Origin of the sequence: Marinobacter salexigens (assembly GCF_002806945.1) — a bacterium.
In the GTDB taxonomy this organism is placed as follows: domain Bacteria; phylum Pseudomonadota; class Gammaproteobacteria; order Pseudomonadales; family Oleiphilaceae; genus Marinobacter; species Marinobacter salexigens.
Window position 1 is genome coordinate 1 of the sequence record NZ_NIHC01000012.1, and the last position, 45,060, is coordinate 45,060.

Below are 45,060 nucleotides of genomic sequence, written 5' to 3' on the forward strand. Positions count from 1 at the left end.
CGAAATACTCCAGTCAGCGCCCACACGAATTACTTGGTCAATTTGTTAAAGAGCGTTTGAGCCGTTGCTCAATCAAGGTGGCGTATTCTACATCGTCTCGCCGCCTTGTCAACCGTTTATTTCGAAGAAGAGAAACAACACTTAATCGAGATAAACCGTCACTTCCTAATCAAGATGAATCATTCTACAGCATTTTATCATCTTGTCAACCGTCGAACTGAACAAAAAATTTCAAATATTCAGTTTTTTCAAGCGGTTACTCTTCCTCTGCAGAGCTACTAAGTTGTGCTCCCCTCGAAAGAGATGCGCATTCTACAGAGACTGCCGCAGGTGTCAACGGTTCAACACAACTATTTTAGTTTATTCAATTCGGGGCGCATTAGAGGCGCCCCTACAATCGCTTCCGCTGCCGACCGCAACGCTGACAACTAGCTTACAGGCTAACCTTAATCGTACTCGCTGCCTTAACAGCCTTGTTTTTAGCTTCTTCTATAGTAGAAGCACTAGCCAAAGCCACTCCCATTCTCCTCCGACCTGCAAGCTCCGGTTTGCCAAACAGCCTTAACTGGACATCCTGTTCAGCAAGCGCGCTCTCTAACCCCGAAAACGAGACAGCTTTGGAGCTCCCTTCCGGCAAGATTACCGCTGATGCGGAAGGTCCCTGTTGACGGATAGCAGAAATCGGCAATCCAAGTATTGCTCTGGCATGCAAAGCGAACTCGGAAAGATCCTGGGATATTAAAGTAACGAGACCAGTGTCGTGGGGCCTTGGCGACACCTCGGAGAAATAGACATCATCTCCATCAACAAACAACTCCACCCCATAGACCCCGTATCCTCCGAGGTTCTCTGTGATTTTCAAGGCAATTTCGCGAGATCGTTCCAGCGCTGCAGGTGTCATAGGCTGAGGCTGCCAGGATTCACGATAATCCCCCTCCTCTTGGCGATGCCCAATTGGCTCACAAAAACTCACCCCACCAGAGTGCCTGACAGTGAGTAAAGTAATCTCATAATCAAACTTCACAAAGCCTTCAACAATAACCCTGCCCTTGCCTGCTCGCCCGCCGGTTTGCGCATACTCCCATGCAACATCAATCTGGTCTTCGCTGGTTATTGTGCTTTGCCCCTTCCCGGAAGAGCTGATCACAGGTTTAACGACTACCGGCAAACCAATGGCACCGACGGCATCCAGAAAATCCGCTTTGGTATCAACAAACCGGTAAGGCGAAGTTCTCACCCCCAGCTCTTCAGATGCCAGTCGCCGAATACCCTCTCTGTTCATTGTCAGGTGAGCGGCTCTAGCCGAGGGAATAACCTTGTACCCTTCCTGTTCAAGTGCAACCAACTCCGCTGTAGCAATGGCTTCAATTTCCGGAACGATGAGGTTGGGCTTTTCAAGCTCTACAATACGGCGGAGTGCCTTGGCATCCAGCATATCAATCACGTGACTGCGATGAGCCACCTGCATGGCAGGCGCATTGGGATAACGATCCGCAGCAATCACTTCGACCCCAAAACGCTGCAGCTCAATCGCCACTTCTTTACCCAACTCCCCTGAACCGCACAACAGCACTTTAAATGCGTTCGCCTTGAGTGGTGTACCCAGCGTTACCTTCCCAACATCGTTCAAACCAATTCCTCCAGAAGGGAGCTAAGCCCTATCAATCTATTTTTACGTTTCGTTAAAGAGCCACTTCCCGCTCTCGCTCTGCAACGTTTTCAAGTACAGCTTGGCGCTCACGGTTGGTCATTGATGTCCAGTGCAGAATTTCATCACCGGTTCGTTGGCAGCCTATGCATATATCCCGCTCATCGAGAGCGCATATGCTCACACAGGGCGAGCGAACTTTTTCCTCAGCGGCCATAACCAATTGACCTCAATCGTTTACAGGTTTGAAGGTTTTCACATAGCGGCTGGCATTGTGTACGTAGTGCGCGGCACTGAGCTCGAGCATCTTCTTTTGTTGCTCAGTCAGCTCACGCTTAATTTTGCCAGGAGCACCGATTACCAGAGACCCATCCGGAATAACCATTCCCTCCGGAACCAGTGTGTTCGCGCCGATGAGACAATGTTTACCAATTTTCGCACCGTTCAGTACAACTGCATTTATACCGATTAGTGAATAGTCCCCAACCTCACAGCCGTGCAACATGACCTTGTGGCCAACGGTTACACCTTTACCCAGAGTCAGAGGGGAACCCGGGTCAGTGTGGAGAACCGAACCATCCTGAATGTTGGTTTCCGGTCCGATGGTAATAGTCTCATTATCTCCACGTATTACAGCATTAAACCATACACTGCTTTTTTCATGGAGCTCTACGTTACCCACCACTGTCGCGTTTTCGGCAACAAACTGACCGCCGCCATTTAACTGAGGGGCTCGGCCATCCAATTCATAAAGCATTTCGTCATTCCTTATTGGTTTTGTGGCTTGAACAAATCTATCTCTGCATCGTATACCGCATTCAAAAACTCAACCAGAACCACTGCTGACAACCCCCAGATCTGATACCGCTCCCAGCGATAGCAGGGAACATGGATTGTTTGATTCTGAAAAGGTATCGCATCTGTACGCTCACGCTGATCTTCCAGAAAAAAGGATAGAGGTACGCTAAACACACTCTCGATTTCACCAGGATTGGGCTTCAACGGATACCCTTCTGGCACAACTCCTACATATGGGGTCACCAGTATTCCATGGCGTGACATGACCTGACTTAGTGGTGAAATTATCTCAACCCGATCGGGTGGCAGCCCAATTTCTTCATGGGTTTCTCGCAACGCCGTAGCTGCCAACGAGAAATCTTCCGCGTCACGCTTCCCCCCCGGATAGGCAACCTGACCACTATGAGTGCTCAAATTCTGCGAGCGCAACGTAAATATCATTTCCGGATTGCCAGGGTCATCTGTCACCGGCACAAGTATACCCGCTTCGGTATAGTTCAGATTGAGCTTCCGAGGCGCATAGTCGGTTAAGCGCTGAACAAGTAAATCACGCAATTCGGAACTCCCGAGAAAATCCGGTGTTGAAGGAGACAGCGACAGCTAAGATCATTAAGCTGGGCACTCTATTACTTCCAGTATACGGGGAAAAACATGAAGTACTGCAGTACATGCGGCCATCTGGTAATGCAACGCGTTCCTGAGGGAGACAACCGTCCCCGCTATGTGTGTGTTAACTGCAGCACAATACACTACCAAAACCCCCGCATCATTGCGGGCACTGTTCCGGTGTGGGAAGGCAAAATCCTGCTTTGCCGGCGTGCCATAGAACCTCGCTATGGATACTGGACTCTCCCGGCCGGCTATATGGAAAATGGCGAAACAACCGTTGAGGCAGCGGAGCGTGAAACGCAAGAGGAGGCATTGGCTGAAGTCGATATTGATGCCCTGTATTCGATTGTCGACGTACCGCATATAAATCAGGTACACATGTTTTATAGGGCCACCCTCAAAAACGGACACTATGGAGCAGGTGAGGAATCTCTTGAAGCCCATCTGTTTGCTGTGGATGAGATCCCTTGGGACGAGATTTCCTTCCCCACAGTGCGCAAGACTCTGGAGCTTTTTCTGGAAGACCTTAAAAACGAGTCTTTCGGCGTACACATTCGTGATATTCGCCGCCCGATAGCAGCGACTCGAAGCAAAGACGACTTATAGTTCTTCCATCCGATACACCTCATAAGCAGGCTCCTCATAAGGATGAGCTTGCTTCAACGTCGCGACTGCTCTGCTGACAAGTTCATCAGTGCAAACAAGTTCAACCTTGAACTCATCCACAACCTCCAACTCTCCACTCTGCCCCAGAAACGGAGTGCTACCTTCAAGAGGGCGAAACTGCCCCTGCCCGCGACATTGCCAAGCGCAGGAATCGTAATCGCCAATGCGCCCCACCCCAATGTCAAACAGTGCTTGCTTGGTTTTTTCCAAATGAGTTTCGGGTACGAAATAGCAGATTTTATACATAGAGCCTCTCCAGAACGGGTATTTTTTGTACAGATTAATAGCTTAGCCACTTACCCACAGATTCTGTGGATAACTCTGGGGAAAAATTTGGGGTACATGCCCATAAACCCCGTATTTACTGACCTCGAGTTAAATTGGCGACAAAATCACCCATTTAACTAACCCCCTATTTTTCAACAAGTTACCAGCAGCGAACAAAAACTGAACCGGTATACGCTATATTGCTCATAGAACACACAGAGTATAAGGCGCAATGTGCATAAACATTATGAGTCAAGGGGTATTTATCCAATATGACCACTTTTTTCTCTTGAAAAACCCGAAAACACGACTCTTCAGCCACAAAAAAACCGACTTTTGAAAAGTGCCATTTCAGGACTCTCAAAAGCCGGTTTCTTCAACGCTTCGTTCTTCTAGCCAAACCAGCGCCGAGCGTTACGGAACATCCGAATCCAGGAACCATCTTCCTGCCAATCTGCAGGGCGCCATGAGTGCTGAACAGCGCGAAACACACGCTCAGGATGAGGCATCATGATTGTGATGCGGCCATCGCGGGTTGTAGCCCCGGCAATGCCGTCCTGCGAACCATTAGGGTTATAGGGGTAACGCATTGTTGCCTGGCCCCGATTGTCCACAAAACGCATTGCTACGCGCTCACTTTCCGCCAGCTCAGCCGCTGAGGCACTTCCGGAAAACTCTACCCTCCCCTCCCCATGCGCAACAGCAATGGGCATGCGAGATCCAGCCATATCCTCAAGGAAAGCTGAAGGTGACGACATCACTTCAACCATCGACAGACGAGCCTCAAACTGTTCCGACTGGTTACGAACAAAACGCGGCCAGCCTTCACTGCCAGGAATCAGCTCGTGCAAGTTAGACAGCATCTGACACCCATTACACACACCAAGCGCAAGAGTGTCCTGGCGGTTAAAGAACGCAGCAAACTGGTCACGAACCCGGTCATTAAACAAAATTGACTTGGCCCATCCTTCACCGGCCCCAAGCACATCCCCGTATGAGAACCCGCCGCAGGCCACAAGGCTGTTGAACGTTTCCAGATTCACACGCCCCGACAGAAGATCACTCATGTGTACGTCGACAGATTCAAAACCGGCACGGTCAAATGCTGCTGCCATCTCAACCTGCCCATTGACGCCTTGCTCACGCAAAACCGCAACTTTGGGTCGAGCCCCTTTGTTGATGTAAGGCGCAGCGACATTATCATTTACATCGTAAGTGAGCTTTACATGCAGCCCCGGATCGTCTGCGTCCAGCAGGTTATCGAACTCTTCCTGCGCACAGTCCGCATTGTCCCTCAATGACTGAATACGATAGCTGGTTTCTGACCATAGGCGCTGAAGCTCTGTTCGGCAATCGTCCGAAACCATTGCCCCTTCCAAAAGCAAACGCAGGCGATCCTGATCGTTCAGTGTGCCGATTACGCTGGCATGGTCGCCCAAGCCGGCAGCTGAAAACTGCTGGAGTATTTCTTCGGTGTCAGCTCTACGCACCTGAATAACCGCACCCAGCTCTTCATTAAACACCTCGCGAGCAATCTGGCTGGCATCATCCACCAAACCATCCAGCCTGAGATCCACACCGGTCCGCCCAGCGAAACACATCTCGGCAACCGTCACGAATAAACCACCGTCAGAACGGTCATGGTAGGCCAGCAGCTTGCTGTCGGAATTCAACCCCTGAATCACAGCAAAGAATGCTTTGATATCTTCGGGATCATCCAGGTCAGGTGCTACAGCGCCAACCTGGCGATAGACCTGAGCCAAAGCCGACCCTCCCAGTCGATTCTGGCCAGCGGACAGATCTACGAGAATCAGATCCGTATCGCCCACATCCGTTATTAACTGCGGCGTCAGGGTCTGTGAAACGTCTGTTACTGGCGCAAAACCACTGACAACCAAAGACAAAGGTGCAGTAACACTTTTCTGTTCGCCGCTATCCTCTTCCCAGACGGTCTTCATGGACATAGAGTCTTTTCCGACGGGGATAGTAATCCCCAGTGCCGGGCATAACTCCATACCAACGGCGCGAACTGTTTCGTAAAGGTTTTCGTCCTCTCCGGGGTGGCCGGCGGCTGCCATCCAGTTAGCAGACAGGCGAATATCAGAAAGCTTTCCTATGGCTGCTGCGGCTAGATTCGTAATTGCCTCGCCCACAGCCATCCGGCCAGACGCTGGCGCATCGATGGTTGCGATTGGCGTACGCTCACCCATTGCCATAGCCTCGCCGGCTACAACATCAAAGGAACTTGCAGTCACCGCTACATCACTAACCGGCACCTGCCATGGGCCAACCATCTGATCCCTTGCCACAAGCCCGGTGATCGTACGATCGCCGATGGTAATCAGGAAGCTCTTGGACCCGACGGAGGGCAGACGTAACACTCTGCGAATGGCATCATTCAGGTCGATTTTTGTTGAGTCAAAGATCGGCTTGCTAAACGATGCCCTGGTAATGCTCCGGTGCATGCGGGGCGGCTTGCCAAACAGCACATCCATCGGCAGGTCAACAGGCTTGTCGTTAAAGTAGGAATCGCTCAGTTCGAGATGATGAGCCTCGGTTGCCTCACCAATTACCGCGTACGGGCAACGTTCGCGGCGACAAAGGGCATCAAAAAGCTCCAGATTTTCAGGAGCCACAGCCATGACGTAGCGCTCCTGAGACTCGTTGCACCAGATCTCCAGTGGCGACATGCCTGGCTCATCGCTGGGAATATCCCGTAATTCGAACTTGCCACCGCGGCCACCATCCTTCACCAGCTCGGGCATAGCGTTAGAAAGGCCGCCTGCGCCAACATCGTGGATGAAGCACAAAGGGTTCTCATCACCCATCTGCCAGCAACGGTCAATTACTTCCTGGCAGCGGCGCTCCATTTCAGGGTTGTCGCGCTGAACGGAAGCAAAATCAAGATTTTCATTACTGGACCCGGAATCCATTGACGAAGCTGCGCTGCCACCCAGACCGATAAGCATGGAGGGCCCACCCAGAACAATGAGCTTGGCCCCAACTGGAATCTCGCCTTTTTCAACATGTTCCGCCCGAATATTACCAAGCCCACCCGCAATCATAATCGGCTTATGGTAACCACGGACTTCATCGCCAGCAGGGCCGGCAACTTCTTCCTCAAAGGTACGGAAATAGCCGGCTATATTAGGGCGACCAAATTCATTGTTAAAAGCGGCACCACCTATGGGCCCTTCAATCATGATATCCAGAGCAGAAGCAATTCGCTCTGGCTTGCCGTAGCTGATTTCCCAAGGCTGCGGGTCTTCTGGCAAATTGAGGTTAGAAACGGTGAAACCGGTTAGCCCGGCTTTCGGCTTGGAACCACGGCCAGTTGCGCCCTCATCGCGGATTTCCCCGCCGGAACCTGTGGCTGCACCTGCCGAAGGTGCGATCGCTGTCGGGTGGTTGTGGGTTTCCACCTTCATCAGAATGTGAATATCTTCCTGGTTGTAACCGTAAACTCCGGTTTCAGGATCCGGGAAAAAGCGCCCGCCGCGACTACCCTGAATAACAGAGGCGTTGTCGCTATATGCAGACAGCACTCCTTCGCTATTCATATCGAAGGTATTACGAATCATCGCAAACAGGGATTTTTCCTGGCCTTCCCCGTCTATATCCCAAGAGGCATTGAATATCTTGTGGCGGCAATGCTCGGAGTTTGCCTGAGCAAACATCATCAACTCAACATCGGTCGGGTCCCGCTCAAGGCCTAAGAACGACTTCACCAGATAATCAATTTCGTCATCGGCCAAGGCAAGACCAAGGCGCCTGTTGGCATCCACTAATGCCGCTCGGCCGCCAGCCAGCACAGAAACGCGCTCCAGGGGACGCGGTTCTTCATGATTGAATAGTAACTGGGCACCGCCCATTTCATGGAAGACTTTCTGGGTCATACGGTCGTGCAGCAAGGCTGCAACTTTCTCGCGTTGATCCAGCCCAAGCTTTTTGCTCGACTTTACGTAAAAAGCCGTACCACGCTCGATACGCTGAATCTGGCGCAAACCGCAATTACGCGCAATATCTGTCGCTTTACTGGACCAGGGCGACAAAGTCCCTGGCCGAGGCACTACAAGGAAAAGCACACCATCTGGCTCTTCAGCCGGCACGCTGGGGCCATAGGTCAGTAGCCGGTCCAGGATGGCCTGCTCGGAATCAGAAAGGGCGCCCTCCAGATCCACAAAGTGCATAAATTCGGCATAAACATGCTCAACCTCAGGCACAACAGCCTGAATTCTCGCGTGGAGTTTATGTGAACGAAATGGTGAAAGCGCGGGTGCGCCGCGAAGTTCAAGCATGATATCAACCTGTATCGCGCGAAACGGGGAAGTCCGGGTGCATTCTGAGAAGGCGCATATGATACTCGAAACCTCTGCCGGGATACAGCGCCAGAAAGGTTATTCCCTTCGAGCGCATTTGACATTGTTTTGCACAACTTTTAGCCAACCCGATTGACCCCTTTAGCTGCAGAAGAGATCATTGGGTAGTGGACAAGGAGACCACTCGCAACAAGACACAGGATGCTGCTAACCATTTTGCTTGCATGCATCCCGATGATCCAGCGGCTATGGAGACCAGGGACTTGCCAAGATTTGTGACTGTATACAATGCAGCGGCGGCTAACACATTGTTCCTCGCCTGTACGCTTGCCTTGGCTCTGCTCACGCTCTCCGGATGCAGTCAGCCAAGCACGCTGCAGGAGATCCGCAATGAGGGTGTACTGCACGTTATAACGCGGGTCGCACCCTCTATCTACTACGAAAGCCGCGAAGGCCCAACAGGTTATGACTACGAGCTGGCTAAACTTTTTGCCGAAGAGCTAGGGGTCGAACTCCGTCTCAGGATTGCCGAAGACAACACCGAAGTACTTTCCGTACTTTCCCGGGATTTTGCTCATATCGGTCTCGCGGGGCTTTCGGCCCAGCCCCAGTTCGAAACCCAGTACAAGGTGCTGCCTACAGGTATCGAAGCCCAATCGATCGTTGTTTACAATAAAGATGTAGCGCGCCCTGAGGCCCCGGCTGATCTGGCTGGCCAGCAGTTACACCTGGTACCCGACAGCAATCATGAGCAACAACTGCAAGCCCTTACAGAGATAGCATCCGGCATCTCCTGGCAGGTTCACCCAGGCTTGGATGCTGCGGGCATTCTTGCTCGTGTGGAAACAGGTGAGCTCTCCTTCGCAGTAGTCTCTTCCAATGAGCTCGAACTCAACCACGTTTTTTTCCCACACGTAAAACAGGCTTTTGCTCTTGGCGAGACCAGCGAACTCGCATGGTTATTGCCGGGAAAGCAGGACGACTCTCTTATAAGAGCGGCGAAAGCGTTTATTAAGAAAATGCAGGCAAACGGCACCATCGCTCAGCTTTCCGAACGGTTTTATGGCCATCTGGATCACTTGAACTATGTGGGTGCACGCACATTTATGCACCATGTAGAAAATCGCCTGCCAACCTACGAGGCCCTGTTCAGGGATAAAGCTTCCACATTCAGCCTGGACTGGCGCCTGCTCGCTGCCATTGGCTACCAAGAGTCGCACTGGCGCCCCAATGCAGTTTCCCCGACGGGCGTTCGCGGGCTGATGATGCTGACACGCAACACAGCGAACTACATTGGCATCAACAACCGGCTGGACGCAGAAGAAAGCATTCAGGGCGGCGCCAAGTATTTCCGCATGGTGCACGGCAGGATTCCCGAGCGCATTGCAGAACCCGATCGAACCTGGTTTGCCTTGGCATCCTATAACGTGGGCTATGGCCATCTGGAAGATGCCCGCAGGCTCACCGAAGGTGCCGGAAAAAACCCGGACCGATGGATGGACGTTAAAGAGTTTCTACCCCTACTCGCCCAGAAAGAATGGTACAAAAAAACACGCTATGGATATGCCCGTGGCCACGAACCTGTCCTCTACGTTCAAAACATTCGCCGGTACTACGATGTACTCGCACGAATGATGGAGCCAACGGAGAGTTTGGCTACGTCAACTGAACCGTTTGTGGGCCTGGAGCAGCCTGTTGATGGAAACTCCGAGGTTGAGCAACCTGAAGATACGGCGAATATGAGAGCCGGCCTGCCCCCGGAGCTGGGAATGATACCGCCAACCCTCTAACTTATAAGTCGACGTCGGGTACCTCTTTGGATTCAAGCACCCTCTCTATCTGATTCGCTGCAAACCCTCTACGCGCAAAAAAACGAGCCTGTCGCACCTTTTCATCCCAATCGTTACTCAAATCCGACACACCGAAACGCTTTTCCCTGAGCAAAAGCGCATTCCGAATCCAGTCGGTGTCGGAAACTTCAATCAGGCAGGCCGGTAACCGTTGAATCCCGCGCTGTTGAAGCTCTGCCTGAATCTTCAACAACCCATACCCCAAGTCCATTCGCTGCCGTGAGTACACCTCCGCAAATCGGTTGTCATCCAGCCAGCCTTCGCCTTCATAATCATCCAGAACCATTGAGATAATCGAGTTTTCAATCTTGCGCTGCCTTAATTTCAGCACCATCTCCAGGCGACTGTGCTCACGGCGAGCGAGCAACCTTAATGCCGTCGAACGCGCTTTGTACTCTTGGTCATCGCTATTTTCCTGTTTTGCCATTCAGCCCTTCCCGCAAACGCCCACAAAACGCTAGACTAGCCCCGGTTTTGTATTATCGGCCCAGGTTTTTGGTCCCTGCACCGAAACTTCCGACACAAAGTATCCGGCGCTCTGAGCACACATCAAACAGCGCCGATGGCCGGTGCTGGCTTACTTTGCCCGACACCGTAGACTGGTTTCAATCCCTAAGGATATCTTCATGGCTGCTTTCCTCCAGAAACTATTTAAATCGCGCAAACCCACCACATCAGCTCGCAAAGCGCCGGATCGCTCTCAGCCACAGGCGGAGCCAGCAGAGGATAAGCGCGCAGAATTGCGGGAAGAACAGCTGCAGGTGTTGCAAGCCTCCCCATCTGAGGATATCGCGGCAAACCTCGCCACCGAGGGCGCCACTGCAGATATCCGGCTCACCGCTGCCAATCTGCTCCAGGATGCAGGCTTCTTACAGCGCGTCCAAAAGCAGGCCAAAGGCCGCGACAAAGGCGTTTACCAATTGGTACGACAAAAACTACAGGCTATCCGGGAGGAACAAGCCCGTAAGGATGCAGTGTCAGAAACCATCGCTACGCTGATCCATAATATCCGCGACCAGGCAAAAAGCGACGATACCAATCTCTTTGAAGCACGTTTGGAGGCGATTCTCAGCCAGTGGGTAAAGGTAGAAGCCAGTGCAACACCCGACCAACTCAGCGCGTTTCTTGAGTCCGTACACCTGTGCAAGGAGCGCTTGGCAGACCAAAAAGCCGCTCAGGAAGCGGAAAAACACGAGCTTGAACAGCGACTGCAACGTAACGAAACCCTGGAGCTGATAGCGCAAACCCTGAATGATCTGCGCCAGCAGCCCCCAGGGACACTCGCCTCGCTTGCCTCACTGGATGCTCTTCAGAAAACCCAGGAAAATCGTTGGCTGGAGGCTACCCGTGAGACTCAGGTTGAGAAACAGCAACAAAAATCCTACGAAAGCTCGATGATGGCATTGCGCAACTATACCAATGCAGTCCGCCATATAGCCCAGGCGAAAGAATCCCTGCTTGCAATCTCGTCGATAGACTTGCAAAACGCGACGCCTGAAGAGCAAAAGCATGCCTCAGACCTATTGAGCGAAATTGGCTGGCCCGAAGGCTTCCCTGCTCCGGAATTACTGGAGCCCGCGCGCAAGTTGGCCGGAAAACCCAAAGCCCCTGCAAAAAGCACTGAAAACCGCGAGCAGCAGCAGGTTTACTCAGAAAGCCTCAAAGTAACCCTGGACCAGCTGGAGCAAGCCTTGGAAGCAAAGCAGCTCAAGAACTCCCGGGATCTGCTGAAAACTGCACAACAGCATTTGAAATCGCTCGATCACCGCCACAGTAAAAACTTTCAGGCTCGGGTACAGCTACTTACCGGCCAGCTCAGGGAACTGACGGACTGGCAAGGGTTTGCTACCGAACCCAAGCAGATTGCTCTCTGTGAACAGATGGAATATCTGGCAGAGCAGTCCATGGAACCGGAAGCAAAATCCGAGCGCATCAAGGAACTTCAGAAAGAATGGCGGGAACTGGGCGGATCCTCAGACCGCACTTTATGGGCTCGCTTCAAGCAAGCTTCTGATAAAGCCTACGAACCTTGTAAAGCCTACTTCAGAGCTAAGTCAGACCTGAAACAGGCGAACTTGGAAAAGCGTAAAACAATCTGCGCTGAAATGGATCATTTTGTTAATAACGCAGACTGGTCCAACGTTGACTGGAAAGCTGTCGAGCACATTCTCCAGACCGCCCGCCAGGAATGGAAGTCTGCTTGGCCGGTGGAGTTTCGGGACAACCGGCAAGTACAAAAGCAATTCGATGACCTACTCAAACAACTTGAAGCTCCCATTGAGCAAGAGCGCCAGAAGAACGAAGGCCTGAAGCAGGCTATCGTTGAACAGGCACAGGCATTAATAGTACACGAGCCTTTGCAGGAAGCCATGAACAAGGCAAAGGCCTTGCAGTCAGACTGGAAATCTGTCGGCATTACACGCCACCGGGAAGACCGCAAACTATGGCAAGCATTCCGCAAAGCCTGCGACGAAATTTTTGCCCGCCGAGAGGCTGAGCGCTCGGAACAGAAACACGCGACAAAAGAGGCCGACTCAGCAGCTGGAGCAACGCTACAACAGATTTCGAGTGTTGACTCTGATCAGGAAGAACAGATGTTGGAACAGGCCATCTCTGCTCTCCACCGGCTGGATGTCGAGAAGGTGTCACCACAAGTCAGAGACCGAATTCAATCAGAGAAGAAGCGGCTGAGCCAAGCTGTTGCAGCACGAAAACTCAAAGCAGGTATCGCGGAATGGCAGGGCCTCGTGCTAGCTGGCACTGAAGGCGATTTAGCCCCTGGCGACCTGCCAGATAACTGGTCTGTGCTTGGAGAAGGCGTGAGCGCTCTGGATGCCCGGGAGATCGTTATTCGCGCAGAAATACTCGCTGGCCTACCCTCTCCTGAAGATGAGCAGAAAAAACGCATGGAAATTCAAGTACAGCGACTCGCCGAAGGCATGGGGTCTTCAGAAAAAGTGGATGGCGCCCTGCAGAGCGTGGAAGGCCTGGTCGCCGGTTGGTGCCTCAAAGCATCTGGTGAAAACAAAGATACGGCGCTGGCAATGCGCTTGAACAAAGCACTGGACAACCTGGTCGCAAACTGAGTTTCGACCCTTATTCCCGCTGATGTTCCCTGACGAAATCCCTGGCACTTTTTACCGAGGCCAGGGATTTTTCTTTCATTCCCCTAAGCTCTTCATCCGCCAAGTAGAACATCATGTCGATGGTGTGCCTGTAATACCTCGAAGGTAACCTGTTCAAGGCAACACACATAACGTCGGTTAGGTAATCTACCGTGTCCCCCGGCTCTCTCGTTGTCTCTATAGCTTCCATTACCAAACGTTCGTAAAAGTTGTCGATAGCATTACTGAAAGACATAGCGCTGTACCTCCTTACCCCACTTGGGAGCATAAAAACACTCGACACCACCCTTAAACATAGAACCTGGAACCTCACCTGTCACTGTGCCTGAGCAATTTCGCCAACCCGATTGGCAGGTCGAGTCATTACCTACACGGCTACCAAACGGCTATGGTGAGCAATCTTGAAAGTTAAACCCCAAGCAACAAACACCAGAGGACAAGCAATGACCACCGAGGCGTATATCTTCGATGCGGTCCGCACTCCCAGAGGGCGTGGAAAGAAAGACGGATCACTGCACAGTGTAAAACCCATTACATTACTGACTACTGTGCTCAATGCGCTGCAAGAGAGAAACAGCCTTGATACCGCTCAGGTAGACGATATTGTTCTCGGCTGTGTTACTGCCGTTGGTGATCAAGGTGCAGATATCGCCAAGACAGCAGCACTCGCGGCTGACTGGGACGAGAAAGTCGCTGGCGTTACCCTCAACCGTTTCTGCGCATCTGGCCTTGAGGCCGTTAACCTGGCAGCCATGAAAGTCCGTTCCGGCTGGGAAGACCTGGTTGTTGCGGGTGGCGTGGAGTCTATGTCCCGCATCCCTATGGGCTCTGATGGCGGTGCCTGGGCTATGGACCCGCAAACCAACATGCATACCGGCTTCATGCCACAAGGCATAGGTGCAGACCTAATCGCCACACTGGATGGTTTCAGCCGTGAAGACGTCGACGGCTTCGCCGTCAAGTCCCAGCAAAAAGCTGCGAACGCCTGGAAGAACGGCTACTTTGCCAAGTCTATCGTTCCTGTTACTGACCAAAATGGTGTGGTAATCCTCGATCGCGATGAACACGTTCGCGGTGACACCACCATTGAGTCTCTTTCCGGCCTCAGACCTTCTTTCCAGATGATGGGTGAAATGGGTTTCAACAGCGTGGCTCGTGAAAAATATCACTATGTAGAGACCATCAATCACGTGCACCACGCCGGTAACTCTTCTGGCATGGTAGATGGCGCAACTGGCCTACTAATCGGCAGTGAAGCCAAAGGTAAAGCCTTGGGTCTGAAACCCCGCGCCCGCATCGTTGCCACTGCTGTCACCAGCACAGACCCCACCATCATGTTGACCGGTCCTGCTCCGGCATCGCTGAAAGCGCTTGAGAAGGCAGGCATGACGGTTGACCAGATCGACCTCTTTGAAGTTAACGAAGCCTTTGCCTCCGTGGTAATGCGCTTCCAGAAGGAACTCTCGGTTCCGGACGAAAAAGTGAATGTTAACGGCGGCGCAATCGCCATGGGTCACCCTCTCGGCGCTACTGGCGCAATGATAGTGGGCACTCTGCTGGACGAACTGGAGCGTCGTGATTTGCGCTTTGGTCTGGCGACGCTATGCGTCGGCGGCGGCATGGGCATAGCCACCATCATTGAGCGGGTCTGAACCCCACACTTTTTCTAATAGGAGAACCGATTATGAGTGCCATCCGTTATGAACTGGGTTCAGATCAGATTCTGACCCTTACCATTGACATGCCGGGCCAGTCCGCAAACACCATGAACGCGGCATTCCGGGACGCCCTCGACGAGACGGTTGCCAAACTTCAAGGCGACCTGGATAACATTCGAGGCATCATTGTTACTTCCGCCAAGAAAACCTTTTTTGCCGGCGGCGACTTGAACGAAATTCACAAAGTCACCCGCGACGATGCCCAGTTCTTTGAAGACATGGTCAACGGCATGAAAGCCCAGATGCGTGCGCTGGAAACTTGCGGCAAGCCCGTTGTGGCAGCCATCAACGGTACTGCGCTAGGCGGCGGTTTCGAAATTGCCCTGGCATGCCACCATCGAATTGTGCTGAATAACAGCAGCATTCAGTTGGGTCTTCCAGAAGTTTCGCTTGGCCTGCTACCAGGTGGTGGCGGCACTCAGCGCTTGCCCCGCATGATTGGCCTTGAAGCGGCCTTCCCTCTGCTGATGGAAGGCAAGAAGCTGCGCCCTGCTGCGGCTCTGAAAGCGGGCATTATCGACGAACTTGCAGACTCCCCTGAAGACATGATGGCCAAGGCTCGTGCATTTATCGATGCCAATCCCAAGTCGCAACAGCCTTGGGATCAGAAAGGCTACAAAATGCCAGGTGGCGCACCCCACCATCCAGCGATGGCACAGAAGTTGCCAATCGTGCCGGCGATGCTAAAACAGAAAACCAAAGGCTGCTACCCAGCGCCTGAATGCATCCTGGCAGCAGCCGTTGAAGGTGCCCAGGTAGACTTCGATAGCGGAAGTCTGATTGAAACCCGCTATTTCACCGAACTGGTGATTGGCCAGGTTGCCAAGAATATGACTGGCACCTTCTGGTTCCAGCTGAACGATATTAATGCCGGTGGCAGCCGCCCAGAAGGCGTAGAGAAAGAGACCTTTAAAAAGGTGGGTGTACTGGGCGCGGGAATGATGGGCGCGGGTATCGCCTACGCCACTGCTATCCGAGGCATAGAGGTAGTGCTGAAGGACGTCTCTGTTGAAGGTGCAGAAAAAGGCAAAAGCTACTCCGAAAATCTGCTGGCAAAACAGGTTAGCCGCGGCCGCATGACCGAAGAAAAAAAGGCGGAGATTCTGGGCCGCATCAAGGCCACCGACTCCGCCAGCGACCTGGAAGGCTGCGACATGGTCATCGAAGCCGTGTTTGAAGACAGCGACCTGAAAGCCAAGGTGACCGCCGAGGCCGAGCCGAAGCTTGTTAGCAACGGCATTTTCGCATCCAACACCTCCACAATTCCCATTACCCAACTGGCCGAAGCGTCTGCCAAGCCGGAAAACTTCATCGGACTGCACTTTTTCTCCCCCGTAGACAAAATGATGCTTGTAGAGATCATTGTGGGTGAGAAAACCTCAGATGAAACTTTGGCGCGAGCGTTCGACTACGTTCAGCAAATCGGCAAAACCCCGGTGGTTGTCAACGACAGCCGTGGCTTTTTCACTTCCCGTGTTTTCGGCACCTTTGTTAACGAAGGGATCTCCATGCTGGGTGAAGGTATTCACCCCTCAAGCATCGAGAATGCCGGGTTGCTCGCAGGCATGCCTGTCGGCCCACTGACCATTTCTGATGAAGTCAGCATGACTCTGATGCACCTTGTTCGCAGCCAGAGTAAAAAGGATCTGGAAGCTGCCGGCGGCACATGGAAGCCACACCCTGCAGAAGCGATCATCGACCAGATGGTTAACGACCATGGCCGCCCGGGCAAGGCTGCCGGTGCCGGGTTCTATGAGTACCCTGCCAAAGGCAAAAAGTACCTGTGGCCAGAGCTTGAGACGCTCTATGTAGACAGTGAAAAAGCCCGCAAAGTGGAGTTGCAGGAACTGAAAGACCGAATTCTGTTCATTCAGGCCATCGAAACCGTTCGCTGCCTGGAAGAAGGCGTGTTGCGCAGGGTGGAAGATGCCAACATTGGCAGTATCTTCGGTATCGGATACGCGCCCTGGACTGGCGGCGCCATACAGTTTATTAACCAGTATGGTGTAAGAGCTTTCGCAGAAAGAGCCAAAGAGCTGGCTGAAGCCTACGGCGAGCGCTTTGCCCCACCGGCGTTGCTGCTTGAGCACGCAGAGCAGGAAAAACCCTTCACCTGAAGGGTATGAGCGGCGGAGGGCCTGCCCTCCGCCGCATTTTCTACCTGAAAAACATGCCTGTACCTATCTTCTGCGCTTACAGCCGAGCTTTTTTCAAGAAACATCAAGTACGTCCAGCCACTACTGTCCGCACAGCCCCATTAACAGCTAACACATTAATTATTATAGTCTTTCTTATAACTTCCTACGCGGGCATGGACAGATTGTCACGAACCGACACGTCATGCCTATAGCAACGGGTGTAGCCCTTGCCTACAATAAATCCATCAGCCCACGGGTTATCCTGGTCCAGACTTGTCTGGCGGGTACCCCAGCATCGTCAGGTATGTCTCTATGACCATCGCGGAAAAAGCATCTGTTCGTCGCGCGCCATTCAAAGCCCGTCGAATGAGTGTATGCAAAGCGCTCACCATCGCCCTGCTTTTGTCAGCACCCTTCAGTGCACAGGCCAAAGCGGTTGAACCGGAAGTTTTTACACCGGTTGCCCCAACCATTGACCAGGCCCGCGCCAACATTCTTATTGCCAGGCAACTGCAGTTCACTCATTTCCGTGATCTGGGCATTAGCGACAAGCTTTCCGGTGATGTGTTTGATGCTTACCTGAATTATCTGGATGGCCAGCGAGTTTATTTAACAGGCAGCGATGTGCTGGCACTTGATAATGTCAGAAACCGACTGGGCTCAGCCCTCAAAACAGGCCAGCTACAACCAGGCTTTGATATCTACAACCTGGTTCAGAAACGAGTTATCGAACGCCTTCAGTTCGCACTGAAAACCCTTGATGAAGGCATCGAAAACCTCGATTTCACAACGAATGAGCAGATCCTGCTCGACCGTTCAGACGTTGAGTGGGAGCCGAATCAAGCAGCACTTGATGCGCTGTGGGTGAAGCGAATTAAAAATGCTGTCTTGGCTCAACGCCTCAATGGCAAAGACGATGGTGCCATTGTTGATACGCTTAAACGACGCTATGAAGGCCAGCTCAAGCGCGCATATCAGGCCCGCAGTGAAGACGCATTCCAAGCCTACATGAATGCCTTCGCCGGCATGTGGGACCCGCACACCTCCTATTTTTCGCCGCGAACCTCTGAAAACTTCAATATCAATATGAGCCTTTCACTTGAAGGCATCGGCGCCGTGCTACAAGCAGATAACGAGTACACCAAAGTTGTCAGACTTGTGCCTGGTGGGCCAGCTTCAAAGCAAGGCCAGCTTAAGCCTGCAGACAGAATTGTCTCGGTTACACAGGAAGGCGACAAACCGGTTAACGTAATCGGATGGCGCCTTGATGAAGTAGTTGACCTTATTCGTGGCCCACGCAACTCTGTGGTCACACTGGAGGTGGTTCCGGCCAGCTCAACCGACGAAACCCTTACCAAGTCCATTTCCATCAGCCGCGATGAAGTAAAACTGGAGGAACAAAGTGCCAGTAAAGACACCATCGAATTTGACCGCAAGGGTGAGAAATACACGGTTGGGGTAATTACGGTTCCTACTTTCTATGCTGATTTTCGCGCCATGCAGGCTGGTGATCCCAACTACAAGAGCACCACCCGCGACGTGCGCAAACTGATTAACGAGCTGAAGCAGGAAGGCGTTGATGGGCTAGTAATGGATCTGCGCAATAATGGCGGTGGCGCCTTGCATGAAGCAAACGACTTGGTTGGCCTGTTTATCGATACGGGACCTACGGTACAGATTCGCAACTCCAGCAACGAAGTTCAGGTTCTTAGTGATGACGACGCATCCGTTGCCTACGACGGACCTTTGGTCGTGCTCACCAACCGCATGAGCGCATCGGCTTCCGAGATCTTTGCTGGTGCGATTCAGGATTATGGTCGCGGTCTGGTAGTTGGCTCACAAACCTTTGGCAAAGGTACAGTACAAGCAGTCAGACCTCTCAATCATGGTCAACTGAAAATCACCCAATCCAAGTTTTACCGGGTTTCTGGTGGCTCAACCCAGCACAAAGGTGTGATTCCGGATATCGAGATCCCTTCCCGTATCGACAAAACCCGTATCGGCGAAGACGCACTGGATCATGCCCTGCCCTGGGATCAGATCGACGCAGTTCCACATACCCGATATTTTGATTTCAGTGGCATCATCGATGAGCTCCGCAAGCGCCATGACGATCGCTTTGCTACAAGCCCCGACTTCAGGTTGCTTCAAAAGGAAATCGACTTCCTCAATGAGCAGCGCCAAAGAGAAACCGTAAGCCTAAACCTGGAAGAGCGCACTGTTCAGCAAGAGCAAATAGAGCGTACCCGGCTAGCCATTGCCAATGCCCGCCGGGAACTGCGCGATGAAGAGCCGTTCGATTCTCTGGAAGAACTGGAAGACTGGCAGGATCAGCAAGCTGCAGATCTGGGATCCAGTGACGAAGAACTGGATTTCGTCATTCGCGAAGGTGGCGACATTATGGCCGACATGCTGGAACTGGATAAGCGGATGGCTTCCATTCTTAAACCCCAGCGGTTTGCTGCTCAGGCGGAAACTCTGTAATGGCCGAAAAATCTGACAAACCGACAGTTAACGAAGAGGAGCGCGAGAGCAAAGCCCGGGCAATGCAAGACATGCTTCTGGATGCACTGCACGCCATGCGCTCCCAGGACGAAGTAGAGGTGCTTCGCAAGCCGGCCCCAGCTGCTTTGGACAAAGAGCCTGAAGGTATTATTGACCGCCTTGCGAGCCTCACGGGATCCGCTTTCCGGTTCGGGGCGCGAGCAACGGATACATCCTTACGCGTAGGCCGGGCGCTGATCAACTCTCAGGATCAGCTGCGCGCCATGCTGGTAGCTGGCCAGTCACTGCAAGATATTCGGGAAGTCGCCGGGCTGACGCGCTCAGAAATGAGTGAAGCCCTTGATCTCCGCGACAAGTCGGTTCTTGAGGCCATCGAGAATGGCACAGCTACGCTCTCCTTTGAACTCATTCTCCGCCTGACTGCCCTGATTGCACGGAACGACCCGATCCCGTTCATCATGCGAACCACCCGTAACTACAACCCGGAAGTTTGGCAGATCCTGAACGACTGGGGCCTGGCAAGGGTACCTTTGCAGTTTGAGCGGGAGCGAGAGTTTATCAACATTTTCCGTCGCCATGATTCTGCACGAACACTCTCGGATGAGGGGTTCCGCAAAGTTCTGGACTTTACCCGGCAAAGTTTCGAGATGTCGCTGCACTTCGCAGAGGACCAGGAACAGCAAGTAGCAGAACTGCGTAAAAGCTTTGCAAAACAAACCAGCGGAGAACCAGAAGACAAAACACCTCCCGGGAAAAAGCCATCACCCAAATAAAGCACTCATCCCCGCAGCATCCGGGTTTCGGACAGCACCTTTTTCTGTAACAATCAGATCAATCAGCGTTGCCGGCGTCACATCAAACACCGGGTTGAACACCTTCACGCCTTCCGGTGCAAGCGGCACGCCTCTCATTTCCCGAATTTCTGCACCATCCCGCTCTTCGATCGGAATTTCTGCACCTGACTTCAGTGCCATATCCACGGTGCTAGAGGGCGCCACGACCATAAACCCGACTTTATGATGCCGCGCCAGAACCGCAAGGCTATAGGTGCCAATCTTGTTAGCGACATCGCCGTTGGCGGTAATCCGATCAGCGCCAACGATGATCCAACGCACCTCACCCTCTGCAAGAATCGCCGCTGCCGCGCCATCAGCATTCAGGGTTACCGGAATCTCATCGCGCATTAATTCCCAGGCGGTAAGACGGCTTCCCTGCAACCAGGGCCGGGTTTCATCTGCATAGACTTGTTTCAGCAGTTGTTTCTCATGGAGCCGGCGAATAACCCCCAAGGCTGTGCCATACCCGCCGGTTGCGAGCGCACCCGTGTTGCAATGAGTGAGGACAGATACAGGTGAAGGATTACCGGAAGAAAGCCCCATCGCCTCAAGGGCATAAGTTGCCATTGCGAGATTTGCAGCAAGGTCTTCCTGATGGATGGCAACCGCTTCACGCTCAAGCCGCTCTTGTGCCTCGTTCAGAGCAACGCAATCTGCAAGCACCTGCTCCATTCGCTGCAAGGCCCAGAACAGGTTCACAGCCGTTGGCCGTGAAGCGCCTAATTCCCGGACAGCCATTTTGATCTCAGCTTGCCAGCCCTCACCTTCAGCCTTCCGGGCTGCCAGAGCAACTCCATAAGCGGCACTGATTCCAATGGCTGGCGCGCCGCGCACCACCATGTCCTGAATGCTCTGTGCAACACCTGATGCTGATTCCAGGGCTATCCAGCACTCCTGCGCTGGCAACAGGCGCTGATCCAACAACTCAAGGCTATTGCCATGCCAGCGAAGAGCAACAGTACCGGTATATCGCGGGTCAGACAAAGGGCCGTGTAAAGATCGGGGTTTTATAGAACTATTCATCGCCTGGCTCCGCTTTCATAACGCTGAAAATGAGCAGTATAACGGTTATACTTCCGGGCTACATTTCATTATCCGGCGCCCTCGAGCATTTTCGTGTTCAATCCAAAATGTCGCTGGCACAGGCAAGGCAGGGTTAATGACCGCAGCTACCATCACCGCAGCCGATATCCGCATCAACGCTCGCTGGCTGATTCCGATTGAGCCATACGGCGTGGTGCTTGAACACCAGGCCGTGATCATTCAGGGCACGGGGATTGTGGCGGTCGTGCCCGAGGCACAGGCTGATCGTGAATTCCGCACCCGGGAGACCATTAACCTGCACCATCACGTGCTCATGCCGGGGCTCATCAACATGCATGGGCATGCGGCTATGTCGCTGTTCAGGGGCATGGCGGATGATCTCCCACTGATGACCTGGCTGAACGATCACATCTGGCCAGCGGAAGGTCGTTTTGTCAGCGAGCAGTTTATTGCCGACGGCACACAACTGGCCATGGCAGAAATGTTGCGCACCGGCACAACAACATTTTCAGACATGTATTTTTTCCCGGAGGTTGTAGCCCAGATGGCTCACGATACCGGAATGCGCGCACAAATCTGCTTCCCTCTGCTGGACTTCCCTACCGTATGGGGCTCCGGGCCAGATGAATACCTCAGCAAAGGTGAAGCGCTGATTAAAGATTGGAAAAGTGATACTTACATCATGCCGGCGATTGGTCCGCATGCGCCCTACACCGTTTCTGACGCTCCACTGAGCCGTGCTGTCGCACTCTCCGAGAAAACCGGTGCCCGCCTTCAGATTCACCTTCATGAAACCGAGTTTGAAGTAACCGACGCAACTGCGACACAGGGCAAGCGCCCTATAGAACGGCTTGCTAAACTTGGCGCTCTTGGCACCAGAACCCAATGCGTTCACATGACCCAGGTTAACGACTCGGACATTACCCTGCTTGCAAATACAGGGGCCCACGTCGTCCATTGCCCCGAATCCAACCTTAAGCTTGCGAGTGGCCTGTGCCCTGCATCCAGACTCATGAACCAGGGCGTTAACCTCACCATAGGAACAGATGGTGCCGCCAGCAACAATGACCTGGACCTGTTCGGAGAAACCCGCACGGCCGCCATGCTTGCAAAAGTGGTAGCAAAAGATGCCGGTGCACTGCCCGCTCACAAGGCGCTGCAAATGGCCACTCTCAATGGCGCCAAAGCCCTCGGCCGGGAACATGAATTGGGGTCACTGGTGGCTGGCAAACTGGCCGACATTATCGCGATTGATCTCAGCGACCCATTTATTCAGCCAGTCTACGACCCGACATCCCATCTGGTGTACAGCAACCACGGCCGCGCGGTAACCCATAGCTGGATTAACGGCGTGCCACAGGTACAGAATGGCAAACTTACGCGGATAGATATTCCAGATCTCATGCTGCGCGTTGAAAACTGGGCCGAGAGAATCCGCCAGCAACAGGCTGACTAACCGAATTCCGACAGATTGATCAGGCAGAAGAAAACATGACCAACCACAACGTTGACCCTAACGAAGTTGCCAAGTTTGAAGCCTTGGCAAGTCGCTGGTGGGACCCCACCAGCGAATTCAAACCATTACACGACATTAACCCCCTGCGTCTGAACTACATTGACGAACGTGTATCACTCGCAGGCAAACGTGTTGCAGACGTTGGCTGTGGCGGCGGCTTGCTATCGGAAGGCATGGCCCTGCGCGGGGCTCATGTAACCGGAATAGATATGGGAGAAGCACCTCTCGCCGTTGCACGGCTGCATGGCCTGGAAAGCGGAATCAAGGTGGACTATCAGCAAATCACGGCAGAAGAACTGGCCCGCGATCCAGAACATGCTGGCCAATACGATGCAGTTACCTGCCTGGAAATGCTGGAACATGTGCCCGACCCGTCTTCAGTCATCAAGGCCTGCGCGGCTCTTCTCAAGCCCGGCGGACACCTGTTTGTTTCCACCATCAACCGCAATCCGAAATCCTTTCTCTTTGCCATTGTGGGCGCTGAATACGTTCTGAACATGCTTCCCAAAGGCACCCATGAGTGGAAAAAGTTCATTCGACCATCAGAAATGTCCGACCACCTGCGCCACGCAGGGCTAGATGTTCGCGAGCTCACTGGTATGACCTATAACCCCATTACCCGCACCTATAAGTTGGGACGGGACGTAGACGTAAACTATCTGATGCACGCCCGTGATACCCGTGAAAACTGAGCAGCCCTCAACCGTTCTGTTTGATCTGGACGGCACGCTGATTGACACGGCGCCGGATTTTATCCGCTGCCTGAATGAGCTGCGCCAAATGGATGGGCTTCCTGCGCTTCCGTCAGAACACATACGCCGATCCGTTTCCAACGGCGCCAGAGCAATGGTGCGTGTGGGTTTTGGCCTGGAACCTGAACACCCGGACTATGTTGCCAAACACACAGCGTTCCTGGATTTGTACGAGGCAGGCGTTGCCGTCGAAACCCGCCTCTTTGAGGATATGGATGCCCTGCTTGTTTCACTGGAGCAGCGTGGTATTCCCTGGGGCATCGTTACCAACAAACCGGCACGCTTTGCCAAGCCCCTGGTTCAAGCCCTTGGCTTGGCAGAGCGCTGTGCCTCGCTGGTTTGCCCGGATCATGTCACTGATCGGAAGCCACACCCGGAAGCCCTGCTCCTTGCCTGTCAGCAAATAGGCGCAGATCCTGAGCAGGCGGTGTACGTGGGCGACCATGAGCGGGATATTAAAGCTGGCCGCAATGCACGCATGAAAACCATCGCAGTGCGTTATGGCTACATAGAAGAGCCGGAAACCATTGACCTATGGCAAGCCGACATGATTGCCGACACCGTCAACGATCTCGCAAAGCTGTTACAATAGCCCGCGTCTTAAACGGGCTATTTTGAAAATCCCTGATGAACCCCCAGTCTGCTACGGAGACAGGTTATGCAAGATTACCAGGCACCCGCTGATCTTCTTAAAGACCGCATCATAATGGTGACCGGTGCGGGCAGTGGTATCGGCCGTACCGCCGCAAAAACCTATGCCGCCCATGGTGCCACTGTGATTCTTGTGGGCCGGACCCTGAGCAAGCTGGAAACGGTCTACGACGAAATTGAGGCTGCGGGACATCCGAAACCCGCCATTGTGCCAATGAATTTTGAAGGTGCTGCTGTCAAAGACTACGAAGAGTTGGCCATGACTCTTGAAGACAATTTCGGCAAACTCGATGGCCTGCTCCACAACGCCGGGATTTTGGGTGATCGCAGCCCGGTGGAGATGTATGACCCGGAAATCTGGAATAAAGTCATGCATGTAAACGCCACGGCACCGTTTCTGCTCAGCCGGGCAATGATTCCCCTGCTGCGCAAGTCCGATGCCGCCTCGGTTATCTTCACATCGTCCGGAGTTGGTCGCCAGGCAAGAGCCTACTGGGGCGCCTATGCGGTTTCCAAATTTGCAATTGAAGGCCTGAGCCAGCTTCTTGCCGACGAGCTGGATGACAAGCACCACAATGTGCGGGTAAACAGCCTCAACCCGGGCGCCACCAGAACCAACATGCGAGCCCACGCCTACCCGGCAGAAAACCCGCAGCAAAACCCGGCACCAGAAGAGTTAATGCCAATTTACCTGTACCTGATGGGCAGTGACAGCGCCGACATTAACGGCCAGAAACTGGATGCCCAGCCAAAATAATGGAACTGTTTTTTTATACCACCTCCGAATGTCATCTGTGCGAGCTGGCCGAAGCCTTGCTGGTGAGTACCCCAATGCCAGCACCGATACCGGTGGATGTGGTAGACATTGCACAATCAGAAGAGTTGGTAGAGCGCTACGGCACGCGAATCCCCGTGCTCAGGCGCAACGATACCGGGCACGAACTCAACTGGCCATTTACCCGGGAACAGTTACTCACGTTTCTGCAATGAGGAATTATCTGACATGTTGATGGTTATCTCACCCGCTAAAACCCTCGATTACGAGAGCCCGCTGGCAACGGAAACATTCACCCAGCCGGACTTTCTGGACGATGCCTGTGAGTTGATTGATCAGCTCAAAGAGCTAGAGCCCCATCAGGTCAGCAACCTGATGAGCGTAAGTGAAAAGCTGGGCGAATTGAACGCTCAGCGTTTTCAGGACTGGCATACGCCCTTCTCCCCCAAGAACGCTCGACAAGCCATTCTCGCGTTTAAAGGTGATGTTTACACGGGGCTGGATGCAGAAAGTTTCAGTGAGCAGGATTTCAGCTTTGCTCAAAAACATCTGCGCATGTTGTCCGGGCTCTACGGCATTCTTAAACCTCTTGACCTCATGCAGCCATACCGGCTGGAAATGGGCACCAAGTTTGAGAACAAGCGCGGTAAGGATCTCTACGCGTTTTGGGGCGACAGCCTCACCCAGGAAATGAATCGCTTGCTGAAGAACGACGACGATGTATTGGTAAACCTGGCCTCGAATGAATATTTCAAGAGCCTGAAGAAGAAAGACCTTGAAGGACGGCTTATTACCCCCCACTTTAAAGATTGGAAGAACGGTCAGTACAAGATAATCAGTTTCTACGCCAAAAAAGCCCGCGGCCTGATGTGCCGTTACGCTATCCAGAACCGTATTACTGATGCGAATAACCTCAAGAGCTTTAACCTTGACGGTTATTATTTCAGCGAAGACCAATCCGACAATAATAACTGGGTTTTCCTAAGGGATGAGCAGTAACAAGACGAGACACTCAATCCAGATTTAGTTCGGAGCAAATCATGAATGAAGCAGTATTTTCCCAGATCGCCATGATGGTGTTTCTGACCGGCCTTATTGGCTGGATGGGTTTCATAGTTTGGGACCTGGCCAAAAAATCACAGGCCGGAAAGTTTGGTACCATCGCCCTGTTTACAGTACTGGGGGCTGGCGTTTTCGGCTTTATTGTCAAAACCGTGCTCGTAGAAGTTATCCAAATATGACCGACAAGGATCAAGCCTGATGTGGTTTCGCAATGCCCGCGTTTTCCGTTTTACCAAGCCGTTTGATATTTCAGCAGAAGAGCTGGAAGAAAAACTCAGCGGTGATGCATTCAAACCCTGTGGTCCACAAGAAACCGCTCGCCAAGGCTGGGTTCCGCCACTGGGCAAACATGGCGAACTCCTTGTTCACAGTGCCAATGGCTATCACCTGATTGCACTGCGCAAGGAAGAGAAGATCCTGCCAGGGCCGGTCATAAAAGATGCGGTGGAAGAAAAAGCCGAAGCCATTGAAATCGAGCAGGGGCGCAAGGTTCGCCGTAAAGAAAAAGAAGAGATCAAAGAGCAGGTCATGCTGGAAATGCTGCCCCAGGCATTCTCCAAAAACCGCCGAAGCTTTGCATATCTGGCACCAAAGGACGGTGTCCTGGTGGTGGATGCAGGCTCCGCAAAACAGGCGGAAGACCTAGCTTCCACGCTGCGAAAAAGCCTCGGCTCTCTGCCGGTACGGCCGCCTGCGCTGGAGCAAGCTCCAATCTTTACGTTTACGGGCTGGTTGAGTGAGTCAATCGACCTGCCCCACAGCGTGGTTCTGGGCGACGAATGCGAGCTCAAAGATCCTTCCGAAGATGGCGGCGTGGTTCGCTGCAAAGGGCTGGACTTGAAGGCGGACGAAATCCGCAACCACCTGGATGCAGGCATGGAAGTAACCAAGCTGGCCCTGACCTGGGACGACAACGTGTCTTTCATTCTGGATGAAGAAATGGGCATCCGCCGGTTGAAATTTGGCGAAACACTTCAGGATCAGCTAGATGATGTCGATGTTGATGACGCTGTCGCGAAATTTGATGCAGCCTTCACACTCATGACTCTGGAACTGTCCAAATTGATTCCGGGCTTGCTGGAAGCCTTGGGCGGTGAAGATCGCTCCGCCCTCGTCGAAGAGTAATCCGGCAGGCGTGCAAACCCCACTGGAGCCTCTCACCCAAAAGCTTCAGTGGGACTTCTTCCTGAGTCGCTCCTTCTGCCAATCGTTTTCCGGCTCGTTCAGCACCAGCCGCAAATCCATCACTTCCTCCTCAACGTTATACTTGATCTCAAAGCCCAGGTGCTCAGCCAATTGCAGCATCGGCCTGTTGTCAGCCAGAACGTCACCTACCATTTCCACCGTGCCACGGGCGCGGCAGTAATCGATCATTTTCTGCATCAGCGCCACGCCAAGGCCTTCACCCTTCATTTTGTCATGAACCATCACAGCAAATTCACACCGTAGGTTATCTGCGTCCGTCCAGGTTCTTACGGTGCCCAGGGTTTCTTCGCCTTCACCATCTTCTTTCGGGGCATTTGCGATAAAAACCATTTCGCGGTCATAGTCGATCTGGACCATCTGGGCGACGTCTTCCCGCGAGAAATGTTTACGGTACTGGAAGAATCGATAGCGAATGGACTCCGGTGACTGCAGCTCATGAAATACGCGATGCGATGGCTCGTCTTCAGCAAGAGCTGGGCGAATGATTACCCGACGGCCGGACTTGGGCAATACCAACCACTCCTCCAGCTCTCTTGGGTAGGGCTGAATAATCGGCTGTCCGGGCACTTCAGACAGATTGATCGCCACATTAACCGCAACAGCACCTTGGTCATTGAACAGAAGCGGCGAAATCTCCAGCCCGCGAATCTCGGGTATATCAATCACAATCTGGGAAAGGGTAACCAGAGTTTCCGAAACTGCCCGGATATCCGTTTCAGGCTTCAAGCTATGCTCCCTTAGTAGTTTGTACATATAGGTGCGGCGCAACAACTCCCGTGCAAGAACCATATTCAATGGCGGGAGCGCAATCTGCCGATCCGTCATTACGTTGATATGAGCACCCGATGCGCCGCAAACCACCAAGGGACCAAACTGGACATCCCTGGTAATCCCCACACTGAACTCAATGCCGCCAACGTGTTGATAGGAATGCTGCATGGCAAATCCCAGGAAACCACTCTCGGGAAAGAATTTCTGGTACTGCTCCAATAAAAAACTACAGGCATCAATAATTGCCGCTTCACTGCTAAGCTTCTGCACAGTTGCCTTATGACGGCGCTGCGCTACTGTCAGGTTTGCAAATGGGTGACAGGCTTTCTCGTGCACTATGGTGACGTCTACGGGCCGACGCTCAATAGAGAAGGCTTCAAGAACCTCTTCTACATCGTCACAATAGACTGTCTCGATGGTATTGATCCCATATTCACGAACCACATCCCGTGCTTCTTTACTAGACAGATGCAACCGGCCCGAACGTAATGCATTCGTTACCACGCGCCGGGTTTTCGTATGATCGGAAAAATGGTCAGTGAAAGATTCGGGGGTTTCCGTCAGCAAGCGCTGAAGTCTCTGGTGCCGCACATGCTGCATGAAAGCTACGACGGCTTTTTCCGGATTGAAGAATGATGGTAGTCCAGCACGATAAAACTCATCACGCGCCTCCATGACCGTGCTCTGCCCTAGCCAGCAGGTGAATATATTCAGCCGTGTACCCTTTGCTGCCCGCACGACCGCATCAGCAATCTGCAGGCTATCTTCCGTCAAGCTGGGCGCATACAACACCAGCACGTTCGCCACTTCCGGATCCTTGGCCAAAATTTTAATGGCCTTTCCATAAAGCTCCGGAGAAGCATCGTAGTTGAGATCGATGGGGTTCTTACGCGTCCAATAACTAGGCAGAAGTTCTGCCAGTGAGTCAATACTGGCCTCAGACAGGCTGGCCAGTTCACCGCCCAAATCAGCCAAACGATCCACCGCCAGAACCCCAGGCCCCACACCGTTGGCCATGATCGCAAGAGTCTCCCTCCGCAATGGCCGCATACGGGTAAGCGTTTCCAAAGCATCAAACATTTGCCCCAACCCATCAACCCGCAGTACACCCGCGCGCTGAAGCATGGCATCGTATATGGGGTCACTGCGTCTGATGCCTTCAGGCAACACATGAGGCAACCACTCGGATTCCGGCACCCGGCCGGATTTGACAGCGATGACAGGTTTGGTTCTTGAAGCAACACGTACTGCAGACATGAAACGCCGGGCATTTGGTACATGTTCGATGTGTAAGAGGATGGCTCGGGTCTGGGTGTCTTGGGCAAGGTAGTCAATCAGATCGTCATGGTCGATATCCATACCATCGCCAAGCGTGAGGAAATAGGAAAAACCAACTCCTCGGGCAAAAGCCCAATCGATCACCGAACTTGCAATCGTGCCAGACTGACCGACGAAGGCCACGCGGCCTGGTAGCGTCCCCATATGCGCATAGGTGGCATTGAGGTTTCTCGCCGGCACCATCAAGCCGATGGTATTAGGCCCCAGCAATCTGATTCCGGTTTCCTTTGCTGCATCCCGCACCGAATACATCAGCGGTTGGCCGGTTTTACTGTGAGTACGGGACATACCGCCAGTCATCACAATCGCAGTACGCACACCTTGTTCACCCAGTCGCCGTATGGTTTTGCTAACCGTCTCTGGTGGAGTGCAAATAATGGCAAGATCGGGTGCGAATTCCATTCTTGATACTTTTCGGACACAGGGCACACCGTGAACATTTTCGTAATCCTTATGGTTGACCACAAAAAGCTTGCCCGGATAACCACTGCTCATCAGGTTTCGCAACACCATACCACCAAGATTACCAGCACGCTCAGACGCTCCGATCACTGCAATGGATGCAGGGTTGAACAGACTTTCCAGGTACCGGGTGCTCACACTCACTCTCCTTGGTATGTTGTTTACGCTATATTATGCATTGATGAACCGATGTGAAATGCCTGTCAGCTTTTTTAAGACCAAAGTAACTCGGCGCCATCAGGTTATCCCTGATAAGATTAAATAAAATACAATTACAGCCAGGGCCTCTCGAGATTTATGACCACCGCATTTTTTTCCCATGATGATTGTATGAAACACGATATGGGCCCGGAGCATCCGGAAAGCCCAGGACGCCTGGCAGCCATCATCAGCTATATGGCCGATACCGGAATCACCGATAAACTCGACTGGGTACGCCCTGAAGAAATCACCCGCGACCAACTTTTAAGTGTGCACCCGGAAAGCTACTTGCAGCAACTCGACATGATGCAGCCCGTACGAGGCCGGGTTTTCACTGACCCGGACACTGCCATGATGCGCGACACCCTGCGCGCCGCAAGGCTGGCGGCCGGCGCAAACATCCAGGCGGTGGACATGGTTATGAGCAGCCAGGTAACCAACGCGTTCATCTGCGCGCGACCTCCTGGCCATCATGCTGAGCGTACCAAGTCCATGGGCTTTTGTTTTTACAATAACGTTGCCTTGGCCGCTATGCGCGCGCTCAGTTTTCATCATCTTGAGAGAGTTGCCATTGTTGATTTTGATGTGCATCAAGGTAACGGCACTGTGGACATTGTGAGTGGAGATGAGCGCATATTGATGTGCTCCAGCTTTCAGCACCCTCTTTACCCCCACTCCCACGTACATCGTCAGGCTGACAATATAGTGAACATTCCCATTGAGGCTGGATGCTCCTCTGCGGAATATCGAAAACAGGTAGAGGCCGGATGGATAAAGCGCCTGAATGCCTTTAAGCCCCAGGTGATTTTGATATCTGCAGGATTTGATGCCCATCGCCTGGATCCGATGGCCGAGCTGAATCTGGAAACTGACGACTACCGCTGGTTAACAGAAATGCTTGCAGGTGTCGCATCCGAGCACAGTAATGACCGCATTATTTCGACCTTGGAGGGCGGTTATCACTTGAGGGCGCTCGCAGAAAGCGTCAACGCTCACCTTGAGGTGCTGAGCGCGATTGACTGAAAAGAGCGAGAACTCATCAAACTTCTCGCTTAACCGGCGGAGGCTCCTCCATAGCCATTGGCTTGCTGAAGCCCCGGCCGATCACCCTCGCGCTGTAAACGAATAGTTGTACGACGATTATCGGCTCTCTGGCTGGATGCAGGATACTGATCACCATGAGCCCTGACCGTAATCAGGTTTGAATCCACGCCACGGTTTTTCAGGTAGTCCGCCACAGCATTGGCACGGTCCTCTGATAACGCCCTGTTATCAATTCGACTTCCAATGTCGTCGGTATGGCCGTCTACAAACACCCGCTCCACCGTTGAATCAGCTCTGAGATAGGCAACAATATTATCCAGCAGTTCGATATCCTCGGCAGACAGCTTCTTGCTTCCGGTCGCAAAGAGCACCCTTGAACGGCCGATCTGATCAATATTAACCGGCAGCAGATTCGTGGCGCATGAACGATAACGCTGGTATTCACCATTGAAGTTGATGTTAGAAACCTGCACCCGAACCGGGCTGCCATCGTACCAGGAAGCACGGGTGACCGTAGGGCGCATGCCGTTCAGCAGGCTTTGCGCGAGAATCACCGCGTAACGCGTCTCAAGCGACACCTGTCGGCGCCCATCAGACACATCTACCGTGCCTACTGGCCTTGGCGCAATACCTGGCCGCCACGGAGGTGCTTCAACAACCAGCGAGCCACGCCCGGGGCGCATCAGGTGCGATTCGGACTCCAGAAAAAATGATACATCTTCGCCGGCTCTATGCCGAAAAACAGCCCTGCCATAGCCAGGCACTTCGTGTATCAGAGAGCACTCGAACACGGACTCTGCAAGGTACCATTGGCTGTTTGATATTCCTGCACCATAACTTCCAGCAAAACCTGAGGCAGGCAAGGCCATGCCAAGGGCCAGCGCTGCCAGCAAGTTTTGTGTTCTATTAACAAAAGCCAGAGCCATAACAGTCATACCGTTGTGTCACGGATGTTTCGTGGTTTCCATGTTTAACGGCACCGGCAGTGCATTCTTTAATCGGCAAGAGGAAAAACAATCGGTGGCACCTTCTGGTATAATCTGCCAACTTTTTTAAGGGTCAACGCGCCTTCCGAAATGAACGCGCCTCTTACACCTTTTATCCCAGCTATTTGAAGGCATTGCGGAACGATCATGACCAAACAACTTACTCTTGTGCGCCCCGACGACTGGCACCTCCACGTTCGCGACGGCGACGTCCTGAAGAGCGTTGTACCTGCAACCGCAGCCTGTTTCGGGCGAGCGATCATCATGCCCAACCTCGTTCCACCGGTCACCACGGCCGCTGAAGCATCGGCATATCGCGACCGCATTGTGGCTGCAGCAGAAGGCACAGATTTCCGGCCGTTGATGACGCTCTACCTGACCGAATCCACCAGCCGCCAGGACATCCTTGAAGCAAGCAAGGATGGCGTTGTTGCAGCCAAATTGTACCCTGCCGGGGCCACCACCAACTCCGACTCCGGTGTGCAGGACATCCGCAACATCTACCCGATACTGGAAGCGATGGCGGAATGCGGCATGTTGTTGCTTGTTCATGGTGAAGTTACTGATACAGACATCGATATTTTTGATCGAGAGAAGGTGTTCCTCGAGCGCGTACTGGCCCCAACACTGGAAGCTTTCCCAACCCTCAAAGTTGTACTTGAGCATATAACTACCGCCGAATCTGCGGAGTTCGTGCGGCAGTACAAGGGTAACAATCTGGCCGCCACGCTTACGCCTCAACACCTGATGTACAACAGGAACCACATGCTCGTGGGAGCTATGCGCCCTCATCTGTACTGTCTCCCAATTCTCAAACGCAACCGCCATCAACAAGCCCTTCGGGATGCCATCGCCAGCGGTGACAAGCGGTTCTTTCTGGGAACGGACTCAGCTCCTCATGCAAAAGGCAAAAAGGAAGCCGCCTGTGGCTGTGCTGGATGCTATTCCGCTTATGGTGCTATCGGGTTGTATGCCGATATATTCGAAGAGCTTGGCATCCTCGATCAGCTGGAAGCGTTTGCCAGCTTTAACGGCGCGGACTTCTATGGCCTTCCGAGAAATACCGATACCATTACCCTGGTGAGGGAGCCCTGGACCATGCCCAACGAACTGCCCCTTGCGGACGGCACCATCGTGCCGCTGAAAGCTGGCGAAAGCATTAACTGGCGCCTGGCATAAACCAGCCCCAAATTACCTGAAAAACGGCCAAGACCGGAGTTTTAGTGACTGACGAAAACACACAATCGCACCCCATGTCCCGCAGATTCCGTGGCTTTTTACCCGTCGTTGTTGATGTAGAGACCGGCGGATTCAACCCGGAACGTGATGCACTGCTGGAAATAGCTGCAGTAATGCTGACCATGGACGAGGACGGCCGCCTGCATCGTGCTGAAACCCATTTACAACAAATTGACCCCTTTGAAGGGGCTAACCTGGAGCAGTCCGCACTGGATTTTACCGGGATAGACCCTTGGAACCCGGAGCGGGAGGCTGTACCCGAGCGCGAAGGCTTGAGCGAAATATTCCGCCCCATCCGCAAGGCGGTAAAGGCGCACGATTGCAAACGCGCCGTGCTGGTAGGGCACAACGCAACCTTCGATCACAACTTCGTGTTTGCTGCTGCCCAGAGGGCGGAGATCAACCGAAATCCTTTCCACCCATTCTCCACGTTTGACACAGCAACCCTTGCCGGTCTGGCATACGGCCACACCGTACTTGCACAGGCTTGCAAACTGGCGGGCATTCCGTTTAGCAGCAAAGAAGCCCATTCCGCAGCTTATGATGCGGAAAAAACAGCCGACTTGTTCTGCGGCATCGTTAATCGCTGGCTGGACTTGGGCGGCTTCCCGCCACCCTTCCTGGGGAAAGAAGGCGAACAATAAAGCAGGCATCAGGCAAACAACACCCACAAAAAAACCCGCAGTGCGGGTTTTTTTGCTTCTGCATTATGCAAAATACTGGCTTACCAGTGGATACCTCGCATCACAGCGGCAAATGCCACCTGCTCTGTCGATACCTTAGGCTTCTGCTCGGCCTTCCCGCCGACGCCCGGAGAAGAATCCGGGAACATCCGGTAGCCCGTATTCATCACGATCTCGCCCATCTTCGGTGCCAGCGCATGCAGTACCTGGGCAAAAATACCAAGGCGTGTAGCAACGCGCTTGGGGCGATCAATGATTGAATTGGTCACCAGATCTGCGGCCTCTTCCGGCGAAAGGGTCGGCACGGAATCGTATATCTTGGTGGGTGCAATCATTGGCGTTTTCACCAACGGCATATTGATGGTGGTAAAGGTTACGTTGCGATCTGACCATTCAGACGCTGCACACCGGCTGAACGCATCCAGCGCAGACTTGGACGCCACATAAGCAGAGAAGCGCGGGGCGTTGGTAAGAACACCAATGGAAGAGATATTCACCACATGCCCGCGACGGCGTTCAAGCATGGAAGGTGCAAATCCCATGATAAGGCGCACTGAACCAAAGTAGTTCAGTTGCATGGTGCGCTCAAAATCGTGGAAACGATCAAACGATAGCGACAGCGAACGGCGAATAGAGCGCCCCGCATTGTTCACCAGCACATCCACGTGACCGTGGTTATCCAGTACGGTTTTAACAAAACGGTCGCAGTCTTCCATATCAGAGAAGTCGCACTGGTAGGCGTGAACATTACCACCCTTGGCTTCCAGAGAGGCGCTTACCTCATCCAGCTTTTCTTTAGTGCGTGCACCAATCACCAGAATAGCACCGGCTTCTGCCAGTTTTTCAGCCGTTGCCAAGCCGATACCGGAGGTCGCGCCTGTTATGACGCAAACCTTGCCTTCAACCGTGCCTTTGAGGGTGCGGTCCTTGAACAGATCGGGGTCAAGGTTGCGCTCCCAGAAATCCCAGATCACCGGTGCGTAGTCCGCCAGACGTGGTACCTCAATGCCTGTCCCCTTCAGCGCTCGCTCAGTTTCACGGGCATCAAAGCGGGTTGGGTAGTTAAGGAAAGATAATACGGAACGAGGAATCCCCAAGTCATCCAGCACGGCGGATGTTAGCCGCTTAACCGGCGGCAGATTCTTCAGGCTCTGGCGGATAAAAGGAGGAACAAACCCGAACATCCGGGAATCAATACGCATGCCCATTTTAGGTGCATGGCCAGCCTCGCAGAAAATATTCAGAACCTCGCCAACTTTGTAAGGGTCAGTATCCACGAGGTGGAAGCAATTTCCGTCTTCGCCTTCCAGGTGCGCAATGTGATCCATCGCATTCACCACAAAGTCCACCGGCACGATGTTCAGGCGGCCGCCTTCAACACCAATGGTTGGTACCCACTGAGGTAGAGTGCGACGAATCTTCTGAATCATTTTGAAGAAATAGTAAGGCCCGTCAATTTTGTCCATCTCGCCGGTTTCAGAATGGCCAACCACCATGCCCGGGCGGTAAATACGGAATGGAACCTTGCACTCTTCACGCACCACCTTCTCGGATTCGTGCTTGGTCATCAAATACGGGTGGTCGAGTTTTTCGGCTTCTTCGAACATGTCTTCGCGGAAAATGCCTTTGAAAAGGCCCGCTGCAGCGATAGAAGAAACATGGTGGAAGTGCTTTGCTTTCATTGCTCCGGCCGCATTTACAGCCGCCCGAGTTCCTTCAATGTTGGTGGCTTGCTGAGCCTCTTCATCGGCACCCATATCGTAGACTGCCGCCAGGTGGAAAAAGTGATCGATTTCTCCTGTCAGCGCTTCAAGGGTTTTGGCATCAATACCAAGATCCTTACTGGTTAGATCACCGATTACGGCCTTGACACGAGATTCATCTACACCCCACCGTTCCCTGAGCGCATCCAGCTTACCCTGAGACTGCTCACGAACCAGTATGTGCACGGTGCCGCCGCGTGCAAGTAGCTTTTCCACAAGAAAACGGCCAATAAATCCGGTTCCACCGGTAAGGAAATAATTCATTGATAATCCACCCTGCTTGTTGCTCTATTGTTGTCTATCCCTGCCAACCGAATTAGACCAAAGTCTTGTAACGATCTGTAACGGCCGGCATTGTACTTAATTGCAACCTTCATGTAACTCTAATCATTAGAGCTTTTACTCTGTAACGTATTGTTTTAAGTAGAGCTATTACTCTAAACCTTGCCAAGAAAGCCTGTGCTTTTCACCGACACATCGCAATTTAGACTAGCACAGTAATGACGTAGCGCCTTCCCGTGCGATGAATTACCGCAAAGAAATGAAACAGCCTGCCAGCAATGCGATAATCAGGAACTTATAGCCTTTTCAGGCGTCAGTCCTTTTCATAAGCCAAGCGACTTTTCGGAAACCAGACAATGCATAATGACAACTCGAACACTGAACGTTACATCACCATTGCCCGTGCCTGCCTGAAAGCCATCAATGATACAGCACAAGACTCCGGGGACAGGGAGCAGAAAATTCAAGCGGTATATCAGGCAATCGATAGCGCGTTTCAGGCAGAATTTGCGGATTATCGGCAGTCGGTGGCGATTATGGCAACAGTTCTTGAGCGTATTGCGTCTGGCGATCTCAATGGAGAAAAAGCTGCAGACCTCGCCCGTAAAACCCTGGATCAACAACCGGAAAATGTCACCAAAACAATGATGCACTAAGCCCGTTCAACGCCCCACCGCTAATTTCCTGGCACCCCTATGGATATCAGAGGCCCTATGCACACCAGCTCCCTGACAAACGTTCGCAGACAATCACCTGCAGTAAAAGCACTTACTCTGATGCTTTTGCTCCTCTGCAGCACACTGTCCATCGCGGCACAAACGCCAACCAAAAGCCCGAACGACAATAACGAATACCGTTTCGTAGAACTGGATAACGGTTTGCGCGCCATTCTGGTGTCCGACAAAGGCGCAGATAAAGCCGCCGCTTCGATGAACGTGGCCGTTGGCAGCGGTGATGACCCCAAAGAACGGGAGGGCCTCTCGCACTTCCTGGAACACATGCTGTTTCTGGGTACAGAAAAGTATCCCGAGCCCGGCGAATACCAACAATTTATAAAAAGCCATGGTGGCCGGCACAACGCCTTTACCGCTTTTCGAAACACCAACTATTTCTTTGACATTCAAGCCAACTATCTTGAATCTGCACTGGACCGCTTTGCCCAACAGTTTGCCGCACCGCTGTTTACGGCCGAATTGGTTGACCGGGAGCGCAATGCCGTTCATTCCGAATTCAGCGCCAAGCAGAAAGAAGATGGCCGCCGCTTCTATTCTGTTAAAAAAGCCGTCAGTAATCCTGAGCATGCCTTCCACCAGTTCGCCGTCGGCAATCTGACCACACTGGAAAACACCGATGAAAACCCTCTTCGGCCCGATCTTGTTGAGTTCTGGGAATCCCACTACTCGGCCAATCTGATGACCTTGGCCGTTTATGGCCCACAACCACTGGATAAACTTGAAGCCATGGTGCGGGCACGCTTCAGCGCCATAGAAAACCGAAACCTTGCGGCCAAAGTTCATAGCACCAGCCTCCTTGAGCCACACAAGTTGCCGGCGAAAGTAAGCGCAGAAGCAATCAAGGACGTGCGCAACCTGTCGCTGTCGTTTCCAATCCCGTCCCAGCAGAAGAACTACCGCACCAAGCCAGCAAGCTACATTGCAAACCTGCTCGGCCACGAAGGATCAGGAAGCCTTTTTGATGTGCTCAAGAGCAACGGCCTGGCTGACAGCCTGTCCGCCGGTATTGGCATGGATACAGGCGAACACGCCACTCTGGACATCAGCATTGCTTTGACACCCGAAGGCCTGAGCCGGCATGAAGAGATTCTGCCTTTGGCATTCGAGTACATCGACATTGTTCGCGAGCAGGGCATCAGCCAGCAGCGTTTTAAAGAAATGCAGCAACTAGCACAACTCGATTTTCGCTTCCGGGAACAGAGTGAGCCCATGCACGAAGTCATGCGCCTGTCGAGCCAACTCCAGGATTACCCGGCAGACGACCTTCTCAGTGCGCCCTGGTTGATGGAGCGCTACGCGCCCGATCAGTATCAAGCTATTCTGAACCAGCTAACCCCAGAAAACCTGATGGTCTACCTACTGGCTCCGAAGCAGGAGCTGAATAACCCGAACCTCACCCAGTGGTATGAAGCGCCCTGGAAAATTGAGCCCCTAAAGGTGGAAACGCTTCAGGCCAAGGCGCCAAGTGCGCTGGCCAAATCCCTTCGGCTTCCAAAACCAAACCCGTTTGTGCCTGAAAACCTGACCATGGTCGCAGGCACAACCATGAGCAAGCCTGAGTTCTTGGGCAAGCCAGACGGAATGGCTATCTGGTTTGCCAGAGACACCCGCTTCAACACCCCAAAAGCCAACGTATTCTTTAGCCTGCGCACACCGGGCGCTCGTGTTTCTGCGCGTAGCCACGTGCTGACCCGCTTGTTGGTGGACAGCATCAACAACAATCTGAATGCATGGGCGTATTCTGCACGCCTTGCTGGTTTGGACTACAGTATTTACCCGCACTTGCGGGGCATCACCGTGCGCGTTGGCGGCTACAATGACAAACTCCACACCTTGATGAACCGAATTCTCATCCAGGTTTCAGCGCCAGAGGTCACCCGGCAGCGGTTTGAAATCGCCCGGCAAAACCTCATGGACAGCTTGCAGAACAAGGCCAAAGAACGTCCGGTAGCGCAAACGTCTGAGTTCATTCAAACCGCCGTACTGCAGGACACCTGGAGCACTGAAGAGAAATTGCGTGCAGCCCAAGAGGTCACTCTGGACGAGCTCATGTCGTTTGCAGATGCGCTACTGGCGGAAGTAGATCCCGTGCTGCTGGCCCATGGCAACATTACACAAGCCTACGCTCTTAACCTGGCTCAGCAAATTGATGCGATTGTTCTGGGCAAGAGTGAGTTTGTGAGCGTTGAGCGCAGCCGTGTGCGGGAATTGCCCGCAGGGGAAATGCAGGTTTCCCTGAGCGTGGATCATCCAGATACCGGGTACACGCTTTACACACAGGGAAAGAACACCAGCTTTGAAGAGCGCGCCCGCTTCCGCCTCCTGGCGCAGATTATCAGTAGCCCATTTTATGAAGAGCTCCGCACCACGCGGCAACTCGGCTACATTGTGTACGCCACGCCCTTTGAAATGCTCGAAACGCCAGCTCTGGGTTTTGTGGTTCAGTCCCCCAGCGCCAGCCAGGACGACATAGATCAAGCGGTTCGAGAGTTTGCGGAAGGTTTTGAGAATACTCTCAACAATCTGGACGAAAAGCGGCTAAAGCGAGAGAAGCAGGCAGTCATCAGCACCATTCTCGAGCAGGATCGCCAATTGGGCGAGATTTCAGGTCGCTACTGGCGTGAAATCGACCGGGACTCCGATGCATTTGACTCCCGTGAGCAACTCGTAAAAGCTGTTGAAGCGGTAAGTATCGATGCGCTGAAAACCACCTTCCGAGAGAACCTTCTAAACAGAGGCAAGGCGTTGCGCGTAGTAACTGGCGGAGAAGGTTTGAGCGCCAGTGAAGCCCGCGAGCTTATCCTGCAGCAACCCCCGGTTACTGCAAAGTAAGCTGAAAGCGCACCCAATCCTCCGGTTCATCCACATCCCAACGGGGTTCCAGCAAACCAACGCTGAGCCCCAGCTTTTTCAGCCGGGCGCAGGTTTGCTCAAGCACACCTGCGGTGCCCCACTCAATACCATCAAGCATGCCAGGGACAGTCTGGCGGGCTCCTATGAGCACGTAGCCACCGTCATCGGACGGCCCCAGAACCACGTCGCAGTGTTCAAGGCAGGACACCGCCTTGTGCACATAGCCCGGCTCGACCGACGGGCAGTCGCTGCCCACAATTAACGCATGGGCGTAGGATTCAAGGCCGTTGTCCAATGCACTTAACATGCGACTCCCCAGGTTCGCGCCTTGCTGTATTCGCTGCTCCAGACCTCGATGCTCGATAGCGCGAACAACTTGCAGTCCCTCCTCAGGAACAGGTTCTACTTCTCTATCCCACCAGAACTGAACGGTAAGCCCGGAGTCACACAAGTTCTCAAGCACAGCAAGCGTAAGTGTTAAGTGTGCATCCAAAGCACCCGCAACACCCAGCGCAGGAATAAGGCGCGTTTTTACCCGGCCCGCCTCCGGCCATTTAGCAAACTGCATCAACACAGCGCGGGGAGAATCAGGATTTGCCATTACGAACATCCGAACGGTAGGAATGAGCAAGGGTTTCCGGGGACTCCCCGCGCCAATATCGCCAGCGTAAACGCCACATAAGAAAAATCGTTTTCCAGATGCCGCCCTGCTCCCACCGCCGGCTATCTGTTGTGACTTGGCTCTTAATACAGTAAGGACGGGAAACAAGTCGAAGCCGGCGAGACATCTCAATATCCTCCATGATGGGCATAGGTTCGAATCCTCCCAAGGCTTCAAACACTTCCCTGCGCACAAACAGCGCCTGATCACCCGTGCAAATGCCTGTTAAACGCGAGCGCTGATTCATAAACCATGCGATGACCCGGAACATCGCACCACGGCCGCTTAAGCGCACATCAAAGCGCCCCCAGGCTTTGTCGCTTTGAGCAAATTTATTTAGGGAATCCAGTGCATTTTGGGGAAGATGGGTATCCGCATGAAGGAACAAAAGGACCTGACTTTTAGCTACAAAGCCACCCGTGTTCATCTGCACGGCCCTGCCCCTTTCTGACTGAATCACCCGATCCGCAAGCGGCCCTGCCACCTTGGCAGTGCCATCAGTACTACCAGAATCCACAACAATCAGTTCATGCCCCTTGGCCCGCAGTGGTTGAAGAGCCTCAAGCGCCGGAACAATGCCTGCCGCCTCCATCCAGACCGGCACAACGATGCTTAACGAGAAAGAGTCAGACAAAGCACGCTCCCAGAGCAGCGGAATTCACAGTAACACCTTGAGCCACAAGCCTCAGGCCGTTATCATACCGACCTTCTCAAAGAAGCGCCTTCGTAGCTCATCTGGATAGAGCGTCCCCCTCCTAAGGGGAAGGTAGCAGGTTCGAGTCCTGCCGAGGGCACCAGTTACCCTTCCGAACCAATCCAAAAATCACCCCAACCGCCTGTTTTAAAAAGAACTTAACGAAAACTCTCTTCCCTATCGGTCTATAATAATCCGCCCCAATCTAAACATTCTGGGGTACATCTTGGGGTGCAGACTGAAATGCACCCCGTTATAGTAGGTTTTGTGCCCCAAAAAGAGTTCAAGCCTCGCCATGCCCAAGCCAATAAACCTTCTGACCGGTAGAATTCTATGAAAACTGGAGGAGCGTATACATGATAATCCTGAGGCTAGTGCAAGAAGAATTTGCCGGATGCCGCATGATGACTGGCACGGGACTGAGACTAAGGGCCGAACCGGGCATGAAATCCGAGATCATCACAACTCTGCCTCTGGGCAAACTGATAATAGTCTAGGCTTTATCAGAGCGGGCCAGGCTCCAAGTAGAAGTCGACCTAGATGAGGGCGTGATTGCGGGATGGGTATGAGGGCGGATTGGAACCAAACACTGGCAAATGAAGGTATTCAATAGTTGGCATGGATACTCATGGGATTTGAACAAAACCTGAGGCCTGAAAAGGCGCTGATTTTCCGCATAACCCATCGGAGAAATTTACCGTGGCTGCTTGACCACGGCCTGCACTGCCCTTCCAGCAATGCGAAAGACGGGAAGTTCATCACCATTGGCAACCAGGATCTCATTGAGGGGCGAACGACCCGTCAGATTGCAGCCGGACCAGGCGGTGCTGTCTGATTACATCCCGTTCTACTTCACACCGTATTCACCCATGCTACTTAACATCGTGACCGGAAGAAACGTACAACAACGGCAGAAATCGGATATTGTGATTCTCGTCAGCTCACTGGCGAAAGTTGAAGAGGCTGCCATCCCTTACTTATTCACGGATCGACACGCCTACCTGATAAACGCCAATTTCAGCAACAACAAAGATCACCTCGCCACCATGATTCGGTGGGATTTGCTGCAAGCTCGCGATTTCAAAAGAGATGCAGAAGACCCTGAAAAGTCCGAGCGCTATCAGGCTGAGGCACTGATCCATAAGCATCTACCGGTAGATGCTCTCCTGGGCGTAGTAGCCTACAATGACACTGTGATAAACGAGATTCAGGCTCTGGTCGATGAGCGACAGCTTGATTTGGGCGTATACAGCAGACCAAGTTGGTTTTTCTGATGATTGAATACACAAAAGGCAATTTGCTTGCAGCTGACGTGGATGCCTTGGTGAATACCGTGAACACCGTGGGCGTTATGGGTAAAGGCATTGCCCTGATGTTCAAGGATGCGTTCCCGGAAAACTACAAGGCGTATGCGCAGGCCTGCAAAGAGCACAGGGTTCAGACTGGTAAGATGTTTGTGACCGAGCGGTCAGATCTTGTTGGGGCTAAGTGGCTCATAAACTTCCCAACCAAACAGCATTGGCGCGCCCCATCAGAGCTTGAGTGGATTGTGGAAGGCCTTCAGGATCTTCGGCAGGTTATTCTGGACAACGACATCAAATCGATTGCCATCCCCCCTCTTGGCAGCGGTAATGGTGGCCTCGAATGGGCAACCGTTAAACCGTTGATTGAAGAAGCTTTGGGCGACCTGGCTGATGTGCGTATTGTGATTTATGAACCGACCGCACAGTACCAGAATGTGACCCGCAGAACCGGCGTTGAAAAACTCACGCCCCCAAGAGCCTTGATTGCTGAACTGGTTCGACGTTACTGGATGCTGGGCATTGAATGCTCTCTGCTTGAGATCCAAAAACTGGCTTGGTTTATGGAACGGGCAATCATCAAGTCTGGGCTAAATGAGCCAATGGATCTGCGATTTAAAGCCCACCGGTACGGCCCCTATGCAGACAGGCTGCGCCACCTATTGGACTCACTGGACGGCAGTTACTTGCAGTGTGAAAAGCGCCTGGGCGATGCCAAGCCGGAAGATATAATCTGGTTTGACCAAACACGGAAGGACACGGTGAGCGTTTACCTCAAATCCGGTGAAGCTGAGACTTATGCACCGGCTCTGGATAAAGTGTCTGAACTTATTGATGGCTTTCAGTCACCGCTGGGTATGGAGCTCTTGTCTACTGTGGATTGGCTCGTTGAGCGGGAAGGATATGAGCCGAACCTTGACGAGATAAAAAAGGGCCTGGCTAGTTGGCCTGCAGGGAAACAGGCTGCAGCTCGCAAGGTTGGATTGTTTAGTGATGCGATGCTTCAAAACGCTATCAGCAGGCTTCAGCAGTTTTAAGCAAAAGATAGGATAGAGTAGTTCAGCGAAGAATGGCCTTGTCTGAGATGAGAACTGCCGCCTTCATCGATTAAACGCTTGCCAACGTGGGCATGCCTTAGGGTTTCCTGCTCCACTAACCCCCATTTATTGAAGCTCCACTGAAATCTCCAGTCGAAAACGTGGTGCATAAGCATTTTAATTTGATAGCTTAACCATATCTTTGTAACCGTCCGGCAATCCCATCTTGAGCCCGCCATGCGGCCGAAATGCCCTTGTTCAGCACATCGATTGTAACCAATGTCTTACTTTAAGCTTAGGGGAAAAGTTACGTAACTCACAGGCTCGGCGGATTCGCACGTTCGTGGAAGATGTTCATGGATTGAACGGTATCTTGATATGAAAAACTGGCTTCAGCCGAAGCGACTCGACATTTATGTCAGTTTTTTTTACATACTGTAAAACCACAAAATTGATAACATCTTGAAATTTATAAATAAAAAACTTGTGGTTTGATTATTGCTTCAATCTGATTCGGGTGATCCGAGTTTCAAGGAGAAAAAGTCTATGAACTTTTTGGGGAGATTCATTTCAGTTGCGTCCATCTTCGCTGTCACATCCTTTGCTAATGGCGCGGTCATCACCACGTCTTTGGAGGATGCAACTAACGGTGGTGGATTTTTTGGCGAGGTGACATTTACGGACAGCGGCACCAATATGGTCACAATTGCTGCGAACATCTCAGACCCAGTCAACGTCGGCCTCACCAAAGGTGACATTCTGGGACTGTGGTTTGATTTTGCCGACTTTGGTGCGCTTTCAGGGGGAGCAACGTTCAGCAACCAGAACCCGGCCAGTATAATTACGGGGTCAGATTTCGGTGAGGACACTGTTAGTTCGTCTCTCGGTGGAAATGTGAATCTGAACGGGACCGGCGAAACTGCTTGGGACTTTGCAGTTATGACTGGCAGCAACGGTGGGCCGGACTTTTACCAGACGCTTAGTTTTGATTTGACGATTACCGGGCTGGACGCGAACCAGTTCTCCAACCAGAGAGTAGGCATGCGCGTGCAAAGCATTGAGGGAGGCGGATTTCAGGGAGGCTCGTCAAAGCTGATTGGCAGCGGAACTCCACCAGTTAGCGTCCCGGAACCTGGCACTTTCGCCTTGTTAGGTTTGGGTATGCTAGGACTTGGAATAAGTCGTCGCAAACAACGAATTTGAAACGAATCCACTACGAAGCCCGCCCACAAGGCGGGTTTTTTTGTGTGTGCCCGGCATGGGCGGACGACGCTTACAGCTTAACCATATCTTTTCGTTTGCAACCGATTCACCAGCAAGTCTTAATCTCCGAAACCCGCCTCAGCCGCTGAAGTTTGGGTGATGCTTTATGGCTTATTCTTCGCGTGATAGTTGTAAGCGTCCGGTGATCCCATCTTGAACCCGCCGTTGCTATCTTCAGGATACTCGTTTCTTATTTATCAATTAACTGGGAGCGCTAAGGGTAAAGTCGAGCCTCTATTTGTGATCTCTGAGAGCGGTTGCTA

The 45,060-nt window shown here is 52.7% G+C and carries 37 protein-coding genes, 1 tRNA gene and 1 pseudogene; 25 read left to right on the forward strand and 14 right to left on the reverse strand.

The features are described 5' to 3' along the window. On the forward strand, positions 1 to 221 hold a 221-nt coding region (locus tag CDH47_RS17625; protein WP_205077628.1), incomplete at its 5' end, for a hypothetical protein. Positions 222 to 433: 212 nt separating this feature from the next. Here CDH47_RS17625 and purT read toward each other — a convergent pair. The 4 genes from purT to CDH47_RS16760 are packed head-to-tail and all read right to left on the reverse strand — an operon-like array spanning position 434 to position 3,001. Beyond that, complete coding sequence (purT, locus tag CDH47_RS16745) at positions 434 to 1,630, reverse strand: formate-dependent phosphoribosylglycinamide formyltransferase (RefSeq protein ID WP_100641407.1); 1,197 nt, start codon at positions 1,628 to 1,630, stop codon at positions 434 to 436. Between the two features lie 52 nt (positions 1,631 to 1,682). Continuing rightward, positions 1,683 to 1,865 (reverse strand): DUF1289 domain-containing protein, encoded by a 183-nt coding sequence (locus tag CDH47_RS16750; RefSeq protein ID WP_100641409.1) that lies wholly within the window; start codon positions 1,863 to 1,865, stop codon positions 1,683 to 1,685. Between the two features lie 12 nt (positions 1,866 to 1,877). Further along, positions 1,878 to 2,405 (reverse strand): gamma carbonic anhydrase family protein, encoded by a 528-nt coding sequence (locus tag CDH47_RS16755; RefSeq protein ID WP_100641411.1) that lies wholly within the window; start codon positions 2,403 to 2,405, stop codon positions 1,878 to 1,880. A gap of 11 nt (positions 2,406 to 2,416) precedes the next feature. After that, positions 2,417 to 3,001, reverse strand: coding sequence for a CoA pyrophosphatase (locus tag CDH47_RS16760; RefSeq protein WP_100641413.1), 585 nt, complete (start codon positions 2,999 to 3,001; stop codon positions 2,417 to 2,419). Between the two features lie 96 nt (positions 3,002 to 3,097). On the opposite strand from CDH47_RS16760, the gene CDH47_RS16765 reads away from it, so the two are divergent. Next, positions 3,098 to 3,661: an NUDIX hydrolase gene (locus tag CDH47_RS16765; protein ID WP_100641415.1), complete on the forward strand. Its 564-nt coding sequence runs from the start codon at positions 3,098 to 3,100 to the stop codon at positions 3,659 to 3,661. On the opposite strand, the gene CDH47_RS16770 is transcribed toward CDH47_RS16765, so the two are convergent. Together CDH47_RS16770 and purL are read right to left on the reverse strand one after the other, a co-directional pair. Beyond that, positions 3,656 to 3,967, reverse strand: a complete 312-nt coding sequence (locus CDH47_RS16770; protein ID WP_100641417.1) for a YqfO family protein — start codon at positions 3,965 to 3,967, stop codon at positions 3,656 to 3,658. The genes CDH47_RS16765 and CDH47_RS16770 overlap by 6 nt on opposite strands. Before the next feature lie 413 nt (positions 3,968 to 4,380). Continuing rightward, positions 4,381 to 8,286 (reverse strand): phosphoribosylformylglycinamidine synthase, encoded by a 3,906-nt coding sequence (gene purL / locus CDH47_RS16775; RefSeq protein WP_100641419.1) that lies wholly within the window; start codon positions 8,284 to 8,286, stop codon positions 4,381 to 4,383. 269 nt (positions 8,287 to 8,555) lie between these two features. Here purL and mltF point away from each other — a divergent pair, with 269 nt between their 5' ends. Next, complete coding sequence (gene mltF / locus CDH47_RS16780; RefSeq protein ID WP_100641464.1) at positions 8,556 to 10,097, forward strand: membrane-bound lytic murein transglycosylase MltF; 1,542 nt, start codon at positions 8,556 to 8,558, stop codon at positions 10,095 to 10,097. 1 nt (position 10,098) lies between these two features. Here the strand turns inward: mltF and CDH47_RS16785 are convergent, their stop codons facing one another. Beyond that, a complete protein-coding gene (locus tag CDH47_RS16785; protein WP_100641421.1) occupies positions 10,099 to 10,584 on the reverse strand; it encodes a regulatory protein RecX in 486 nt (161 codons plus the stop codon). Between the two features lie 199 nt (positions 10,585 to 10,783). Between CDH47_RS16785 and CDH47_RS16790 the strand changes: the two genes are divergently transcribed. Next, entirely contained in the window at positions 10,784 to 13,243 is a 2,460-nt protein-coding gene (locus CDH47_RS16790) for a DUF349 domain-containing protein (RefSeq protein ID WP_100641422.1), read from the forward strand. Between the two features lie 10 nt (positions 13,244 to 13,253). On the opposite strand, the gene CDH47_RS16795 is transcribed toward CDH47_RS16790, so the two are convergent. Continuing rightward, the gene (locus tag CDH47_RS16795) at positions 13,254 to 13,517 is read right to left on the reverse strand and encodes a late competence development ComFB family protein (protein WP_100641424.1); all 264 of its coding nucleotides are present in this window, start codon (positions 13,515 to 13,517) and stop codon (positions 13,254 to 13,256) included. A gap of 208 nt (positions 13,518 to 13,725) precedes the next feature. On the opposite strand from CDH47_RS16795, the gene CDH47_RS16800 reads away from it, so the two are divergent. The 4 genes from CDH47_RS16800 to CDH47_RS16815 all read left to right on the forward strand — a co-directional run bounded on the left by CDH47_RS16800 (position 13,726) and on the right by CDH47_RS16815 (position 20,416). Continuing rightward, positions 13,726 to 14,934, forward strand: coding sequence for an acetyl-CoA C-acetyltransferase (locus CDH47_RS16800; RefSeq protein ID WP_100641426.1), 1,209 nt, complete (start codon positions 13,726 to 13,728; stop codon positions 14,932 to 14,934). A 32-nt stretch (positions 14,935 to 14,966) separates the two neighbouring features. Beyond that, complete coding sequence (locus CDH47_RS16805; protein ID WP_100641428.1) at positions 14,967 to 17,117, forward strand: 3-hydroxyacyl-CoA dehydrogenase NAD-binding domain-containing protein; 2,151 nt, start codon at positions 14,967 to 14,969, stop codon at positions 17,115 to 17,117. A gap of 333 nt (positions 17,118 to 17,450) precedes the next feature. Then, complete coding sequence (locus tag CDH47_RS16810; protein WP_193601674.1) at positions 17,451 to 19,622, forward strand: carboxy terminal-processing peptidase; 2,172 nt, start codon at positions 17,451 to 17,453, stop codon at positions 19,620 to 19,622. Further along, the gene (locus CDH47_RS16815; protein ID WP_239985868.1) at positions 19,622 to 20,416 is read left to right on the forward strand and encodes a helix-turn-helix domain-containing protein; all 795 of its coding nucleotides are present in this window, start codon (positions 19,622 to 19,624) and stop codon (positions 20,414 to 20,416) included. The genes CDH47_RS16810 and CDH47_RS16815 overlap by 1 nt, the downstream gene beginning before the upstream one ends. Here the strand turns inward: CDH47_RS16815 and mtnA are convergent. Further along, positions 20,405 to 21,502, reverse strand: coding sequence for an S-methyl-5-thioribose-1-phosphate isomerase (mtnA, locus tag CDH47_RS16820; RefSeq protein ID WP_100641430.1), 1,098 nt, complete (start codon positions 21,500 to 21,502; stop codon positions 20,405 to 20,407). The two genes, CDH47_RS16815 and mtnA, sit on opposite strands and share 12 nt — an antisense overlap. Before the next feature lie 136 nt (positions 21,503 to 21,638). On the opposite strand from mtnA, the gene CDH47_RS16825 reads away from it, so the two are divergent. From CDH47_RS16825 to rdgC, 8 genes are all read left to right on the forward strand, one after another. Continuing rightward, positions 21,639 to 22,979 (forward strand): TRZ/ATZ family hydrolase, encoded by a 1,341-nt coding sequence (locus CDH47_RS16825; RefSeq protein ID WP_100641432.1) that lies wholly within the window; start codon positions 21,639 to 21,641, stop codon positions 22,977 to 22,979. A 35-nt stretch (positions 22,980 to 23,014) separates the two neighbouring features. After that, positions 23,015 to 23,731, forward strand: coding sequence for a bifunctional 2-polyprenyl-6-hydroxyphenol methylase/3-demethylubiquinol 3-O-methyltransferase UbiG (ubiG, locus tag CDH47_RS16830; RefSeq protein ID WP_100641434.1), 717 nt, complete (start codon positions 23,015 to 23,017; stop codon positions 23,729 to 23,731). Next, positions 23,721 to 24,383, forward strand: coding sequence for an HAD family hydrolase (locus CDH47_RS16835; RefSeq protein WP_100641436.1), 663 nt, complete (start codon positions 23,721 to 23,723; stop codon positions 24,381 to 24,383). Before ubiG ends, CDH47_RS16835 begins: the two co-directional genes overlap by 11 nt. A gap of 66 nt (positions 24,384 to 24,449) precedes the next feature. Next, positions 24,450 to 25,199, forward strand: coding sequence for a YciK family oxidoreductase (locus tag CDH47_RS16840; protein ID WP_100641437.1), 750 nt, complete (start codon positions 24,450 to 24,452; stop codon positions 25,197 to 25,199). After that, complete coding sequence (locus CDH47_RS16845) at positions 25,199 to 25,432, forward strand: glutaredoxin family protein (RefSeq protein ID WP_100641439.1); 234 nt, start codon at positions 25,199 to 25,201, stop codon at positions 25,430 to 25,432. Before CDH47_RS16840 ends, CDH47_RS16845 begins: the two co-directional genes overlap by 1 nt. A 13-nt stretch (positions 25,433 to 25,445) precedes the next feature. Beyond that, positions 25,446 to 26,216, forward strand: coding sequence for a peroxide stress protein YaaA (gene yaaA, locus CDH47_RS16850; protein ID WP_100641441.1), 771 nt, complete (start codon positions 25,446 to 25,448; stop codon positions 26,214 to 26,216). A 41-nt stretch (positions 26,217 to 26,257) separates the two neighbouring features. Continuing rightward, complete coding sequence (locus CDH47_RS16855; RefSeq protein ID WP_100641443.1) at positions 26,258 to 26,458, forward strand: DUF2788 domain-containing protein; 201 nt, start codon at positions 26,258 to 26,260, stop codon at positions 26,456 to 26,458. Between the two features lie 19 nt (positions 26,459 to 26,477). Continuing rightward, on the forward strand, positions 26,478 to 27,404 hold the full coding sequence (gene rdgC, locus CDH47_RS16860) for a recombination-associated protein RdgC (protein WP_100641445.1): 927 nt from the start codon (positions 26,478 to 26,480) through the stop codon (positions 27,402 to 27,404). A 45-nt stretch (positions 27,405 to 27,449) separates the two neighbouring features. Here rdgC and CDH47_RS16865 read toward each other — a convergent pair whose 3' ends face one another. Continuing rightward, positions 27,450 to 30,194 carry a bifunctional acetate--CoA ligase family protein/GNAT family N-acetyltransferase gene (locus CDH47_RS16865; protein ID WP_100641447.1) on the reverse strand — a complete coding sequence of 915 codons (2,745 nt, stop codon included), beginning with the start codon at positions 30,192 to 30,194 and terminating at the stop codon, positions 27,450 to 27,452. Between the two features lie 159 nt (positions 30,195 to 30,353). Here CDH47_RS16865 and CDH47_RS16870 point away from each other — a divergent pair, with 159 nt between their 5' ends. Further along, the gene (locus tag CDH47_RS16870) at positions 30,354 to 31,280 is read left to right on the forward strand and encodes a histone deacetylase family protein (protein WP_100641448.1); all 927 of its coding nucleotides are present in this window, start codon (positions 30,354 to 30,356) and stop codon (positions 31,278 to 31,280) included. Between the two features lie 29 nt (positions 31,281 to 31,309). On the opposite strand, the gene CDH47_RS16875 is transcribed toward CDH47_RS16870, so the two are convergent. Further along, positions 31,310 to 32,170, reverse strand: coding sequence for a flagellar protein MotY (locus CDH47_RS16875; protein WP_239985870.1), 861 nt, complete (start codon positions 32,168 to 32,170; stop codon positions 31,310 to 31,312). 264 nt (positions 32,171 to 32,434) lie between these two features. Between CDH47_RS16875 and pyrC the strand changes: the two genes are divergently transcribed. Continuing rightward, on the forward strand, positions 32,435 to 33,466 hold the full coding sequence (pyrC, locus tag CDH47_RS16880; protein WP_100641450.1) for a dihydroorotase: 1,032 nt from the start codon (positions 32,435 to 32,437) through the stop codon (positions 33,464 to 33,466). Positions 33,467 to 33,510: 44 nt separating this feature from the next. Further along, complete coding sequence (gene rnt / locus CDH47_RS16885; protein ID WP_100641452.1) at positions 33,511 to 34,170, forward strand: ribonuclease T; 660 nt, start codon at positions 33,511 to 33,513, stop codon at positions 34,168 to 34,170. 80 nt (positions 34,171 to 34,250) lie between these two features. Here the strand turns inward: rnt and CDH47_RS16890 are convergent, their stop codons facing one another. Next, a complete protein-coding gene (locus CDH47_RS16890) occupies positions 34,251 to 36,236 on the reverse strand; it encodes an SDR family oxidoreductase (RefSeq protein ID WP_100641454.1) in 1,986 nt (661 codons plus the stop codon). Between the two features lie 374 nt (positions 36,237 to 36,610). On the opposite strand from CDH47_RS16890, the gene CDH47_RS16895 reads away from it, so the two are divergent. Both CDH47_RS16895 and CDH47_RS16900 read left to right on the forward strand, forming a co-directional pair. After that, positions 36,611 to 36,910 carry a hypothetical protein gene (locus CDH47_RS16895; RefSeq protein WP_100641456.1) on the forward strand — a complete coding sequence of 100 codons (300 nt, stop codon included), beginning with the start codon at positions 36,611 to 36,613 and terminating at the stop codon, positions 36,908 to 36,910. A 39-nt stretch (positions 36,911 to 36,949) separates the two neighbouring features. Beyond that, positions 36,950 to 39,820 carry an insulinase family protein gene (locus tag CDH47_RS16900; RefSeq protein ID WP_420843692.1) on the forward strand — a complete coding sequence of 957 codons (2,871 nt, stop codon included), beginning with the start codon at positions 36,950 to 36,952 and terminating at the stop codon, positions 39,818 to 39,820. On the opposite strand, the gene CDH47_RS16905 is transcribed toward CDH47_RS16900, so the two are convergent. Both CDH47_RS16905 and CDH47_RS16910 read right to left on the reverse strand, forming a co-directional pair. Next, the gene (locus CDH47_RS16905) at positions 39,807 to 40,442 is read right to left on the reverse strand and encodes a TIGR04282 family arsenosugar biosynthesis glycosyltransferase (RefSeq protein ID WP_100641458.1); all 636 of its coding nucleotides are present in this window, start codon (positions 40,440 to 40,442) and stop codon (positions 39,807 to 39,809) included. The two genes, CDH47_RS16900 and CDH47_RS16905, sit on opposite strands and share 14 nt — an antisense overlap. Next, on the reverse strand, positions 40,429 to 41,136 hold the full coding sequence (locus CDH47_RS16910) for a TIGR04283 family arsenosugar biosynthesis glycosyltransferase (protein WP_100641460.1): 708 nt from the start codon (positions 41,134 to 41,136) through the stop codon (positions 40,429 to 40,431). The genes CDH47_RS16905 and CDH47_RS16910 overlap by 14 nt, the downstream gene beginning before the upstream one ends. Positions 41,137 to 41,222: 86 nt before the next feature. On the opposite strand from CDH47_RS16910, the gene CDH47_RS16915 reads away from it, so the two are divergent. The 4 genes and pseudogenes from CDH47_RS16915 (at position 41,223) to CDH47_RS16930 (ending at position 44,737) form a co-directional block, all read left to right on the forward strand. Next, positions 41,223 to 41,299, forward strand: a tRNA-Arg gene (locus CDH47_RS16915). Between the two features lie 525 nt (positions 41,300 to 41,824). After that, positions 41,825 to 42,470, forward strand: a pseudogene (darT, locus tag CDH47_RS16920) (type II toxin-antitoxin system toxin DNA ADP-ribosyl transferase DarT). Further along, complete coding sequence (darG, locus tag CDH47_RS16925) at positions 42,470 to 43,534, forward strand: type II toxin-antitoxin system antitoxin DNA ADP-ribosyl glycohydrolase DarG (RefSeq protein ID WP_100641472.1); 1,065 nt, start codon at positions 42,470 to 42,472, stop codon at positions 43,532 to 43,534. The pseudogene darT and the gene darG overlap by 1 nt, the downstream one beginning before the upstream one ends. A gap of 498 nt (positions 43,535 to 44,032) precedes the next feature. Next, complete coding sequence (locus CDH47_RS16930) at positions 44,033 to 44,737, forward strand: PEP-CTERM sorting domain-containing protein (protein WP_153045492.1); 705 nt, start codon at positions 44,033 to 44,035, stop codon at positions 44,735 to 44,737. Positions 44,738 to 45,060 lie beyond the last annotated feature (323 nt).

Coding starts and splice junctions, on each gene's coding strand:
- CDH47_RS16845 (WP_100641439.1), top strand. CDS start 25,199: ATGGAACTGTTTTTTTATACCACCTCCGAATGTCATCTGTGCGAGCTG.
- mltF (WP_100641464.1), top strand. CDS start 8,556: ATGGAGACCAGGGACTTGCCAAGATTTGTGACTGTATACAATGCAGCG.
- darG (WP_100641472.1), top strand. CDS start 42,470: ATGATTGAATACACAAAAGGCAATTTGCTTGCAGCTGACGTGGATGCC.
- CDH47_RS16800 (WP_100641426.1), top strand. CDS start 13,726: ATGACCACCGAGGCGTATATCTTCGATGCGGTCCGCACTCCCAGAGGG.
- CDH47_RS16825 (WP_100641432.1), top strand. CDS start 21,639: ATGACCGCAGCTACCATCACCGCAGCCGATATCCGCATCAACGCTCGC.
- CDH47_RS16755 (WP_100641411.1), bottom strand. CDS start 2,405: ATGCTTTATGAATTGGATGGCCGAGCCCCTCAGTTAAATGGCGGCGGT.
- CDH47_RS16770 (WP_100641417.1), bottom strand. CDS start 3,967: ATGTATAAAATCTGCTATTTCGTACCCGAAACTCATTTGGAAAAAACC.
- CDH47_RS16870 (WP_100641448.1), top strand. CDS start 30,354: ATGACCACCGCATTTTTTTCCCATGATGATTGTATGAAACACGATATG.
- CDH47_RS16750 (WP_100641409.1), bottom strand. CDS start 1,865: ATGGCCGCTGAGGAAAAAGTTCGCTCGCCCTGTGTGAGCATATGCGCT.
- CDH47_RS16895 (WP_100641456.1), top strand. CDS start 36,611: ATGCATAATGACAACTCGAACACTGAACGTTACATCACCATTGCCCGT.
- mtnA (WP_100641430.1), bottom strand. CDS start 21,502: ATGAATAGTTCTATAAAACCCCGATCTTTACACGGCCCTTTGTCTGAC.
- CDH47_RS16785 (WP_100641421.1), bottom strand. CDS start 10,584: ATGGCAAAACAGGAAAATAGCGATGACCAAGAGTACAAAGCGCGTTCG.
- CDH47_RS16765 (WP_100641415.1), top strand. CDS start 3,098: ATGAAGTACTGCAGTACATGCGGCCATCTGGTAATGCAACGCGTTCCT.
- yaaA (WP_100641441.1), top strand. CDS start 25,446: ATGTTGATGGTTATCTCACCCGCTAAAACCCTCGATTACGAGAGCCCG.
- CDH47_RS16815 (WP_239985868.1), top strand. CDS start 19,622: ATGGCCGAAAAATCTGACAAACCGACAGTTAACGAAGAGGAGCGCGAG.
- CDH47_RS16795 (WP_100641424.1), bottom strand. CDS start 13,517: ATGTCTTTCAGTAATGCTATCGACAACTTTTACGAACGTTTGGTAATG.
- CDH47_RS16875 (WP_239985870.1), bottom strand. CDS start 32,170: ATGGCCTTGCCTGCCTCAGGTTTTGCTGGAAGTTATGGTGCAGGAATA.
- CDH47_RS16905 (WP_100641458.1), bottom strand. CDS start 40,442: ATGGCAAATCCTGATTCTCCCCGCGCTGTGTTGATGCAGTTTGCTAAA.
- ubiG (WP_100641434.1), top strand. CDS start 23,015: ATGACCAACCACAACGTTGACCCTAACGAAGTTGCCAAGTTTGAAGCC.
- CDH47_RS16790 (WP_100641422.1), top strand. CDS start 10,784: ATGGCTGCTTTCCTCCAGAAACTATTTAAATCGCGCAAACCCACCACA.
- purL (WP_100641419.1), bottom strand. CDS start 8,286: ATGCTTGAACTTCGCGGCGCACCCGCGCTTTCACCATTTCGTTCACAT.
- pyrC (WP_100641450.1), top strand. CDS start 32,435: ATGACCAAACAACTTACTCTTGTGCGCCCCGACGACTGGCACCTCCAC.
- CDH47_RS16900 (WP_420843692.1), top strand. CDS start 36,950: ATGGATATCAGAGGCCCTATGCACACCAGCTCCCTGACAAACGTTCGC.
- CDH47_RS16840 (WP_100641437.1), top strand. CDS start 24,450: ATGCAAGATTACCAGGCACCCGCTGATCTTCTTAAAGACCGCATCATA.
- CDH47_RS16890 (WP_100641454.1), bottom strand. CDS start 36,236: ATGAATTATTTCCTTACCGGTGGAACCGGATTTATTGGCCGTTTTCTT.
- CDH47_RS16810 (WP_193601674.1), top strand. CDS start 17,451: ATGACCATCGCGGAAAAAGCATCTGTTCGTCGCGCGCCATTCAAAGCC.
- rdgC (WP_100641445.1), top strand. CDS start 26,478: ATGTGGTTTCGCAATGCCCGCGTTTTCCGTTTTACCAAGCCGTTTGAT.
- CDH47_RS16855 (WP_100641443.1), top strand. CDS start 26,258: ATGAATGAAGCAGTATTTTCCCAGATCGCCATGATGGTGTTTCTGACC.
- CDH47_RS16805 (WP_100641428.1), top strand. CDS start 14,967: ATGAGTGCCATCCGTTATGAACTGGGTTCAGATCAGATTCTGACCCTT.